The 57,671-nt window shown below is 44.4% G+C and carries 46 protein-coding genes (1 of these 46 running past the window's edge); 33 read left to right on the top strand and 13 right to left on the bottom strand.

Translation table 11 applies throughout. The features are described from left to right. The 8 genes from K5Q73_RS12150 to K5Q73_RS12115 form a co-directional block, all read left to right on the top strand. Positions 1-555: the 3' portion of a hypothetical protein gene (locus K5Q73_RS12150; RefSeq protein WP_220762889.1), read on the top strand. It extends 366 nt beyond the left edge of the window; 555 of the gene's 921 nt are visible here — the last part of the coding sequence; the start codon falls outside the window, past its left edge; the stop codon is at positions 553-555. A gap of 184 nt (positions 556-739) precedes the next feature. Then, positions 740-1,339 (top strand): recombination mediator RecR, encoded by a 600-nt coding sequence (recR, locus tag K5Q73_RS12145; protein ID WP_220762887.1) that lies wholly within the window; start codon positions 740-742, stop codon positions 1,337-1,339. 223 nt (positions 1,340-1,562) lie between these two features. Next, positions 1,563-3,479, top strand: coding sequence for a molecular chaperone HtpG (htpG, locus tag K5Q73_RS12140; RefSeq protein WP_220762885.1), 1,917 nt, complete (start codon positions 1,563-1,565; stop codon positions 3,477-3,479). Between the two features lie 86 nt (positions 3,480-3,565). Further along, positions 3,566-4,411: a tetratricopeptide repeat protein gene (locus tag K5Q73_RS12135; protein ID WP_220762883.1), complete on the top strand. Its 846-nt coding sequence runs from the start codon at positions 3,566-3,568 to the stop codon at positions 4,409-4,411. A gap of 180 nt (positions 4,412-4,591) precedes the next feature. After that, a complete protein-coding gene (gene adk, locus K5Q73_RS12130; protein WP_220762881.1) occupies positions 4,592-5,236 on the top strand; it encodes an adenylate kinase in 645 nt (214 codons plus the stop codon). Positions 5,237-5,398: 162 nt separating this feature from the next. Next, positions 5,399-6,394 (top strand): ferrochelatase, encoded by a 996-nt coding sequence (gene hemH / locus K5Q73_RS12125; RefSeq protein WP_220762879.1) that lies wholly within the window; start codon positions 5,399-5,401, stop codon positions 6,392-6,394. A 263-nt stretch (positions 6,395-6,657) separates the two neighbouring features. Continuing rightward, positions 6,658-7,962 carry an inosine/guanosine kinase gene (locus K5Q73_RS12120; RefSeq protein WP_220762877.1) on the top strand — a complete coding sequence of 435 codons (1,305 nt, stop codon included), beginning with the start codon at positions 6,658-6,660 and terminating at the stop codon, positions 7,960-7,962. Between the two features lie 113 nt (positions 7,963-8,075). Then, positions 8,076-8,633 carry a sugar O-acetyltransferase gene (locus tag K5Q73_RS12115; RefSeq protein ID WP_220762875.1) on the top strand — a complete coding sequence of 186 codons (558 nt, stop codon included), beginning with the start codon at positions 8,076-8,078 and terminating at the stop codon, positions 8,631-8,633. A 71-nt stretch (positions 8,634-8,704) separates the two neighbouring features. Here the strand turns inward: K5Q73_RS12115 and K5Q73_RS12110 are convergent, their stop codons facing one another. After that, the gene (locus tag K5Q73_RS12110) at positions 8,705-10,033 is read right to left on the bottom strand and encodes a dicarboxylate/amino acid:cation symporter (protein WP_220762873.1); all 1,329 of its coding nucleotides are present in this window, start codon (positions 10,031-10,033) and stop codon (positions 8,705-8,707) included. A 216-nt stretch (positions 10,034-10,249) separates the two neighbouring features. On the opposite strand from K5Q73_RS12110, the gene K5Q73_RS12105 reads away from it, so the two are divergent. Further along, positions 10,250-12,673, top strand: coding sequence for an Ig-like domain-containing protein (locus tag K5Q73_RS12105; RefSeq protein ID WP_220762871.1), 2,424 nt, complete (start codon positions 10,250-10,252; stop codon positions 12,671-12,673). A gap of 245 nt (positions 12,674-12,918) precedes the next feature. Here K5Q73_RS12105 and astB read toward each other — a convergent pair whose 3' ends face one another. Continuing rightward, entirely contained in the window at positions 12,919-14,256 is a 1,338-nt protein-coding gene (gene astB, locus K5Q73_RS12100) for an N-succinylarginine dihydrolase (RefSeq protein ID WP_220762870.1), read from the bottom strand. 336 nt (positions 14,257-14,592) lie between these two features. Between astB and topA the strand changes: the two genes are divergently transcribed. Next, entirely contained in the window at positions 14,593-17,289 is a 2,697-nt protein-coding gene (gene topA, locus K5Q73_RS12095; protein ID WP_220762868.1) for a type I DNA topoisomerase, read from the top strand. Between the two features lie 203 nt (positions 17,290-17,492). Here the strand turns inward: topA and K5Q73_RS12090 are convergent, their stop codons facing one another. Beyond that, on the bottom strand, positions 17,493-18,269 hold the full coding sequence (locus K5Q73_RS12090) for a hypothetical protein (RefSeq protein ID WP_220762866.1): 777 nt from the start codon (positions 18,267-18,269) through the stop codon (positions 17,493-17,495). Positions 18,270-18,495: 226 nt separating this feature from the next. Between K5Q73_RS12090 and cysB the strand changes: the two genes are divergently transcribed. Continuing rightward, complete coding sequence (gene cysB / locus K5Q73_RS12085) at positions 18,496-19,470, top strand: HTH-type transcriptional regulator CysB (RefSeq protein ID WP_220762864.1); 975 nt, start codon at positions 18,496-18,498, stop codon at positions 19,468-19,470. A gap of 85 nt (positions 19,471-19,555) precedes the next feature. Here the strand turns inward: cysB and K5Q73_RS12080 are convergent, their stop codons facing one another. Further along, positions 19,556-20,932 (bottom strand): L-serine ammonia-lyase, encoded by a 1,377-nt coding sequence (locus K5Q73_RS12080; RefSeq protein ID WP_220762862.1) that lies wholly within the window; start codon positions 20,930-20,932, stop codon positions 19,556-19,558. A gap of 389 nt (positions 20,933-21,321) precedes the next feature. On the opposite strand from K5Q73_RS12080, the gene nagZ reads away from it, so the two are divergent. The 3 genes from nagZ to K5Q73_RS12065 all read left to right on the top strand — a co-directional run bounded on the left by nagZ (position 21,322) and on the right by K5Q73_RS12065 (position 23,861). Then, complete coding sequence (nagZ, locus tag K5Q73_RS12075) at positions 21,322-22,329, top strand: beta-N-acetylhexosaminidase (RefSeq protein WP_220762860.1); 1,008 nt, start codon at positions 21,322-21,324, stop codon at positions 22,327-22,329. Between the two features lie 73 nt (positions 22,330-22,402). Further along, a complete protein-coding gene (gene ycfP / locus K5Q73_RS12070; RefSeq protein WP_220762858.1) occupies positions 22,403-22,942 on the top strand; it encodes an alpha/beta hydrolase YcfP in 540 nt (179 codons plus the stop codon). A 643-nt stretch (positions 22,943-23,585) separates the two neighbouring features. Then, the gene (locus K5Q73_RS12065) at positions 23,586-23,861 is read left to right on the top strand and encodes an acylphosphatase (RefSeq protein WP_220762852.1); all 276 of its coding nucleotides are present in this window, start codon (positions 23,586-23,588) and stop codon (positions 23,859-23,861) included. On the opposite strand, the gene K5Q73_RS12060 is transcribed toward K5Q73_RS12065, so the two are convergent. The 3 genes from K5Q73_RS12060 to K5Q73_RS12050 all read right to left on the bottom strand — a co-directional run bounded on the left by K5Q73_RS12060 (position 23,858) and on the right by K5Q73_RS12050 (position 29,016). Further along, a complete protein-coding gene (locus K5Q73_RS12060; RefSeq protein ID WP_220762850.1) occupies positions 23,858-24,865 on the bottom strand; it encodes a peptidoglycan binding protein CsiV in 1,008 nt (335 codons plus the stop codon). The two genes, K5Q73_RS12065 and K5Q73_RS12060, sit on opposite strands and share 4 nt — an antisense overlap. 2 nt (positions 24,866-24,867) lie before the next feature. Continuing rightward, on the bottom strand, positions 24,868-28,341 hold the full coding sequence (gene mfd / locus K5Q73_RS12055) for a transcription-repair coupling factor (RefSeq protein ID WP_220762848.1): 3,474 nt from the start codon (positions 28,339-28,341) through the stop codon (positions 24,868-24,870). A 90-nt stretch (positions 28,342-28,431) separates the two neighbouring features. Beyond that, entirely contained in the window at positions 28,432-29,016 is a 585-nt protein-coding gene (locus K5Q73_RS12050; RefSeq protein WP_220762846.1) for a hypothetical protein, read from the bottom strand. Between the two features lie 218 nt (positions 29,017-29,234). Between K5Q73_RS12050 and K5Q73_RS12045 the strand changes: the two genes are divergently transcribed. From K5Q73_RS12045 to lolE, 3 genes are all read left to right on the top strand, one after another. Further along, positions 29,235-30,458 (top strand): lipoprotein-releasing ABC transporter permease subunit, encoded by a 1,224-nt coding sequence (locus K5Q73_RS12045; RefSeq protein ID WP_220762844.1) that lies wholly within the window; start codon positions 29,235-29,237, stop codon positions 30,456-30,458. Between the two features lie 79 nt (positions 30,459-30,537). Beyond that, positions 30,538-31,236 carry a lipoprotein-releasing ABC transporter ATP-binding protein LolD gene (lolD, locus tag K5Q73_RS12040; protein WP_259650787.1) on the top strand — a complete coding sequence of 233 codons (699 nt, stop codon included), beginning with the start codon at positions 30,538-30,540 and terminating at the stop codon, positions 31,234-31,236. Next, positions 31,233-32,486, top strand: coding sequence for a lipoprotein-releasing ABC transporter permease subunit LolE (gene lolE / locus K5Q73_RS12035; RefSeq protein WP_220762840.1), 1,254 nt, complete (start codon positions 31,233-31,235; stop codon positions 32,484-32,486). Before lolD ends, lolE begins: the two co-directional genes overlap by 4 nt. 296 nt (positions 32,487-32,782) lie before the next feature. Here lolE and K5Q73_RS12030 read toward each other — a convergent pair whose 3' ends face one another. Further along, the gene (locus K5Q73_RS12030) at positions 32,783-33,163 is read right to left on the bottom strand and encodes an STAS/SEC14 domain-containing protein (protein ID WP_220762838.1); all 381 of its coding nucleotides are present in this window, start codon (positions 33,161-33,163) and stop codon (positions 32,783-32,785) included. 288 nt (positions 33,164-33,451) lie between these two features. Here K5Q73_RS12030 and K5Q73_RS12025 point away from each other — a divergent pair, with 288 nt between their 5' ends. From K5Q73_RS12025 to K5Q73_RS12000, 6 genes are all read left to right on the top strand, one after another. After that, entirely contained in the window at positions 33,452-34,366 is a 915-nt protein-coding gene (locus K5Q73_RS12025) for a M14 family metallocarboxypeptidase (protein WP_220762830.1), read from the top strand. A gap of 233 nt (positions 34,367-34,599) precedes the next feature. Continuing rightward, positions 34,600-35,667, top strand: a complete 1,068-nt coding sequence (locus K5Q73_RS12020; protein ID WP_220762828.1) for a S9 family peptidase — start codon at positions 34,600-34,602, stop codon at positions 35,665-35,667. Positions 35,668-35,731: 64 nt separating this feature from the next. Then, a complete protein-coding gene (locus tag K5Q73_RS12015) occupies positions 35,732-35,977 on the top strand; it encodes a hypothetical protein (RefSeq protein ID WP_220762826.1) in 246 nt (81 codons plus the stop codon). Between the two features lie 401 nt (positions 35,978-36,378). Beyond that, positions 36,379-37,428, top strand: a complete 1,050-nt coding sequence (locus K5Q73_RS12010; RefSeq protein ID WP_220762824.1) for an HlyD family secretion protein — start codon at positions 36,379-36,381, stop codon at positions 37,426-37,428. Between the two features lie 182 nt (positions 37,429-37,610). Next, positions 37,611-38,723, top strand: coding sequence for a DUF2955 domain-containing protein (locus K5Q73_RS12005; RefSeq protein ID WP_220762822.1), 1,113 nt, complete (start codon positions 37,611-37,613; stop codon positions 38,721-38,723). Continuing rightward, positions 38,689-39,150, top strand: coding sequence for a MarR family winged helix-turn-helix transcriptional regulator (locus K5Q73_RS12000; RefSeq protein WP_220762820.1), 462 nt, complete (start codon positions 38,689-38,691; stop codon positions 39,148-39,150). The genes K5Q73_RS12005 and K5Q73_RS12000 overlap by 35 nt, the downstream gene beginning before the upstream one ends. Before the next feature lie 94 nt (positions 39,151-39,244). Here K5Q73_RS12000 and K5Q73_RS11995 read toward each other — a convergent pair whose 3' ends face one another. Together K5Q73_RS11995 and K5Q73_RS11990 are read right to left on the bottom strand one after the other, a co-directional pair. Further along, a complete protein-coding gene (locus tag K5Q73_RS11995) occupies positions 39,245-39,805 on the bottom strand; it encodes a VOC family protein (RefSeq protein ID WP_259650786.1) in 561 nt (186 codons plus the stop codon). A gap of 74 nt (positions 39,806-39,879) precedes the next feature. Beyond that, positions 39,880-40,362 (bottom strand): murein L,D-transpeptidase family protein, encoded by a 483-nt coding sequence (locus K5Q73_RS11990; RefSeq protein WP_374706846.1) that lies wholly within the window; start codon positions 40,360-40,362, stop codon positions 39,880-39,882. 246 nt (positions 40,363-40,608) lie between these two features. On the opposite strand from K5Q73_RS11990, the gene K5Q73_RS11985 reads away from it, so the two are divergent. Together K5Q73_RS11985 and K5Q73_RS11980 are read left to right on the top strand one after the other, a co-directional pair. Further along, a complete protein-coding gene (locus tag K5Q73_RS11985) occupies positions 40,609-41,442 on the top strand; it encodes an ion transporter (RefSeq protein WP_220762814.1) in 834 nt (277 codons plus the stop codon). Positions 41,443-41,470: 28 nt separating this feature from the next. After that, positions 41,471-43,036, top strand: coding sequence for an MATE family efflux transporter (locus K5Q73_RS11980; protein WP_220762812.1), 1,566 nt, complete (start codon positions 41,471-41,473; stop codon positions 43,034-43,036). Positions 43,037-43,076: 40 nt separating this feature from the next. Here K5Q73_RS11980 and K5Q73_RS11975 read toward each other — a convergent pair whose 3' ends face one another. Then, complete coding sequence (locus K5Q73_RS11975; protein ID WP_220762810.1) at positions 43,077-43,307, bottom strand: DUF2986 domain-containing protein; 231 nt, start codon at positions 43,305-43,307, stop codon at positions 43,077-43,079. Positions 43,308-43,658: 351 nt separating this feature from the next. Between K5Q73_RS11975 and yqfB the strand changes: the two genes are divergently transcribed. The 4 genes from yqfB (at position 43,659) to K5Q73_RS11955 (ending at position 49,194) form a co-directional block, all read left to right on the top strand. After that, entirely contained in the window at positions 43,659-43,973 is a 315-nt protein-coding gene (gene yqfB / locus K5Q73_RS11970; RefSeq protein ID WP_220762808.1) for a N(4)-acetylcytidine aminohydrolase, read from the top strand. A 171-nt stretch (positions 43,974-44,144) separates the two neighbouring features. Then, positions 44,145-44,762, top strand: a complete 618-nt coding sequence (locus tag K5Q73_RS11965; RefSeq protein WP_259650785.1) for a TetR/AcrR family transcriptional regulator — start codon at positions 44,145-44,147, stop codon at positions 44,760-44,762. Then, positions 44,762-46,087, top strand: coding sequence for an efflux RND transporter periplasmic adaptor subunit (locus K5Q73_RS11960; RefSeq protein WP_220762804.1), 1,326 nt, complete (start codon positions 44,762-44,764; stop codon positions 46,085-46,087). The genes K5Q73_RS11965 and K5Q73_RS11960 overlap by 1 nt, the downstream gene beginning before the upstream one ends. Then, positions 46,084-49,194, top strand: a complete 3,111-nt coding sequence (locus tag K5Q73_RS11955; RefSeq protein WP_220762802.1) for an efflux RND transporter permease subunit — start codon at positions 46,084-46,086, stop codon at positions 49,192-49,194. Before K5Q73_RS11960 ends, K5Q73_RS11955 begins: the two co-directional genes overlap by 4 nt. Before the next feature lie 112 nt (positions 49,195-49,306). Here K5Q73_RS11955 and K5Q73_RS11950 read toward each other — a convergent pair whose 3' ends face one another. Then, on the bottom strand, positions 49,307-50,107 hold the full coding sequence (locus tag K5Q73_RS11950) for a 5'-methylthioadenosine/adenosylhomocysteine nucleosidase (protein WP_220762800.1): 801 nt from the start codon (positions 50,105-50,107) through the stop codon (positions 49,307-49,309). Positions 50,108-50,280: 173 nt separating this feature from the next. Then, positions 50,281-51,231, bottom strand: a complete 951-nt coding sequence (locus tag K5Q73_RS11945; RefSeq protein ID WP_220762799.1) for a LysR family transcriptional regulator — start codon at positions 51,229-51,231, stop codon at positions 50,281-50,283. Positions 51,232-51,407: 176 nt separating this feature from the next. On the opposite strand from K5Q73_RS11945, the gene K5Q73_RS11940 reads away from it, so the two are divergent. The 4 genes from K5Q73_RS11940 (at position 51,408) to K5Q73_RS11925 (ending at position 56,978) form a co-directional block, all read left to right on the top strand. Next, positions 51,408-52,220 carry an enoyl-CoA hydratase/isomerase family protein gene (locus K5Q73_RS11940; protein WP_220762797.1) on the top strand — a complete coding sequence of 271 codons (813 nt, stop codon included), beginning with the start codon at positions 51,408-51,410 and terminating at the stop codon, positions 52,218-52,220. A gap of 92 nt (positions 52,221-52,312) precedes the next feature. Further along, complete coding sequence (locus K5Q73_RS11935) at positions 52,313-53,194, top strand: radical SAM protein (RefSeq protein WP_220762796.1); 882 nt, start codon at positions 52,313-52,315, stop codon at positions 53,192-53,194. A 448-nt stretch (positions 53,195-53,642) separates the two neighbouring features. Then, positions 53,643-55,685 carry a pentapeptide repeat-containing protein gene (locus K5Q73_RS11930; RefSeq protein ID WP_220762794.1) on the top strand — a complete coding sequence of 681 codons (2,043 nt, stop codon included), beginning with the start codon at positions 53,643-53,645 and terminating at the stop codon, positions 55,683-55,685. Between the two features lie 783 nt (positions 55,686-56,468). Further along, positions 56,469-56,978, top strand: coding sequence for a hypothetical protein (locus K5Q73_RS11925; RefSeq protein ID WP_220762791.1), 510 nt, complete (start codon positions 56,469-56,471; stop codon positions 56,976-56,978). The last annotated feature ends 693 nt before the right edge of the window (positions 56,979-57,671 follow it).

Below are 57,671 nucleotides of genomic sequence, written 5' to 3'. Positions count from 1 at the left end.
GAAAATTATTTCCCTAAGCAAACCCAAGCGAGTCAAGCGATTAAATATCTTGGCTTTGCCTATATTATTGCTGCTTGTTTTGGTTTGTTGTCGTTGGTATTTTTTTCCGATTTTATCTGGCGAGATGAGTTCTTTCAAAGCGCCTATATCGCAGCTGGCATCACTTATGTGCTGACTTTACCCATACTGTTATATAGGGCTTTTTCGCAAGAAGGGAAACAGCGATCATCACAAATGGGGCAGACTACAACCAAACAAGTCATTGCCATATTAGTCGGTAATATTATATTGAGTGCTGCAGTTATAGTGGGCGGCGGTAATTTATGGCACGTTATCAGCGCCAAGCCGGTAGAACTCGACATTACTTTTTCCGATAAAAACCGAGATTATTGGGGTAAGAACTGCAAGGGCGGGGTTAATATTGAGCACTTTTTTGGCGCTGTTTGTTTGGAGGATAGAGCCTATTGGAAGGTTATTCGCCCCGGTATGCGCGCCGTTGCACAGGGAGAGTCATCTGCAGTCGCTTTTAATGTGAAGGCCATCGAGCTTAAATAAACGCGTTTCGGTGAATGTTAAACTTGTCTGGGTTATCTGATAGGGGTAAAAATTTCATATTCTATGCTAGTATCTGACGCTAATTTTATGATGGCTTGTGTTAGCGGGTGGTTTTCTCCCATGCTGTACAGGTTATTGGCTATTTTCTAAGGCATAAAGATGTCTTATATATGCGGAACGTTAAATGAAATTTAGTCCACTCGTTGATGAGCTCATCCAGTCACTTCGTTGTTTACCTGGGGTTGGCCCAAAATCTGCCCAAAGAATGGCGTTTCAACTGCTAGAGCGAGACCGAAAAGCGGGCGCTAAATTGGCTGACTCGTTAGCCAAAGCTATGTCTGATGTAGGCCATTGCCAATCATGTCGTACGTTTACCGAAGAAACCTATTGTCCGATTTGTGTCAGCACTAAGCGTGGCCATTCTGAAGTGATTTGTGTGGTAGAAACACCAGCTGATGTGCTTGCAATCGAAGCGGGTGGGCACTTTACGGGGCGCTACTTTGTATTACTTGGCCACCTATCACCGCTTGATGGAGTGGGGCCAGATGAGCTTGGACTTGATTTACTAGAACAGCATTTAGCGTCTGGTGATGTGAGTGAGCTTATTTTAGCGACTAATCCAACCGTTGAAGGTGATGCCACCGCGCACTACATTGCCGATATGGCAAAACGCCATCAATTGACTGTTAGTCGTATTGCTCATGGCGTGCCAGTGGGTGGTGAGCTTGAATATGTAGATAGTACGACCTTAGCTTTATCTTTTAATGGACGTTTACCTATCTAATATCATCCAGATTATTTCTGCATTGTTGAGGCTTAAGTCTAAACGATAGCGATAAGCACTTGTTTGAGAATGAAATGCTTTATAAATCCAGTTTGTGATTATTACAAACTGGATTTTTTTTGTGCAATTGAAATCAATGCGCACTCTTTCCCTTGAAAAGCGATTTTATAACCCCATCTTATTTGTAAGCTTTATTTAAACTGATTTTTAAAGGGAACATTTCATGTCACAACAAGAGACTCATGGCTTTCAAACTGAAGTCAAACAACTATTACATTTGATGATCCACTCTCTGTACTCAAACAAAGAGATCTTTTTGCGTGAGTTAGTATCTAACGCCGCCGATGCTGCAGATAAGCTACGCTATGAAGCCCTAACAAACGATGACCTTTATGAAGGTGATGGCGAGCTACGAGTTCGCATTAGCGCTGATAAAGAAAAAGGTACTGTTACTATCGAAGATAACGGTATCGGTATGACCCGCGACGGTGTGATTGAGCATCTAGGTACAATCGCAAAGTCGGGTACTGCAGAATTTTTTAAGAACATGTCTGGCGATGAGTCTAAAGACTCGCAATTAATTGGCCAGTTCGGTGTGGGTTTCTACTCTGCTTTTATCGTTGCAGATCGCGTAACTGTTCGTACTCGTGCTGCTGGCCATAGTGCCGATGAAGCGGTACTTTGGGAATCAGCCGGTGAAGGTGACTTCACTGTTGAGACGATTTCTAAGCAGACTCGTGGTACTGAAATCACGCTACACCTACGTGATGACGAAAAAGAGTTCGCCGACGACTACCGTTTACGCTCAATTATCACGAAATACTCTGATCATATCTCAGTCCCAGTAGAGATGTTCGAAGCTGGTACCCCAGCGGTTGAAGCCACTGAAGATACAGAAGCCGTTGCAGCCACTGAAGGTAGCTGGAAGCCAATGAACAAGGCTACAGCACTTTGGACTCGTAACAAGAGCGATGTGTCAGACGAGGAGTATCAAGAGTTCTACAAGCATATTTCTCATGACTTTACCGACCCACTAATGTGGAGCCATAACCGCGTAGAAGGTAAGCAAGAGTACACAAGCTTGCTATATATTCCAGCTAAAGCGCCTTGGGATATGTGGAACCGCGACCGTAAGCATGGACTCAAACTGTTTGTACAGCGCGTATTTGTAATGGATGACGCTGAGCAGTTTATGCCAAGCTACCTGCGTTTTGTGCAAGGTCTAATTGACTCGAACGATCTGCCACTAAACGTGTCACGTGAAATCTTGCAAGATAATAAGGTTACAACGGCGCTACGCACTGCAGTGACTAAGCGTGTGTTAGGCATGCTTGAAAAACTAGCTAAAAATGACGCTGAGAAATATCAGTCTTTCTGGACCGAGTTTGGTCAAGTGCTAAAAGAAGGCCCTGCTGAAGACTTCGCTAACAAAGAACGTGTGGCTGGTCTACTGCGTTTCGCATCGACTCACACAGGTGAAGCAACGGCCAATGTATCGCTAGCTGATTACATTGAGCGCATGCAAGAAGGTCAGTCTAAGATCTACTACATTGTTGCCGATAGCCATGAAGCTGCAGCTAACAGCCCGCATCTAGAATTGCTACGTAAAAAAGGCATCGAAGTACTGTTGATGTCTGAGCGTATTGATGAGTGGTTGATTAACCACTTAACTGAATTTGATGGCAAGAAACTGCACTCGGTAACTCGTGGCGACCTTGAGTTAGGTGAGCTTGAAGATGCAAGTGAAAAAGAAGCGCAAGAGAAATTAGAAACTGAGTCTGAAGGCCTAGTTAAACGCGTTAAAGATAGCCTAGGCGATAAAGTTTCCGAGGTTAAGGTGACGACACGTCTAACCGATACCCCTGCTTGTGTGGTTGCTGGTGAAGGTGAGATGTCGACTCAGATGATCAAGCTGATGCAAGCAGCTGGTCAAGATGTACCAGAGCCTAAGCCGACATTTGAGCTAAACCCTGAGCACCCGCTGGTTGCCCGTTTAAACGACGAGCAAGATGAGCAGTTATTTGCTCAGTGGTCTGAGCTATTACTACAGCAAGCATTGTTATCTGAAAAAGGTAGCCTTGCTGACCCATCAGCATTCATTAAGTTAATGAACCAAATGCTATTAGCTAGCGTTAAATAATCAACAGCTATGATTAAAGAGGCAGTTATACTAATTGGTATTACTGCCTCTTTTTATGGTCACTCGCTAAAAGCGAAGGAAAAGTTATGCAATCGATTCTAGAGCTGACGAAAGAAAATATACAGCAAGTGGTCGACGCTTCGATGGAGAAGGTCGTGGTGATGGCATTTTGGGCGAGTCAAAGCCCAGAAAGTTTAAGCCTAATGCAAACCCTTGAAGGTATCGCACAGCAACAAAATGGCCGTTTTGTATTAGCCAAGATTAACTGTGAGACGGAAATGGAAATTGCCAATTATTTCCAGATCCAAAGCTTGCCCACCACCTTAGTATTACACGAAGGCAAGCCGGTAGATGGCTTTGCAGGTGTGCAAGAAGCGCCGCAAATCGTGGAGATGCTTGATAAACATTTACCTGCCGAGTGGCAGTTAAAGCTGAACCAAGCGCGAGTATTTTTAGCAGAAAACAATGCGATTGCAGCTTTGCCACTGTTAAAAGATGCTTATAACGAAAACCAGCTCGCTGAAATAGCTTTAGCATTAGCCGATGTGTACTTGTCATTAGGCGTACTTGACGATGCTAAAGGCCTGCTCGACTCTGTGGGGCTTGCTGACCAAGACGGTTATTATCAAAGCCTTAAGGCAAAGCTTGCGTTAGCGTTAGATGCTGCCGATACACCAGAGATCAGAAATTTACAGCAAGCAGTAGACAACACGCCAGATGATTTAAGCTTAGTGTTAGATTTGGCCAAGGCGCTGCATCAAGCTGGGCGTAATGATGAAGCTTTGCCTTTGTTGTTTACACCACTACAGAAAGATCTTGCGGCACTAGATGGCAAGGTAAAAGCATTGTTTCTAGAGATTTTAACCGCACTGGGTCAAGGCAACAGTTTAGCCAATCAATATAGACGCAAACTCTACACTCTACTTTACTGATTCGTGTCAAAGTTTATTTACCGTGACTGATGCTAAAGTCGAATGAAAATAACTTCAAAATAGCGGCTATTTGTGCGAAGATCGCCGCCCTAAACAGAACAATACCCATCGACTAGACAGCTTTTTGCTTATTCTAGGCAGATGTTGGTATCACAGTGCGAAATTAAGAGGAAGATTCAGATGCGCATTATGCTATTAGGTGCCCCAGGTGCCGGTAAAGGTACCCAAGCCCAATTCATCATGGAAAAGTACGGTATTCCTCAAATTTCAACAGGCGACATGCTACGTGCAGCGGTTAAAGCGGGCACACCACTAGGCTTAGAAGCTAAGAAAGTCATGGATGCTGGTCAGTTGGTTTCTGATGAGTTAATTATTGGCCTAGTAAAAGAGCGTGTTGCACAAGATGATTGCGCTTCAGGTTTCCTATTAGACGGTTTCCCACGTACTATTCCACAAGCAGACGCTATGGCCTCAAGCGGTATCGCTCTTGATCACGTGATTGAAATTGATGTGCCAGACGAAGAGATCGTTAAGCGTATGAGCGGTCGTCGTGTTCACCCAGGTTCAGGCCGTGTTTACCACATCGTATTCAACCAGCCTAAGGTTGAAGGTAAAGATGACGTGACTGGTGAAGACCTAGCTATCCGTCCTGATGACGAAGAGTCAACTGTTCGTAAGCGTCTTGATATTTACCATGAGCAAACTAAGCCACTAGTAGAATACTACGGCGCGGTTGCAGCTAAAGGCGACGTAACTTACAACAAGTTTGACGGTACTAAGTCTGTAGCCACAGTTAGCGAAGAAATCGTTACTATTCTTGGCTAATATCTAGCGTCAATTCCTTAGTCAGCGAGTATAAAAAATACTCGGCTGAATATGTGTTTATGAGCTAGTTCTCATATTTTGAAAAGCCCATGTAAATGGGCTTTTTTTATGCGTTTTGCGGTGATAGCCTGACCCGAATATCTTGCTAAAAAGAGAATTCATGTGAGTGATTTAGCCCCGCCATTTGGTGTGTTATTAGTAAACTTAGGTACCCCTGATTCACCTACCGCTCCTGATGTTAGAAAATTCCTTAAGCAGTTCTTGAGCGATCCTCGCGTGGTCGATCTTTCCCCTTGGCTATGGAAGCCAATTTTAAACGGTATCATTCTTAATACTCGTCCGGCCAAAGTCGCCAAGCTGTATCAATCTATCTGGTGGGATGAAGGTTCACCTTTGATGGTGATAAGCCAAAAGCAGCGCGATAAGCTTAAAGCTTCTTTATTTGAGACTCTCGGGCAAGCCATTCCCGTTGAACTAGGTATGAGCTATGGCAACCCGTCATTGCAATCGGGGCTCGACAGCTTAAAGTCTCAAGGGGCTGAAAAGATCATCGTTCTGCCACTCTACGCACAATACTCATGCTCTACCGTTGCCCCAGTTTATGATGCAATTGCACTGCTTTTAAAGTCTGAACGCAATATTCCTGAGGTGCGCATCAACAAGCAGTATTTTGATCACCCTGCTTACATTAAAGCGTTAGCGGAGTCGGTTAAGGCTCATTGGCAAGCAAAAGGCCAGGCACAGGTTTTGTTAATGTCGTTTCATGGTGTACCGCTACGTTACATTACTGAGGGCGATCCCTATCAAGCACAGTGCCAAGCAACGGCAGAATTGCTAGCAGCAGAACTTAGGTTAACCAAGGAACAATGGCGTATTTGTTTCCAGTCGCAATTTGGTAAAGAAGAGTGGATTGGGCCTGCAACTGACGGGTTACTTGAGTCTCTGCCTGAACAGGGCATTAAGTCGGTTGACATTATGTGTCCTGCGTTCTCTTGTGATTGTTTAGAAACCCTTGAGGAGATCTCACAAGAAGGTAAAGAAGACTTCTTATCGGCTGGTGGTGAGCGCTATGAATTTATTGATTGCCTCAATGACTCTCCTGCTCACATTGAGTTATTAGCTAGCCTTGTTCAGGAGCAAACTAAGGGTTGGTATTAAATTTTCTAACTTCTATAGTGATTTCAGCTAGCGAAAGAGGTGGGGTGTGGTAAAATCCCCCACCTTTTTTTGCATCTAGCCCTTTAAATTCACTATTTTGTTTAAGTTGTGACTAAGCTAAAGAAATAGTGAGGGTAGAGTTTTTATTATGGCTAGTTGCTAGAAGTGTAGAGTTTGCTTGTTCGCATTGAATAAACAGCTTGAGATAACTTACCCGTTTTAATTGATATTTTGCATGGATGCCGAATGAAAGAGAGCTCAATATGAAGTTTCCAGGTCAGCGTAAGTCTAAACATTATTTTCCAGTTAAAAACCGTGATCCATTGCTTGCGCAGTTGATCCAACAGCCTCTACCGATTTCAACCTACATCTCTGGCATCGATCAGACACTTGTAGATATTGAGGCGAAAGTGGAAGATGAGTTATTGAGCCGCTACGAATTGCCTAAAGGCAACTCAACCTTGATCGATGATGACAAGGCCCATGCACTTTATACTGAGCTTAAAACTAATGAGTTGATCAGCGATGAATTTGCTGGTGGCACGATTGGTAACACAGTACACAATTACTCGATTTTAGCGGATGACCGTTCAGTATTATTTGGCGTAATGAGCCAAAATATTGAAGTGGGTAGCTATGCATACCGTTACCTATGTAACACTTCATCTAAAGTGGATTTGAATTACCTGCAACCGGTAGCGGGTCCAATTGGCCGTTGTTTTACCTTGATCTCCGAGTGCGGCGAGCGTACTTTTGCGATCAGTAAAGGCTCAATGGATCAATTAACGCCGACATATATCGATAAAGAAGTGGTACAGGGCGGTTCAGCGCTGATTTTAACAGCTTACTTGATGCGTGCTAGCGGTGGCGATCAGATCACTGATGCGGCAATGACGGCGATTAATTACGCGAAAGAAGCTGAAGTGCCAGTTGTATTAACCCTTGGTACGCGCTTCTTAATCGAAGAAGATCCAAAATGGTGGCAGGAGTTCATCAAAGAACACGTGACTATTTTGGCGATGAACGAAGATGAAGGCGAGGCATTGACTGGCTTTAGCGATCCACTGCAAGCGAGTGAAGCTGCGCTTGAGTGGTGTGATATGGTGTTGACCACAGCTGGTCCTTTAGGTCTTTATACCGCAGGCTATACAGAAGACTCTGAAAAGCGTGAAACAAGCCACACCCTATTACCGGGTTCAATTCCAGAGTTTAACCGTTACGAGTTCTCTCGCCCTAAATTAAAAGCAGATTGTGACTCGCCACTAAAGGTGTACGCACATATCTCTCCTTACATGGGCGGTCCAGAAATTATTCGTAACACAAACGGTGCAGGCGATGGTGCTTTAGCGGCTTTGCTGCATGATTTAGCGTCAAATACTTTCCATAAGACCAATGTGCCAGGCTCAAGCAAGCATAAGCGTGATGGTTTGTGCTACTCGTCGTTCTCACAAATTTGTAAGTACGCTAACCGCGTGGCTTATGAAGTACTGGCACAGCATAGCCCAAGGCTTTCTCGTGGCTTACCTGAGCGTGAAGACAGCTTAGAAGAGTCATACTGGGAACGATAAGCTGAGACGCCCTAACTGGCAATTAGCTAAATAATTTTGAAAGGCATAACTTGGAATTCTGAGTTATGCCTTTTTTGAATCTAGTCTGGAATAATAGTAAGAAGAATGAAGTTATGACTGAATACGAAAAAATGCTCAATGGTGAAGTGTTTGAAGGCGCAGATCCTGAAATTTCAGCGGTACGAGACAATGCCTATTTATTACAAAAACAAATTAGCAATAGTTTAGGCTATAGCGAAACCCAGTGCTTGATAAAGCAATTACTCAATAATATTGGTGAAGGTTCTATAGTAAGAGAGCCGTTTAGCTGTGAGTTCGGTAAACAGATCACGATAGGTAAGGGGAGTTTTATCAATATTGGCGCGGTGATGCTAGATGGAGCAAAAATAACGATAGGTAATCACGTAATGGTTGGCCCAAGCTGCCAATTTTATACCGCTTCTCATGCTCTAGATCATATGAGTCGCCGCCGCTGGGAGACATTTTGCTTACCGATCACCATTGAAGATGATGTGTGGATAGGTGGTAACGTGGTGATTAATCAAGGTGTCACTATTGGTGCGCGCTCCATTGTTGCCGCAGGCGCTGTAGTGAATAAAGATGTGCCAGCAGACTGTATGGTCGGTGGTGTTCCCGCAAGAGTGTTAAAGAAGCTCAATACTACAGAGTAATTAGCCTAGCTAGAAACAAGGGCATTAAAAAGGCATCCATTAGGATGCCTTTTTAGATTTAGCGTATATTTTTATTTGTTCAACTTCATTTCTTCAGCATGAACTTGAGCGTTAAAGCCAGGAGCGACTTTACCCGCTTGGGTATTGTTGAAGATTTCTTCGTTAAATTCATTTTCAGACTTGGCAATCACCACTGTCGCGACTGTATCGCCAGTGACGTTAACCGCCGTACGTACCATATCAAGTAATCTATCTACACCGATAATTAGCGCGATACCTTCAACAGGTAGACCAACTTGGTTAAGTACCATGGCAAGCATGATTAGACCCACACCAGGCACACCAGCTGTACCGATAGAGGCAAGCGTTGCCGTAACAACAACCATTGCGTAATCGGTGATCGTTAACTCAATACCAAATACTTGTGCAATAAATACGGTTGCCACACCCTGCATGATCGCGGTTCCATCCATGTTGATGGTTGCGCCAAGCGGTAGGGTAAAAGAGGCAATCTTATTATCCACGCCCATACGATGCTCTGCAGTCTCAATCGTCACAGGTAATGTTGCATTGGAGCTTGCAGTGCTGAAGGCAAATAGCTGTACATCGCGGATTTTACGGATAAAGGTGAACGGGTTTAGCCCTGAGAACACTTTAAGTAGCGTCGGGTACACAACGAACGCATGGACAAGTAATACACCTAGTACTACGAAGAAGTACTTCACAACACTGCCAAAGGTTTCCATGCCCAATGTTAGTGCAAGCTTTGCCATCAGAGCAAACACACCGTAAGGAGCAAGCTGCATGATAAGTGTAACAACACGCATGATGACTTCGTTAAGGTCGTTAAACAGCGCGGCAACACGTGCACCACGTTCGCCGATATGGGAAATAGCAAAACCAAAGATCACTGCAAAGATGATGATCTGAAGCATGTTGCCTTCACTCATTGCATGCAGTGGGTTAGTTGGCACAAGGTTGATGATAACGTCTGAAAGACTCGGTGCTTGCTTTACATCGAACTGCATTCCCTCGGTCACCATGCTGGCGTTGCCTGGGTGAACTGCAATGGCGACTAGAATCGCCATTGAGAGTGCAATCGCGGTGGTGAAGAGATAAAACGCGATGGTCTTGCCACCTAAGCGACCGACTTTAGAAGGCTCGCTAAGTGAGCAGGTACCACAGACTAATGAGACAAATACGAGAGGAACGACAAGCATTTTTAAGCTGGAGATGAAGATGGTACCGATAACGTTAAGTACGCCTTCGGTGATGTACTCTTTGATGAAATCACTCTCTGGAAACAGATTGCGTAATAATAGCCCGAGGATAATACCGGCAAACATACCGATTACAATCTTACTCGTGAGGCCGAGTTTTTTGGTTTTCGTAGCAGACATAGTGCTTCCTGTATAATTTTTATTCTTTCAATTTGCGTTCTAAAGCCTAGCAAGAAAGTGACACCGATGAAATGGGGTAAAAGTTAAGTTTTGCAGTGTTCTGACAAATAAATAGATGTTTATTGTGTAAAAGTTATGGGAAGATTGTTTAACTTGAGTCGCAAGGTAATCAAAGCGTTGCCAAAAATAATAATCTGAGTAACAGGGAGTCTGACAATGAAGTCAGCTTATAGCATTTTTATTGCTTTTATATGGTCATTTCTTCTCATTGGTTGTAGTGGGGGAGGAAGTATTTCTGAGGATGAAGACGGTGGTACTACTCCTGACCCAACGACAATTTCAATAGAGTTAAGCACTACTAATTCACTTATTTCGGTTGCAGAAAATGCACAGATAACGGCTAAGGTGACTGATTCAAATGGGGCTGCGGTCAGTACGTTAGTCTCGTTTTCATTAAATAATGCAACCTATGGTTCTTTCGATCCTGCTACTGGTGAAGTCTCTACTAATAATGAGGGTAATGCCGTTGTTACTTTAAGCACTGCCTCTATTAGTACTGGTGCTACAGTTACAGCCAAAACCTCAACAGGAGAAACAGCAAGTATTAATGTGACTATGGTCGGCGATGGTGGTGACGCGGGTAACGGCGCATCTGTAGCGATTAGCTTAGTAGATGAAAATAATCAGCCTACATCAGGGATTAGCAGTTTATCCCCTGGTTTCTTGGTAGCTACCGTTACTGGACTTTCTAAAGAAACCATTGTGACTTTCACTACAAGTCGTGGTGAGATCCCAATCAATACTGCAGTTACTGAAGATGGACAAGCAAGGGTACAAATCTTGGCGGGTGCTGAGCCTGGAGCCGCGAATGCAATTGTGACGTTATTATCAGGTGAAACGGCTAATTTACCGTTTACCATTGGAGCAACCAACGTCCTCATGGGGAGCGGCGCACCGTTCGAGTCAGGTGTTGCGTCAATTACCCCAGTGAGTGTATCTGCTGGCGGTACAGCAAGTATTTCAGTGACTTTGCAAGATGACCAAGGCAAGTTATTCACAGAACCAGCAGAAGTTATTTTTTCTTCGATCTGCTCTGCTAAAGCGTCTCCGGAAGCTGAAATTAGCTCACCAGTTATTGCTGTTAATGGCGTAGCGACTAGTACATATCTTGCAAAAGGTTGCGTTGGCGAGGACTCCGTTAATGTTAGCGCCAATGTAGGCGGTAAAGCATTGACAGCGTCAGCTAAGTTGACAGTTCTACCAGCAAGTGTTGGCAGTATCTATTTTGTTGAAGCACTACCTGAAAATATCCGGTTAAAAGGCACTGGTGGTTCAGAAGCATCAACAGTTAAATTTAAAGTACTGGATAGTAACGGCATTGCAGTTACCAATCAGCAAGTAAACTTCTCACTAAACACTGAAGCTGGCGGGATTAAGTTTAGCCCTGAAAACGCTAAAACTGATGCAAACGGTATAGCTCAAACAGTGGTTAATTCAGGAACTGTGGCAACTTCGGTAAGAGTAACTGCCGTTGTTGATGGGAAAACACCTGAAATATCAAGCCAGTCTAATTTACTCGTAATTTCAACAGGTTTGCCAGATCAAGACAGTTTCTCGTTATCGGTTGATAACGCGAGTCCTGAAGGCTGGGATTATGATGGAACTGAGGTCAACGTTACAGCAAGGCTTGCCGATGCCTTTAATAACCCTGTTCCTGATGGAACGGCTGTATCGTTCACGACTGAAGGTGGCTCAATCGACCCATCTTGCGTAACGTTAAAGGGGACTTGCTCTGTAAAGTGGACTAGTCAAAACCCAAGACCAACAGGTGCAATACTCAATAGTGCTCCTTCGCTAACTCCAAAACTTGGCCAGCCCTATGGCGGCCGCGTTACTATCCTTGCAACCGCTATCGGTGAAGAATCTTTCCCTGATACCAATGGCAATGGTCGTTTTGATGCAACTGAGGTTTCAGACTTTAAAACCAAGCCAAACGTCTCAGGTAATAGCTATGATCTGGCTGAAGCATTTGTTGATCATAACGAAGACACTGTCTATAACCCTGAAACGACAGGAGAAGACGGCGGGGATTTAGAAACATTCGCTGACTTTAACAATAATAGTGTATTCGATGGCGCTGATGGTCTATATAACGGCAGTTTATGTGCACTTGATGCGAACGGTACGGCGCATTCTGGCTGTTCAACGACAAATAAATCATTAAACGTCAGAGCAAGTGTTGTTATTGTGATGGCAGGTAGTGATGCCTATTCATCGGCTCCAGTGATCTCTGATAGTTGTACTGATGAAGCTGGCGTGGTTGATGCTTGTGACGGCTTGAACGAGAATAACACTCTCGATATTTTTGGTAAGTCGACAGGCGGTGTATCGATTATCGTCAGTGACTTACACAATCAGCCGTTACCCTCAGGCACTATTTTGACCTTCAAGCCATCAGTTGGTAGTTTGGCAAGCAATGGTACATTCACTGTCGCCTCTACTAACAAGAATGGTGCCTTGTCTTACAGTGTGGTGATTAAAGGCGCTGATGATCCAGAGTCTGGTACGCTGGTTATTGAAGCCGTTACGCCAAAAGGCGATCTAACACTAATTGCCACTATCCCGCTAACTATCCACTAGTCGTAATACGAATTTATTGTTAGTGACTATTTTATGAAAGCCTTGCTGAAGCAAGGCTTTTTTTATAAAAAATTTGGCTTTCTGAATGTACTATAAAAGAAAAAGGATAGTTCTGATGGGGTTAATATCGTGGTAATTGTATAAATAGGGCTGTCGCTCTTGTCTTACCCAGGTCGATATTAAGTGCACCCATCAAAAAAACCACCTATAAAGGTGGTTTTTTGTATTAACAGCTGAAGCTACAGTTATCTCTGGAACTGATAAACACTGCCTAGTTGCATAATCTGTGTTAGTTCATCGAGTGCTGTACGCGATTCGATTATTAACTGCGGGTCGGCTAAGTCTTCAACTAGCAAGCGATCACGGTAATGTTTATCTACCCACAGATTTAAACGACTAAACAGCGCATCGTTCATTAAAGTATGCTGATTAACCGCCGCCACTTCATCTTGGTTCATTGCTACGCGTAAACGTAAACATGCTGGCCCACCACCATTTTGCATGCTCTGCTTAACGTCAAAGTAAAGGACTTGCTTAATCGGAGTGTCTAGTGTCACCAACTCATTTAAATAAGCAAATACGGCAGGGTTTTCCTGGCAGTTCGTTGGCGCAATAATTGCCATTTCACCTGAAGGTAGGGTAACAACTTGCGTATTAAAGAGGTAACTCTTAACAGCATCTTGAATCGCCACCTTAGAGGTAGGCACTTCGACGAAGTGTAGCGCTGAGTCTCCAAACTTGTTCTTAATTTCAGTCCGTTTTGCCTGGGTGTTTAAAAAGGCTTGCTCATGGTAGAACAGCACATTTTGGTTACCTACGGCAATTACATCGTTATGGAACACGCCTTGGTCAATCACATCGGGGTTTTGTTGAATGTAGACGGTGCCGTTATCATCTAATTGGTGCAGACGGGCAACCGCTTGGGATGCTTCAAGCGTCTGACGTGCTGGAAACTTTTGCGGCTTTGGCGCAGATGGATTAGTGGCCTCCTGACCATAGACAAACAGTTCAACACCAGCCAGTCCATATTCACTACATAAGCGCGTGTGGTTAGCTGCACCTTCATCACCAAAGCTGCTATGTTCTGGAAGATGTTGGTGATGTTTGAAAAAGCGGCTATCGTTAAACGTAGCTTGAAGTATGTTACCCGTGGTCGTAGGTTCTATGCTGCGGTGCAATTTGTCGACCAAATTAGCAGGGGTAAAGTGTAATTTACCATCATGGGTGTCTGCACTAGGAGATACGGTGGCAGCGTTAGCTGTCCACATGCTTGATGCACTACAGCACGCACGTAGAAGCGCTGGTGCTTCTTTCGCAGCTTTATTGAGAACTTCAGCGTCAGTGCCAGAAAAACCAATTTTACGAAGTGTGTGTAGGTCTGGGCGCTCTTGAGGGGCAAGCATGCCTTGAACTAAACCGAGATCGGCGAGCGCTTTTGCTTTTTTTAGTCCTTGTTTAGCAGCATCTTTTGGGCTTGAGGTTGCAGCAGCGTTATTTAATGAGGCGACGTTACCAAATGATAAACCAGCGTAATTGTGCGTTGGCCCAACGAGTCCGTCGAAATTCGCTTCAAAATGCTTCATTCTTGTTTTCCTTAAGGGTAGCTCAGGTTGTAATATCTTTTCTGAGTTGTAATTATTACGGTCAGTATACTTAAGCGACAGTGCCACACAAGCGAGTTTAAATTGACAAAAACACTGAATTTGAATTGAAATGCACAACGATGACTTGCTTGATGACTAATAATGAAATATTAGTTTTTAAATACGCACTATTTTTTTTCACATTTATTTCAAAAATGGTTAAAAATTGATACTCCGGTACAAATAAAAGAGGGATTAGCTTGAAACTCTGTACACAACCCTCTATATATGGAGCCAAATTTCCGATTTTTGAGACTCGTTGGCGCAAATTAATCTATGGGTAAATCGCTAGTAATCGTCGAATCACCGGCCAAAGCCAAGACTATTAATAAATATCTAGGCAAAGATTTCATCGTTAAGTCGAGTGTAGGTCACATCCGTGATCTGCCTACATCATCAAGTTCAGACGCTAAAGTTGTTAGTAAGACAGTTGCTGAAGTTAAAAAGATGTCTCCAGAGGAGAAGGCTGAGTATAAGAGTTTAAAAGCGAAGCAAGCGTTAGTTGCGCGCATGGGGGTCGATCCAGAAAAAGGCTGGAAAGCAAACTATCAAACCTTACCAGGCAAAGAAAAAGTCGTTAAGGAACTCCAAACTCTGGCAGCATCTGCTGACCATATCTATCTCGCAACCGATTTGGATAGAGAGGGAGAGGCGATTGCTTGGCATCTACAGCAAGTGATTGGCGGCGATGAATCTCGCTACCAGCGCGTGGTGTTTAACGAAATTACCAAGACCGCTATTCAAGACGCATTTAGCCAACCATCGGTGCTTGACACTAATATGGTTAATGCACAACAGGCGCGTCGTTTCTTGGACCGTGTTGTTGGCTTTATGGCTTCACCGCTATTGTGGAAAAAGGTTGCTCGTGGCCTGTCTGCTGGGCGTGTACAGTCTGTCGCCGTTCGTCTTGTGGTTGAACGCGAAAGCGAGATTAAAGCCTTTGTGCCAGAAGAGTTCTGGGATGTTCATGCTGAGCTCAACACCTTAACCGACGACTTGCTAAAAATGCAGGTAGTTAAATTCCAAGGTAAGGCGTTTAATCCTGTCAATGAATCACAAGCACAAACTGCGGTTAGTCAGTTATCACAGTCTAGCTTTGTGGTTGCTGCGCGTGAAGACAGAGCGACATCAAGCAAACCATCTGCACCTTATATTACATCGACGCTGCAACAAGCCGCGAGTACTCGCTTAGGCTTTGGTGTGAAGAAAACCATGATGATGGCGCAGCGCTTGTATGAAGCGGGCCACATCACGTATATGCGTACCGACTCGACCAACTTAAGCCAAGAAGCGCTCGACAACGTGCGTGATATGATTGGCAAAGAGTATGGTGATAAGTACTTGCCTGAATCACCTATCCGTTATGGTAGTAAAGAAGGCGCACAAGAGGCTCACGAAGCGATCCGTCCTTCAAATGTAAAAGTGAGTGCTGCGTCGCTGTCAGATATGGAACGTGACGCACAGCGTCTTTACGAGCTTATTTGGCGTCAGTTTGTATCGTGTCAGATGACACCTGCAAAATATGATGCGACTCGCCTAACTGTGAGTGCTGGCGAATATGAATTAAAAGCGACAGGTCGTACTCTTCGTTTCGATGGTTGGACTCGCGTTCAAACTGCCATTAAGAAGAAAAACGAAGAAGACAACACTTTGCCATACGTGGCACAAGGTGATGCCGTCACGCTAAAAGAATTACTGCCTAAGCAGCACTTTACTAAGCCGCCAGCGCGTTACAGCGAAGCTTCTTTAGTTAAAGAGCTTGAAAAGCGTGGTATTGGCCGTCCGTCTACTTACGCAACGATTATTTCAACGATTCAAGATCGTGGTTATGTCAAAGTTGACAACCGTCGTTTCTTTGCTGAAAAGATGGGGGAAATCGTTAGTGATAGTTTAGTGGGTAGCTTTGAAGATCTAATGAGTTACGACTTCACTGCAAGCATGGAGCAAACATTAGATGATGTTGCTCAAGGTAAGCTTGAGTGGAAAAAAGTTCTCGATGGTTTCTATAAAGACTTCACTAAGCAATTAGAAGTCGCTGAGTTATCACCAGAAGAGGGCGGTATGCGCCCGAACGAAATGGTGATCACCGATGACATCAAGTGTCCAACTTGTGGACGCCCTATGGGCATTCGTACCGGTACGACGGGTGTATTCCTCGGCTGTTCTGGTTATGCACTTCCGCCAAAAGAGCGCTGCAAAACAACATTGAACTTAACGCCTGGTGAAGAGGCTGTGAGTAGCGGTGAAGACGCTGAGACAGAAGCATTACGTGCTAAGCATCGTTGTGGCATCTGTGGTACAGCCATGGATAGCTACTTAATCGATGAAGCTCGTAAGTTACACGTATGTGGTAATAACCCAACGTGTAATGGCTATGAGGTTGAAGCGGGTCAGTTTAAGATCAAAGGCTACGAAGGACCTATTATTGAGTGCGATCGTTGTGGAAACGATATGGAACTTAAGAATGGCCGTTTTGGTAAGTATTTTGGTTGTACAAACTCTGAGTGTAAGAACACGCGTAAGCTGCTTAAGAGCGGTGAAGCTGCGCCGCCAAAAGAAGACCCAATTCACTTACCTGAACTTAAGTGTACTAAGTCTGATGCGTATTTCGTGTTAAGAGATGGCGCAGCGGGGATCTTCCTTGCGGCGAGCACCTTCCCTAAATCACGTGAGACTCGTGGTCCGTTAGTCGAAGAGCTTGTGAAGTACCGCGAGCTATTATGGCCTAAGTACCAGTATCTGGCAGATGCGCCAGTGGCTGACGATGATGGTAATCTTGCATCTGTTCGCTTTAGCCGTAAGACTAAAGAGCAGTACGTTGCAACAGATGTTGATGGTAAGGCGACAGGCTGGACATCAAAGTTTGTTGATGGCAAGTGGGTGACTGAAGCAAAAGCTAAGGCCAAGCCAAAGCCGAAGGCCAAAGCAAAACCTAAAGCCAAACCAAAAGCTAAGGCGACCAAAGCCGAGTAATCGGTTTACAGCGCTACTGTCTAGTTACAAAAAAGCCCCGAATTATCGGGGCTTTTTTGTATTCAGTTTTGAATTCAGTGTCAGTCCAGTTCGAGATATGTCTCCACTTTGGAGACTTATATGAAACTTGCAAATTCAATCAGCAGTATACGTACACATCCTGCTTATACGTTAGGCTTTAAATTACAAGTCTTAGCTTTGAGTTACCACTTTTTCTTTGGCTGGAACAAGACATCGATATCATCGTCATCTTCTTTGGTTCTGATAGATACTGGCTGAGCCGATTTCTGGGCGCCAGTGATCTCTTCAAGCATCGCCTTGGCCTCTTCTACTTTACGGCCGATAAAGGGATCATTTGGGGTCTGAGCCTTAATCGTATGCAGAGTCGCTAAGGCCTTAGTGACCATCTGTTTGGCTGAGCCATACTGCTTCATAAAGCAGGCCGCTCTACCTCTGCCGAGCATAGAGTCGACGTTAATACGCAGCTGTAAGCTATCGATACGCTGTTCTTCTTGACTAAAAACGCTTGGCTCAACTTTGCCCTTATTGTGTTCGGCACGAAGAATCGCTTTCATCTTTTTAAGGGTTTGTACTAGAGTCAAGATTTGACGGTCACTGTCAGGCAAGCGAAATTGTTCGATGGCTGGTGCGGGTTTTGGTGCAGCTTGCAGCGCTTGGATCTGGCCACGTAAATCAATTAAACGACGTTCAAAATCGCTGCTCTGGTTACGAGCAAGCGGAAGTGCAGAGGTCAATGCATCTTCAACTCTTCGATAAAGAACAAGAATGATACTCGAAGAGCAGGGGATTAGCCCTGTATTGGACAATACTTCCTCAGTTTCATCTATTACTGCGCGATGGCGAGCCAGCTCTATACGTCTTTCAGACTCGACACGTGCTTTATGTTGCTGAATGATGCTAATACCGATCACCAGGAGTAATAAGGTGCCGAGTAAGATCAAGACTGACGCAAATATCATAGCAAAACCAATAAGTGTAGAATTCGACTAATGCTACTATAAATCAATATTCTAGGGTAGTAATCTTCATCATGGATTCTCTATAATCTCTTCGCAGAGGTTAACTATTGTGCTATATTCCATTTGATTTAATTATAGCGTTGTACTATAACCAATAATTATACTTGAATGGATCATAACTCATATATTAGACAGGTTTTTAGCCTGCCCATCGGAAGGATATAAGATGAAGTTGCAGCAACTTAGATATATTGCTGAGGTTGTAAATCACAATCTCAATGTTTCTGCTACTGCAGAAAATCTGTATACATCTCAGCCGGGTATAAGCAAGCAAGTACGAATGCTTGAAGACGAACTTGGGATCCAGATTTTTGGCCGCAGTGGTAAGCATTTAACCCATGTTACGCCAGCTGGTCAGCAAGTAATTAATATTGCTAACGACATTCTCGGTAAAGTTGAAAGTATCAAGAAAGTGGCTGAAGAGTATACTAAGCCAGATCAAGGCGAGCTCAATATTGCGACTACAGATACTCAAGCAAGGTACGCTTTACCGCATATCATTCAAGGGTTCATCGACCGCTATCCAAAAGTTAACTTGCATATGCATCAAGGTACGCCGTCGCAGATCAGTGAGTTGGCTGCAAGAGGCGACGCCGATTTTGCAATTGCGACTGAAGCCATGCACCTCTACAGTGACTTGATCATGTTGCCTTGTTATCACTGGAATCGTTCGATAGTCGTTACGCGCGATCATCCTTTAGCGTCTAGAAGCAATATTAGTATCGAAGATCTCGCTCGTTTTCCGTTAGTCACTTATGTTTTTGGTTTTGACCGTGCATCTGAAATTGAAAAATCTTTTAATCGCGCAGGCCTTGAGCCAAGAGTGGTTTTCAGTGCGACCAGTGCTGACGTGTTAAAGACTTATGTAAGACTAGGGCTAGGTGTGGGGGTAATTGCCTCTATGGCGATTGATGAGCATATGGATAAAGATCTCGTCGCAATTGATGCAAGTCATCTATTTGCCCATAGCACCACCAAAATTGGCTTCAGGAAGGGTAATTTCCTTCGTACATATATGTATGATTTTATCGAGCATTTTGCACCGCATTTGACTCGACCTGTGGTTGAGCAAGCCGTTGCATTAAGAGACGCACAGCAGATTGAAGCTATGTTTGCAGATATAGAGCTACCAGTACGCTAGTCATGTGCCTGAAATAAAAAAACCTCGCCATCGCGAGGTTTTTTATTATGTACTAAATCATCTTATCGGCAGATGACTCTGTGATTTAACACTCTACAATATTTACCGCAAGGCCACCCTTGGCGGTCTCTTTATACTTGCTGCGCATATCTTTACCTGTATCCATCATGGTCTTAATCACTTTATCGAGTGAGACTTTATGGTTACCATCGCCACGCATAGCCATGCGTGAAGCGTTAATTGCTTTTACCGCACCCATAGCGTTACGTTCGATACAAGGAACTTGTACAAGGCCGCCTACGGGGTCACAGGTTAAGCCCAGGTTATGTTCCATGCCGATTTCTGCTGCATTCTCAACATGCTCAACCGTGCCGCCCATGATTTCAGTGAGTGCTGCTGCTGCCATAGAGCAAGCCACGCCAACTTCGCCCTGACAGCCGACTTCAGCGCCTGAGATAGAAGCATTTTTCTTATAAAGAATACCAATTGCCGCTGCGGTAAGTAGGTAACGAGAACATACGTCTCTATCAACTTCTTGAACGAACATATCGTAATAGCATAAAACTGCAGGGATGATCCCCGCGGCTCCGTTCGTCGGTGCGGTAACAACGCGGTCGCCAGCAGCATTTTGCTCGTTCACAGAAAGGGCAAATAGATCGACCCAATCCATAGCCGTTAGCGGGTCGACGCAGTTCTTGCCTTCAGCTTTTAAACGGCGATGTAGCGAAGGGGCACGGCGTCGAAGCTTAAGACCACCGGGAAGGATCCCTTCTTTTTGATAACCGCGTTCAACACAGGTCTTCATGGTTTGCCAAATTTGCCATAATTGATCATTGATCTCGTCGGCGTTGGCAATGCTGAGTTCATTCATCATCATCAGTGATGAAATACTGAAACCATTTTCAGTACAGAGCTCAAGCAGTTGTTGTGCTGAGTCAAAGTCAAAAGGAGCTGATTTTATTGGGGCGGCTGGTGATGCATCTTGCGCTTTAATTTCATCTTCATCGAGAATGAAGCCACCACCTACAGAGTAATAGGTGCGTTCATAAATGCATTCACCGTCCTTATAGGCATATAAGGTCATGGCATTAGCATGAGCAGGCAGGCTTTTGCGTCTATGGTAGGTGATGCCGTCTGCGCGGGTAAACAAGACTTTTCGTCCATTCGGCAGTGTTAGCTGCCCGGTATTTTTTACCTGCTCTAAAATGGCATCAATGCAGTCAGTGTCTACTGTATCTGGCGCTTCTCCCATAAGGCCTAAAATGACAGCCTTACCTGTACCGTGCCCTACACCTGTTTGCCCTAAAGAGCCAAACAGCTCTGAACGTAATTCATCAACGCTGTCGAGAATATTTAACTGCTGAAGTTGTTCAATAAAAACGTTGCCCGCTTTCATTGGACCTACTGTATGAGAACTTGACGGCCCGATGCCGATTTTGAACATGTCGAATACACTAATCATGCTAAACCTTTATTGCTCTAGTCGTTATAGTTATGATCAACTTTACTAAGATGAGGTAATGGAGGAATGCCCATTATCTTGGTATATTTCACTGATTGAGCGTGAAAACACTATGCTTGATGTTAATCTTAGTAGCTTGAATTAATTGCTGTTAAAAAGTATCCCATACTTTAGCTTTTTCTCTACCATTAGTTTTTTGTATGCAATTTCTACACATTAGATATTCTAATTGCATTTTGGTTGGGTTAATGCTGTTTTTTTGTTTTTAAATTGGTGTTAGCTGTTGTTTTGTATGCGTTTATTTAGCAGGTTTTCGTTCAGGCGATAGAATGTGTTTTTTAAGTTTTGCTAGGTTAGATTGTCAAGAGATTAAGAATTTAGAGGGTAATATGAGTTATTTGATGTTAGATATCGAGTCAACGGAGCTGAGTGCTACGGAATCATCGCAGTTAACTCACCCCATGATTGGCGGCTTAATTTTGTTTAGTCGTAATTATGTCAGCAGGACTCAGTTGATCACCCTCATTAAGTCAATACGTGCTATTCGCCCAGATATTTTGATCGCAGTCGATCATGAAGGTGGCAGAGTGCAACGCTTTCGAGAAGGTTTTACTGTGCTACCAGCTATGGGAGATATTCTTCCCGCTGCCAAAGGCGATATGGCGCAGGCAAAGAGCTGGGCTACCGAGCTTGGTTATTTGATGGCGATAGAATTGCTTGCAGTCGATATCGATTTAAGCTTTGCGCCAGTATTGGATTTAAATGGTGTTAGCCAAGTGATAGGCACCAGAAGTTTCAGTCCAGACAAGGGGGAGGTTGCCGAGCTTGCTAGTGCCTTCATTGATGGCATGGAGCAAGCGGGTATGTGCGCCGTGGGTAAGCATTTCCCTGGGCATGGTAGTGTTGAAGCCGACTCTCATATTGCGAAACCTGTTGATGAGCGCAGCCAAGATGAGATTTTTGCCAACGATATGCAGCCGTTCAAGACGCTCATTGCTAAAAATCGACTTCAGGGCATCATGCCTGCTCATGTGATTTATCCTAAGGTGGATAGTCAGCCAGCGGGTTTTTCTCCATTTTGGCTACAAGATGTATTGCGTAAGCAGCTAGCCTTCAACGGGGTGATTTTCTCCGATGATTTAGGTATGAAGGGCGCGGCGGTTGCGGGTGGTTACACCGCTAGGGCCCAAGCAGCTCTCGATGCCGGATGTAATATGATTCTAGTTTGTAACGATAGTCTTGGAGCGACAGAGGTGTTAGAGGGGGTTAATTGGCCCGATGCAGCTCAGGGTTTGAGTGCTAACCTGTTAAAACCGGATCAGAGTCGAGTGGCTAAAGCCTTAGAAGACAGTAGTCGCTGGGAGCGGGCTAAGGCCATTGCCCAAAATTTGATTTAGCACAACACGCAAGTCCATTTAGCTTGCTAGGTTAGTAGTTAATAATATACATGAATTTTTTCGGAGGACGAGAATGATCCTTTATCTTCATGGGTTTGATGCAACAAGCCCAGGTAATCATGACAAAATGCGTCAGTTGCAGTTTATTGACGACGACGTGCGCTTGGTCAGTTATAGCACCTTGCATCCTAAAAACGATATGCAGTACTTGCTGAACGAAGTCAGCAAGCAGATCGCCTCTTCAGAGGATAAGTCGCCTTTGATTATTGGGGTCGGTTTAGGAGGGTATTGGGCTGAGCGGATCGGATTTTTAAATGGCATTAAATCGGTGCTGATTAATCCAAATTTGTTGCCTCAAAATAATATGGTCGGTCAGATTGACCGCCCAGAAGAGTACGCCGATATTGCTAACAAGTGTGTTAAAGATTTTCGCGCCTTAAATAAAGGTAAAGCGCTGTGCATCTTGGCACGTAAGGATGATGTCAATGACAACGTCAATGTTGAGTCCACCCTTAAAGATTACTATTCAATAGAGTGGGATGAAGAGCAGCTGCATAAGTTTGTCTCGCTAGCGGGTCAATTGCAGTGTATTAAGGCATTTAAAGCGGGCTAATTTTGCTACGCTTTTCTAAAACCACCAATAGCAATCATGCTCTTGGTGGTTTTTTATATCGTTTGACATACCAATTAGTATAAACATTTAGTCGCTCAGCGAGAGTTTAGCGGTTCTGAGGCAAGGTCATTAAATGCTCCTCGGTAACTGCTCCTGCGTTACTCTACCTCCTATATCCATATAGTCGTGCATTAATGACATTCACCACATATATGTGGTTTGCAACGAGTGAAGAGCATAGTCGTTCTACGGTTAAGCCCGTTAACACAGCATCAGAATTGCTAAAACTCGCCATTCTGGAGCGTTTTTGGCTGCCTACTTCTGCGTTGAATAACTTTATAAGCGAATAACCATTATTGCTGCTATTCGCCTTGAATTAGTTTGCCAAAAATCGCTCTGAGTAGATCAAATTCTTATACTGATTGGTATAATGACTCAGCCCCTTTTTAATCACGGTTAATACTGATTGGTATAAGTTGTTATGGTTAAAGAGCACAACTTGAGCTTATCTTTGCTCATCGCTGGGCTTTAGACTATGTTATTTCTTATACAGATTGATATTCGGTTGTTTTGGATCTGAAATTGCTACTATTTACCAAGATTCGACTGCAGGCGTGTTGAGTGGTCGTACAAGGAATGTGTTATGAAGCGTGTCATCATTAAGATTTACGGTAAGGTGCAAGGAGTTTCTTATCGTGATAATGCACTTGTTCAAGCTAATGCACTTGGAGTGACTGGGTACGTGAGTAATCTAAGCGATGGTTCGGTGCAGATCTTAGCGCAAGGAGGCCATCCTGCAGTGGATAAGCTTATCAGTTGGTGCTATATCGGCTCAGCTACGTCACGGGTAGAAGAGGTGATTGTTGAAGAGGACGAGGCAGATGAGATCTACCTCGATTTTTCTATTATCCAGCTTTAATACGTAGCCTGTGGCAAGGTCGCAAGGTTATCCGTCACCTGGCTGGTCATAGCGCTCGGTTGCTGCATTTTTCTAATCTGAATGATCATGCCCATTTTAGGGTGGTCAAAGTAGTGTACTTCATCACTACGTACTCGGCGATTTTGCTGCATACCAATTGCGTAGAGGTAAGGTTTTGTTACTTCTTGAGCTGACACATCTGCTACACTTTCTTCAGTATTAGGGCTCATTAACCGTTCATTTTGTGTCAACGTTATCGTTTTATACCCTTCTTCGCGTAAGGTGAAGTTAGTTTCAATAAACAGATAATGCTGCAGATAAATATTTATCGTGCCATCAAGTTTCCAAACGGGTTCTTGGGTATCACTTGAGAATTGACTCTCCATAAAATCGAAGTTGCCAAACTCTGAAGCGCTAGTGTTAACCTCAATCGGCTGTCCGTTAAACTCGTACTGCTCTGAGTAATCATGCCCTGAGTAGAGTTTTACCGGAATCGCTCGGCTACGAGGGAGCATTGATTGCTGCCATGTCATATGCAAAAGGCTGGTGGTGCCTTTTTCACGAGAAATAGTAGCGATAATATCTTTGAATTGACTTTGGGTTTCAGCGAGCAGTACCGCGCCATCACCTAAATGCGCAACCGCAGGTCGTGGTGCGGCAATTTGCATCGGCACATCGGCTAAAGCTTTATGGTTGGCTTTACTAAGTTGCTCATTACAGTTGACGCTGTCAGTAGCCCAATCGCTTGAACTACAACCGTTAAGCCCCATACTCACGGCAGTTAAATCAGTGCTGACCATTGGCGTAATAAAGTCGACAGTCTTGCGTGTACGAGTCTCTGCGACTTTAGCAGGCCACTGCTCAACGCTCGGTGCATCGCGCTCAAAGAGATAGACTTCGACCTCAAACCAACGTTCCTCTGCGGCGCTTACAGCAGCAGATAAGCTGGATAAAAGGCTAACAGCTAAAGCTGCGCTTAGCTTGTTTTTAGATAGTCTTAACACGGTTATTCTCCAAGACGATGTTGAAACAACTGCTCAATTAACAGTTTAAGTAGTGCGAGCCTGTCTTTCGCTGTTTCAGAAGGCATTGCAAATTTTAGCTTATTGGGCCCGTCCATTCGATATACTTGGGGCTGGCTCTGTAGTAATCCGATGATGAAGGTTGGATCAACCTTATTGTTTTCACCGAACTCTATACTACCACCTTTAGCGTGCATTTCGATTTTTCTTAAGCCTAACTGTGTGGCCAAATGCTTATAAAGTGTCATCTCCATAAGATTTTTAGTCGCATCGGGCAACATACCGAAGCGGTCAATCAACTCAACTTTCATTTCGTCGAGTGCTTTTGCGGTTTCGCAGTTAGCAATGCGTTTATACAGAGATAGGCGAATATTCACATCGCCAACATAATCTTCAGGCAATAGCGCAGGGATCCGCAGCTCGATTTCACACTGATGGCGCAACATCTGGTTTAGCGACGGCTCTTTACCTTGCTTAAGTGATTTCACCGCATCTTCTAACATTTCCATGTAGAGGGTAAAACCAATCTTGGAGATATGACCGCTTTGCTCATCGCCTAGCAACTCTCCAGCGCCGCGAATTTCCAAATCTTGGGTGGCAAGCATAAATCCTGCTCCAAGATCTTCTAACGCACCGATGGCCTCTAAACGTTTACGGGCATCTTTGGTCATACGCTTTGGATGGGGCGTCATCAAATAGGCGTAGGCTTGATGATGAGAACGCCCCACACGGCCTCGTAGCTGATGCAACTGTGCCAGACCAAAGTTATCGGCACGCTCAATCACAATCGTATTGGCTGATGGTACGTCGATACCGGTTTCGATGATGGTAGTACACACCAACACGTTAAAGCGCTGATGATAAAAATCTGACATCACTCGTTCAAGTTCACGCTCTCGCATCTGGCCATGGGCAGTCACGACCCGCGCTTCAGGTAGCAGTTCACTTATCTCTGCCGCACGCTTTTCGATGGTCTCAACGCTATTGTGCAAGAAGTAGACCTGGCCACCCCTTAATATTTCACGCAACAAGGCTTCACGTATTGTGGGTTCATCGTACTCTCTGACGAAGGTCTTTACGGCGAGTCGTTTAGCCGGAGGAGTGGCAATAATCGACAAATCACGCATGCCAGACATGGCCATATTTAAGGTACGTGGAATTGGCGTAGCGGTTAAGGTTAAGATATCGACATTAGCACGTAGCGCTTTAATTTTCTCTTTTTGTCTGACGCCAAAACGGTGCTCTTCATCAATCACCAGTAAGCCTAAGTTTTCAAACTTAGCCTCAGATTGCAGTAGCTTATGAGTACCAATAACGATATCCACTTTACCGTCTAGCAAATCTTTCATGACCTGAGTCTGCTCTTTGGCGGTTTTAAAGCGCGACATGACTTCAATCTTAAATGGCCAGTCAGCAAATCTGTCCTTAAAGTTTTCATAATGTTGCTGAGCGAGCAGGGTCGTCGGCACCAAAATTGCGACTTGTTTACCATCATTTACGGCGACAAAAGCCGCGCGCATGGCAACTTCGGTTTTACCAAAGCCCACATCACCACAAACCAGTCTGTCCATGGCGGTTGGATTACGCATATCTTCCAAAACGGCTTCGATAGCCGTTTCTTGGTCAACGGTTTCTTCATAAGGGAAGCTATTGGCAAACTGAGCATACTCTTCTTGGTCGATTCGACAAGCTTCACCTGGGCGCGCTTGTCTGCGAGCATAAACATCAAGAAGCTCGGCGGCGACATCGCGAATTTTTTCAACCGCTTTTTTCTTTGCTTTAGCCCAGCTTTCATTACCGAGTTTATTTAGCGTTGCCTCTTCATCAGGGCCAACGCTATAACGGCTAATTAAATTAAGTGCAGCCACTGGCACATAAAGCTTATCGCCACCCGAGTATTCAAGCACCAAATACTCGGCCACTAAGCCACCAGTGTCTAAAGTTTCTAAACCTTGATAGCGCGCCACGCCATGATCTAAGTGAACAATAGGCTGGCCTACTTTGAGTTCGGCTAAGTTTTTAACTAGCGCATCGGAGCTAATTTGGCGCTGCTTATCACGGCGGCGACGCTGTGAGATCCTTTGACCAAACAGCTCAGTTTCACAGATTAAACTGAACTTGCCGCCTGTTTTTTTCTCAACGATACAGCCTTGAGCAAGGGGGGACACTATGAGTCCCACTTTTGCCTTACTGACAACAAACTCATCGAAGTGATTAAACAGTTTGGGCTTAATGCTGATCTTACCAAGCAACTCTAGAAGCGCCTCGCGGCGACCTTCAGATTCGGCGCTAAATAACATTCGGTCGCCAAGGGCTGCGTATTTTTCTAGCTCGGCTAAAGGTTGTTTGAGCTTATGGTTGGCGCAAATATCCGGTAGCTTGCTGGTTTTAGCATGGGCAGCCGTGCCAGTGTAGCTCTCATCTTTAAGCCCAAATCGAGGTAAGCCTTTAAAAGAGGCGAAGATCTGCTCGGTAAGTAGGTATAACTCTTGTGGTGTAAGTAGGGGTCTTAATGGGTCGACTCGTCTGTCTTCATAGCGTAATTCTACTTCATGAAGGTGCGAGTGAGTCGCCGCTTCAATATCACCTAGGGTGATCAGTTGGGTATTACTCGGCAGATAATCAAACAGGGTCGCGGTTTCATCAAAAAACAGCGGCAGGTAGTTTTCAATACCGGCAGGCATGGTCTTCTTACTGACCATCTGATAGATAGAGCCTGGTTCTTTGACTAAGACCTCAAAACGGCGACGGTATCTTTGTCTAAAGCCTTCAATTGCGGCGTCATCGGTAGGAAACTCTTTTGCCGGTAACAAACGAATGGCATTGATCTCTTTACTCGATCTTTGAGTCTCAGGATCAAAATGACGAATGGTTTCCACTTCATCGTCGAATAACTCGATTCTAAAAGGCTGGCTCGAGCCCATAGGGAAAATATCGATAATCGAGCCACGCACAGCAAACTCGCCATGTTCATAAACCTGCTCAACCCCATGATAGCCTGTGTTAATAAGCTGCTCACGCACATCCATTAGGCGGTATTTGTCGCCTTTTTCCAGCATCAATACGTTACCGGTTAGGAACGATTGTGGCGGCAGGCGCACCATTAATGTGGTGATAGGGACAATAACAACGGCGTGTTGTGCTTGTGGGATACGCGACAAGGCTTCAAGTCGCTGTGAAACCAAGTCTTGGTGCGGCGAAAAGCTGTCGTAGGGAAGTGTTTCTCTATCGGGAAAAAGCCAGATCGGTATTGATTGCTCACTCAGCAGATAGCCAAGCTCAGTTTCTAGGCTGATTGCATTAGGTGTATCAGCGGTCACCACTAAGGTAACCCCTAAATGTTGCTTAGCAATATTCGCGATGGTAAGCGCTTGAGCTGCGCCGCCAAGTGTACACAGCGTTTGGGCCAGTTTGGCACTCTTGACCGCTGGTGGAGTCAATACAGAAAAAGCATTCATTAAGGCGAGGAAACAAGTCCAGATAGCAGTAAACTTGCTAAGTATTGTAGAGGCTTGTCTCAGCTCATGCCAGTGAAAATTCTTTTTGGGTTAGCGTGATAATTGTCGTAGCTTGAGTTGTTTTTGCTGCAAACTAAGGCTGGCTTTAACCAACTGCTCGACATCGCTATCTTGGATCACACTAAAGCTTAGCTCCGCCGCATATTGCGTCGTGTTAGATTCATCAGCGTTTTCGACGAGTGAGCAGGCTTTAACTTTGGCTAAACAGAGCAGGGCGACGAGCTCTTCTTTGATATGTAACGTCACCTGATACTCTTGGCCGAGTGCTAGAGGTGATGGGCTCATCAAAGTAATGCCGCTGCCACCAAACTGCGTGCCGATGTAATGGCTGCCTTGGTATTCCTCTTTGGCTATGATGTGCTGCAACACCATATCGATTTTTCGAGATTGTAGTTTCAAAAATTCAACTACAGTTTTTGCATCATCATCGAGGTGGCGAAGTTGTATCAGGCAGTCTGATTCGAGAGCTTTTACATCGCTAATTAGCTGTAAACTTGTTGGTAACATAAAGCTAAGTTGCTCAGCAGATGGCAGCGGTTTGGCTTTGTCCCAAGGACTCAAATAGACATCAAATGGGTGATTAATACTAAAATAGGCGGTAGAGTCTGTTAACAAGGGGGTTGCCTCTTGTTTTTAGGGGGCTAATACCCCTATTATCGTGCGCATCTTTATGATTTAGCAAGGTTAGACATAAAAATGTCTTACAGTTTTAGCGAGTATTGGGACTTTTTTGTAAAGCCTTGAGTAATACTTGTCTCGTTTCAGTCGCCGTTAACAAGATAACGATAATGGTAATTGAGCTCTGCATTAGTTGATTTTATTTAGGTTTTTTAATGAATTTTTCATTATCGTTTTATATTGGTTATCGCTACTGGCGTTCCCGTAAAGCCAACGCATTCGCATCATTTATTACTATTTTTTCTGTTTCTGGCATTTTACTCGGAGTGGCAGCATTGATTGTGGTCAGTTCGGTGATGAATGGCTTAGAAAATCAGCTTAAACAACGCATTCTAGGTGCGGTGCCGCAATTAACCGTGCACTCGCAAACGCCCATCGAAAATTGGCCAAAGCAAGTGGCTAAATTGAGCCAACTGGCGGGAGTTATAGGCGTAACTCCCAGCATATCAACTCAAGCCATGGTGCAGTCGCCGAGTAATATTGGCGCAGCGCAGGTGTATGGCATCTATCCTGAGCAAGAAAAAACACTACTCAATACCACTCAGCGAGTCTTTTCTGGGAATTTTGACGCCTTAGAGTCAGGAAAGTACCGAGTTATTTTAGGTGCCGAGTTAGCTCGAAAACTCGATGTTGCACCAGGGGATAAAATTCGAATCCTTAGCGGTGATGGCGTGGTATATACCCCATTGGGCCCGGTGCCGAGTCAACGTAAGTTCACCGTCGCAGGTGTCTTTGAAATGGGCTCACAAGTCGATGCGACCCTGGCCTATGTTCATCACGATGACGCTCAGCGACTGATGCGTCAAAAGGCTGGAGAGGTCAAAGAGCTACGACTGTATCTAGACGACCCATTTAATGCCGCCAAAATTGCACCTGAGGTGACAGCGCAATTTAGCACCCCTGTGAGTACTACTGATTGGCGTGATACCTATGGCCATCTGTTTGGTGCGGTGAAGATGGAAAAGAACATGATGTCTTTGATGCTCAGCCTTATTATTGCTGTAGCGGCGTTTAACATCGTTTCAGCCTTAGTGATGATGGTGGTGGATAAGACTACTGATGTGGCGGTACTTAAGACGCAAGGCCTGACAACGGCGAATGTGATGGGGATTTTTATGATCCAAGGCTCGCTCAATGCCGTTATCGGCCTTATTTCTGGCGTGGCCGTCGGCAGCTTGCTCACCCTTAACCTAAACACTATTACTCAGGCTCTGGGGATCTCCATCTTGGGAGCGGGGCAAAACCTGCCTGTACAACTTGAGTTGAGTCAACTGAGTTGGATCGTTGTTGGCACCTTAGTGATGACATTAGTCGCCACCGTTTATCCTGCAATTAGAGCGGCTAATGTACAGCCTGCTACCGCGCTTAGATATGAGTAGCTTAGATACAAATAAGCGTCGATACGAATAAGCGGTGATACGAGTAGGGCAAGAATAAGATATGAATAGCGAGTTAAAAATGAATCAAGAATTATTGCTGCAAGTCAGTCACGTAAGCAAACGTTATCAAGAAGGCTCGGTCGATACCGAGGTGTTACATGGCGTTGAGCTGCAAGTATTTAAAGGCGAGCAGCTGGCAATTGTTGGTAGCTCAGGTTCGGGTAAGAGTACTTTACTGCATATTATGGGCACTTTAGATAGCCCGAGCAGCGGCAGTGTAACCATGTTAGGTGAAGACTTATATAAACTCTCGAGCCAGCGCCAAGCACAGATCCGCAACGAGCATCTTGGCTTTATCTATCAGTTTCACCATCTGTTACCGGAATTTACAGCGCTTGAAAATGTTTCCATGCCAGCGCTTATCCAGGGGCAGAGTCGAAAGCAGGTTGAGGCCAAGGCAAAGTCACTTCTTGAGCGCGTGGGGCTAGGGCATAGATTGAGCCATACTCCGGCTGAAATGTCGGGTGGTGAACGCCAAAGAGTGGCGATAGCAAGAGCCTTAATTAACGACCCTAAGTTAGTGTTAGCCGATGAGCCAACAGGTAACTTAGATGCAAATAGTGGCGAAGCCGTTTATGAGTTGATAACAGAGCTTGCGGCGCAGCTTGGCACCGCATTTGTGGTCGTCACCCATGATCAAAGTTTAGCCGCTAGAATGGACAGACAGTTGCACATGAAAGATGGCCGTCTAGTGCAAGCTGAGGAACTTAACGCATGAGAGCTTTGTTGGCGATGTGGATAGGTTGGCGCTTTTACTTCGCCCGCCAGTCTAATCGATTTATTAGCTTTATCTCTTTCGCGTCAACGGCAGGTATTGCCCTTGGGGTTGCTGTGCTGATCGTGGTGTTGTCGGCAATGAACGGCTTTGAGAAAGAGTTAGAACAGCGCCTATTAGGCGTGGTGTCCCATGGTGAGCTTATTGGTGTTAACGAGCCTATTCATCAATGGCAATCGATAGTTGATGATGCCAATAAGGTGCCGGGCATTGTTGCAGCTGCACCGTTTGTGCGCATGCAGGGACTCGTGCAGAAGGTTGGCGGCTTTCAAGGCTTGACCGTACTTGGCGTTGATGTGGATACTGAGGCAAAGGTGTCCAATATTAAGCAGTTTATGTCGCCTGAAAGTTGGCAAAGTCTTGCTCAGCACAAAAGTAACAACATCGTCTTAGGTAAGGGCTTAGCTAAGAGTCTCGATTTAAAAGTTGGCCAGTCTCTAAGTTTATATATGCCCAACATTAATAATCAGTCACAAAATCGGATTGGCGCAGCAAAGAGCCACCGTTTTGTGGTCTCGGGGATTTTTGAACTCGGTGGAGAGCTGGATATGAGCACGGCTTATATTCCAATGCAGTATGCAGCCAAGACCTTAAAGCTAGGCGACAGTGTTTCAGGTGTGCGCATTAAAGTGGATGATGTGTTTGCCGCACCAAGATTGATCCGCGATTTAGGTTATAGCCAGCAGCAGTATGTGTATATTTCTGACTGGACCCGCACTCAAGGCCACCTGTATCAAGATATTCAATTGGTACGTATGGTGATGTACTTAGTGTTGGCACTAGTGATTGCGGTAGCGTGCTTTAATATCGTATCGACCTTAGTCATGGCGGTACGCGATAAGCAGTCTGAAATTGCGATTTTACTTACTATGGGCATGAAAAAAGCATCAATTATGCTGATCTTTATTGTACAGGGGGCGTTTAATGGTGTTTTAGGTTGTGCTATCGGCGGGGTGTTAGGCACGCTTATCGCCTTAAACTTAAGTGCGATAGCCCGTGGCATTGAGTCGTTGTTTGGCATTCAGCTGTTATCTGCCGATGTCTATTTTATTGACTTTTTGCCTTCACAGCTAAAAGGCGGCGATGTGGTGACGGTTATAGCACTGGCCTTTGTGATGAGCGTAATAGCGACTTTGTATCCGGCATGGAAAGCCAGCCAGACTCCGCCAGCGAGAGCATTAGCGGGTCGGTAGAAGCGATTGATAAATACAGCAGATACAGTAATGCTGATCTCTTAAGGAAGTTATTCAGAGAAAATTCGATAGCTTCGAAAGATAGCAATAGACTACAAAAGACACTAAGAGGACGAAGAGCACGAAGAAAAGCCACCCAGAGCTTTATCTTTTCTTCGTGTCCTCAGTGCAGCAAAGAAGTGAGCGCTTCGTGGTTTATTGCTTTTAAAGCAAAGAACCCAATTCCTGCTCGGTTATAGGGTCTGGGTTAAGAACTATCGATTAAATGCTGACGATTAAGCGCTATTGGTTAAGCGCTATTGGTGAAGCCAAGCGAGGGCATCGGGCTCATTGTCAAAGTAGCGAGTCTCTCCGGCAATAAACCAGTTACCTATTTTTGAAGCAATCTCTTGCCAGCCCTTATTACCATAAAGCGCAATCTTAACGAATTGATTGCCATGTTTTAATCCAAGTTTTAAATCATCCCAAGCGGCGCTGAGTTCCCAGCCTTCAAGTTCAGTTGCATCAAATAATGCTTTAATTTTTGGCTGCTTAACCTCAGATAGCGCCGAGTCAATCACTGGTGTAATCGCAAGGTAATCACTATGGGTTAACTTACCTTTGGCTTTGAGGGTAAGAAAAAACTCATCATTCATTCTTTCGATCCCGATGGAAAATCCATGTCTTAGGGCTGTCATTGCACCTCTCCTTGATTAGACAATTGAGTTGTTACCTTGATTAACGCTAAGGTTTTCTCCTTAATGCGTTAGTTTGCATAAGGAAGATTCAAGCCGTTAGCGGCTAATCACATTGATATAGAATGGTATCGCGTTTATGCTTTCGAGCAATTTAGTAACCCGTGTCAGAGCAAACCTGCTTTATGAGTTTGAGCTTAGTATATAAACGTAGAATACGAGCTTAAGATTTTTAGTTTGAATGTAGGTATAGAAGAGCTTGGGCATAAAACCAAGTCAAAAGGAATAATAATGGATCAGCAAGCATATGCAATCGGTGTGAAGGGACATAAGTGGGGCGAGGCAGAAAAGGCTCAGTGGTTTAACGCTCAAGAGATAAAACGCTCTTATCAAGAAGAGGTGATGACCAAAATTCTTGCGCTTAAAGACCGTTTTGAGGTTGCACAGTATGGTGCTCTTTCCTACGATGTTGAGCGCTACCCGCTGTTTGCTGTGAAGTCGTTAAACTGGGATATGAGTAAGCCAACCATTTTAGTAACAGGTGGAGTCCATGGTTACGAAACCAGCGGTGTGCAAGGCGCAATTCGTTTTATTGAAACCAAGGCTACTGAGTACGCTAAACATTTTAATATCTTAGTGGCGCCTTGTATTAGTCCTTGGGGTTATGAAACCATTAACCGCTGGAATCCCAAAGCGGTCGATCCTAACCGTTCTTTTTATCAGGATAGCCCGGCCGAAGAGTCTGCAGCCTTGATGGCGCTTTTAGCGGGACTTGGCGCTGAGATTTTTGCTCATATCGATCTACACGAAACCACAGATACCGACAACAGCGAATTTAGACCCGCATTGGCGGCGCGTGATGCTGTGGATCACACCAACTGGAACATTCCAGATGGCTTTTACTTAGTTGGCGATACCATCAACCCACAAGATGCATTCCAAACGGCAATGATTAAATCGGTAGAGCAGGTGACTCATATCGCACCAGCCGATGACGATGGTAAGCTAATTGGCGTAGAATTATCTCAATTTGGCGTGATTAACTATGCGACTAAGGCGTTAGGTTTATGTGCAGGCGTGACAGATGCAAAATATGTCACCACTACAGAAGTCTACCCAGACAGCCCATTATCAGATGCTGAAAACTGCATTGTGGCGCAGGTCGCTGCGATAACCGGTGGACTGGATTACTTGCTAACCCTGTAGCTTTTGCTTCTTAGCTGTGACCCTAGGCTTTGGTTTATGACTCTAGTTTAAGGCTCTAGTTTAGCATTTTGCAGTAAAAATGCGGCTTTAGCACAATAGCCTCGTCATATAGATGAGGCTTTTTTATGCCTGTATTTTCATCTGCTTGAAGAAATGTATTTGAAGTAAAAGGTCACTTTCAGTTAACCTGATTGCGATAATAATGACAAAAAACAGCAAAAGGAAATTTGCGAATGAGTATAGTTTTAGCTACCTCAGCTTTTGCTTTATCTCTCTCAGTACTTGTGCCCTTGAACGGCGATTCATCGGTGCTTATTGAAAACCCCAAGGTTACCCAGCAGCAGGGTTGCTTCAGCGGGACATTCTCCAGTTACGATGTGTGGAAAAAAGAGGTAAAGCAAAGGTACCAACCTCACTACCATACCCAAGAACAGATAAGTCATGCGATGAGCTCGTTCGAAGCTCGATATCCACGGCATAAATTTAATTATGCTCAGCGCGAGTTAGCTTGCAGCACGTTTACCTATATGGTCGATGGCATTCCAGTTGATGGCTTTGTGATTAAACCCAAGTTCTCAATAAAACCTTTACCAGTGGTGGTTTTTAACCGCGGTGGCAACGGCGACTTTGGCCGGGTAGGCTTCAGCGCTATGATGCACACTCTTTTTCCCATCGCGCAAGAAGGCTTTGTGATTATTGGCAGCCAATATAGGGGCTCCTATAGCGCTCAGCTCCTTTCTCAATCGGGCTCAAAAGCCGTTGACCGAGTAAGTGTCGAGGACGAATTTGGCGGTAAAGATATACAAGATGTGACTCACTTGATTGATTATATTCCGAGTATTGCTGGTGCAGACTCAGAGCGTATTGGCCTATTTGGCTGGAGTCGAGGGGGAATGCAAAACTATCTAGTATTAAAGCAGCTTGAAAATATTAAAGCGGTAGTGACGATAGCCGGGAGCACAGATCTGTTAGCTGGTCTTAGTCAGCGCCCTGATATGGAGCGTGTATATAAAAAACGTATTCCAGACTATCGTCAAAATAAAGCCGCTGAACTTGACAAGCGATCGGTGATTAAGTGGGTCGATAAGTTACCGACTAATGTCCCCATTCTGTTGTTACATGGCAGTGATGATAGGCGAGTCGATGTCAGTCACTCAATTACATTTGCCGAGAAGCTGAAGCTGAAGCAACATAACTTGAGTCATAAGCTGGTTGTTTATGATAAGGATGATCACGGCTTAACCCGCAATAAAGAGCAAGCGTACCAAGAGGTAGTCTCTTGGTTTCAGCAATACCTATAATTTAAAATGAGCATTAACATAATACGAGCATTAACCATCAACACAAAGTAGCAAGGAATGCGCAATGAGAGTATTTAACGAGTTCTGGTTTTGGTTTGGCTTAATCATTTGTCCAATCATTTTTATTGCGAGTGTCTTCAATACAGGTCGATTACTCGGTCATCTTATCTATCGCTCTGAGCCGTTATTACAAGCATTGAGTACTGCGCCTGAGCGTCCTGAGTTAGTGGTCAGCTTCGCTCTGGCTATTTGCAGTGTTTCTGAGTTTTACCGAGCATTTAGCCGCGCAAAAGTAAGGTTTGCAGGCTAAGTTAAACTGACTTCAGACTCGCTAGCAGTAATTGAGACATCTGTATCGCGGTGGAAGTGTTTAATATGTGGTCATATCAATAGTTTGAGTAAGGCGCGGCGTCAAGCCAGAGTTATAACATAGCTTAAAAAAAGAAAACGCAGCCATTACCTGAAATCAGGGGGCCTGCGTTTTTTAATGCCTAGAAAATAAACTTTAGCAAGACCATTGTTGCCTATGCAACAAAATTAGTCTAGAATTCACAGTTGTTGTATATGCAACAATAATTTTTAAGTAGCAAGTTAACTGGCTGTTCAACTCATGAGTCTGTTGAAGCAAGGCTTAACAGCTAACACCTAAGCCCGTTGTGGCTAACGAATAAAGATGCTGGAATTAGAGCAAGTGATGTTTGTGGAGAGAAGATGAAAGACAAAATATACCAATATATTAGCTATGCAGTACTGAGCTTAGCCGTACTTTTTTCGCTATTTTTGGTCACAACAGACAATATCGCCCCTTTCACCACGCAGGCTGCTGTACATAAGAACGTGGCGACAATAGCCTCTGAAGTCGAGGGCGTTGTGACTCAGGTTTATGTTAAAAATGGTCAGCAGGTGAATAAAGGACAGTCATTATTTGCCATCGAACAGAGTCGTTACCTTATTGCGGTAAAACAAGCCCAAGCTGAACTTGACCAAGCGCTGGAATCTAATTCGGCAAAAGGACAGCAGCTTGTTTCGGCTGAGCAGCTTACCTCCCAGCGCACATTAGAGAAATTAAATGCTAGCCGTAAGATGGAGCGATATGAGTCATTATTAAAGCAGGGCACAGTGACTCAGCAAGAGTTAGAAGATGCACAGCTGGCTTATAAAGTATCTGTCAGCACAGAATCAGCAGCCAAAGCTGAAGTGAAGCGTATTCAGGTAGAGCTGGCAACAGAGCAAGACAATGCGGCGATAGAGCTTGCCAAGGCTAAGCTAGCTCAAGCTCAGCTAAGCCTTGAGCATACCGTCATTAAAGCCAAACTGGCGGGTTCTGTGAGTAATTTGCAGCTACAAACGGGTAGTTACTTAGCAGCAGGGGCGAGTGCTATGTTTGTTGTCAACGAACAAGACTCATGGCTTAGTGCGGACTTCAATGAAAAAGGCATTGCGCACCTTAAAGCTGGCGCCCGAGTTGCTGTGGTTTTCGATGCCTTGCCGGGAAAAGTGTTTCAGGGAAAAATCATTAATCAAGACAGTGCCATTTACGATTCATCGAGTCAGCTCAGCCAGCTAGCCGATGTGACTAACAGTGACAGCTGGATCAGAGAACAGCAGAAAATTCGCACTCGCATCAGCGTCAATGAGCAAAACCCGCAACTGATTTCGGGTTCTAGAGCCAGTGTGATGGTAGAAAATGGTAATTGGCTGGTGGATACTTGCGCCAAGCTCTGGATGCACTTAGTTAGCTATTTTCACTATATATACTAACGCTGCGTGTTGATGAGTGTATATCACAACGATTTATTCCACATGCAGTATTCCTGGGGCAGAAATTCCAGTGCCCGTTTTCCAATGCCAGTTATCCAAGATAGTCTTTCAGTGGCTAATTATTGTGTGCAAGTATTATCAGTGGGTGCTAGAGCAATCAAAGACAGTCTTTGGGTGTGAGTATGCTTAATAGTAAAGAAACCCGTTCAAAAAACAGTTTAGTAAGCTGTGTTGCAAACACTACTGCAAACTGTTTTCGAAAGATCTCAGCAAAGAACACCTATCTAAGACATGAACAGAGAAATGAAGCGATTAGAATCACTTTAGTCATTTTGCTTTGTATGCTGATTGGCAAAGTCTTTAGTTTTGATTCGAGTGTTTACCTTGCACTCTACCCAACCATAGTCATGACAAAAGTGAAAGACTATGCATGGGTCAGTCTTTTTAAAACCTTCGCTCCCACTTTTGTTTCTGCTTGTGTGGCTTTAACCGTGGTGGAGCTATTCCAGTCACATCCGTTTGTCGTGTGGACAATAAGCTTACTGTTTATTGATTGGATGCGTAAAAAAGCCGATACACCCGCTAAACGTGGCGGCTTGATCATGCCTATTTTTAACTGGATCTTGATTGTGATTTTTTCACAGTTCAGTACTCAAAGCATGCCAGACAGAGTCAGTGAAATCTTATTGTCTATGGTGATTACTGCTTGTGTGGCTAAGCTGGCGGTTAAGCTACTCCCTGTGACGAACATGCTAAACCCTGTGGCATTTAAGCCACAAAAAGTCACCTACCAGCAAAGACTCGTGACGTTAGGTTTGATTGGCAGCGGTATAGCCTTATTGATGAATATCAATCTGTTGACGGCCACTTTTTGTATGGTGCCAGTTATTGCTGCGGCAACTCAAAATGATCGCCTGGCTTTTAAAATGGTGATCTCTCGTCGATTTATCACCCAAATTGGCGGCTGTGCGATTGCCGTATTAGTGAGTATTTTACTTGCTAATCATCAGGCGATTATCAGTTATTATGCACTGGTTGTTGGCGCCGCAATACTGGCCATTGCAGTATTGATGGTGACAGGAGAAAATAGTCAAAGAGAGTTCCATGGTGATGCGCTTTTAGCCACAGTGCTGCCCATTCAACTTTATATCGGTACTGTCAACATGGGCTTAGAGAGTATCTTTCTAAGAGCGTGGGAACTGGCGGTTACTTTAGGTATATTATTCTTATTATTTCAATTATCTAACAGAAGAGAGCCCCATGTCACAGACGAGCAAAATGGTGCCAGAGCTTGAAGCAAGTACATCATTTATGATGGGATTAGCCTACAAACAATTTAGAACCTTGGCTAACCAAGCCTTGTCGGTAGAGCTTGGAATAAGTTTAGAAATGTTAGGTGCACTTAGGGTATTAGCCCATAGCGGTGAGATCCCGCAGCAAGGCTTAGCAGAAAGTCTGCAGCGTGAACGCTCGGCGACTAAGCGCTTAGTGGATAATTGTATTAAGCGCGAATTGATCAGCAGTTATAAAAGTGAAACCAATAAAAAAGCAAAATACTTAATGATCACCGACAAAGGCTTAATGATAAAAGAGCAGGCTGGCACCATACTGTCTGGAATTATTGAACAGTTTTATCAGCCTCTAAGCGCCCAAGAGCGAGATACCTTATTAGTGCTTTGTCGTAAACTGATTAAGGACGATATTTATTTGGGCAATGATTAATGTTATCGGCTAAAACTTTGTAGGACCTAGGACCTAGGACCTAGGACCTAAAAGCTGTTAGCACTCGAGCCTATAACCTAGAGCCTACGACGTCTTATTCCGCTTCCGAAGCGATAACCGCTTTAATCCCTTGAGAGTGGATTTTGACGCAAATGCCATCTCTCTTAAAGGCGATAGTTGGATTGGCTAAACGCTCTTTATCACCTTTAGGTGAACTCATTTTCACCTTAACCTCAGTTTCTCCCGCTAAAACCGCGGCGAGTTGCGGTGCGTGAGCCAATAACGCTTGGCTTAGTGTATCGCAGTCTATTGCGCCACAATCGAGTACTAACTCAATATGCTCCCAGCCTTCAACCGGATAGACTTTGTCACTTGGGTAGGGCAGCTCGACACACTCAATCGAACTAGTGCCCATAATTAAAGGTGTATTTAGCTCAATGATCAGAATTGGGCGGCCGTTAATCATATTATCTGAAATGATGTTACCGACCTTGGCAAACTCATGGCGCAGTTCATCTGCGGCCTCAGGGCTATTAACGCGAAGTGCGCTGTGGTCACATTCAAGTTTGAGTGAGTCTAGGCCTAACTCTTGAGTAAATGCTTGTATGCGCTGGCTAAATGTCGGCCAGCTGCCAATTAATTCTTGGTATGTCATAGGGTGTGCCTTAACGCAAATGGGCATGGAATAAAAAGTGGAAAATAGCTGTTAATGGGAACAGTGACTAGCTCTTAAGGCCAGATCTCAATCGGGGTGCCGGGCTCAATCGCTCGCCAAAGCTCGTCCATTTCGGCGTTGGTGATCGCGATACAACCATCGGTCCAATTATACATCTGGGCTTCTTCTGGAGTTAGGCTGGAATTTGGGTTTTCACCGTGGATCATAATTTGTCCGCCGGGGCTAATGCCGAGGGCATCCGCACGTAATTTGTCTTCATCATTTGGGTAGGATATATGGATCGCGCGATAGTAAGCACTATCAGACTTTTTGTAATCCAGAATATAACGGCCTTCAGGGGTACGTTGATCGCCCTCTGTCAGCTTATGACCCACAGGGTTATCGCCCATGGCGATACGGTATTTCTTTAGCACTTTACCTTGGCGAAGAATTGCCATGCTTGCTTCAGACTTAGTCACAATCACTAAGTCGGCTTTACCACTGGCCATTGCACTTGCGAAAGTAGCGTTTGAAAAGAAGGTGCTTGAAATTAGCATCAGCAAGCTGAGCGATAAAACAATAAAACGCATGAAAAACCCTGAGCGAAATGGCTAAAAATCGATGAGTGACTGGCTCTATATTACCTTAAAAAAGCACGGCTGTTGATGATAAAGGCTAAGATTATTTTTGAGCTCACCCTATATGCGTGTCACACTATTCATATCACCAATCTTAAATGCCTTGATTAGTCAGATTAAACAGACGGAATCATCGCTAAATTTTTGCAAGGATTTGTTGTAAAAATGGCAACAGAGAAAGATCCAGAAAGTTTGTTAAAGCTTAAATTACGCCGGGTAATTTTCGGTACCGATACTCGAGCCGGACGTTACTTTGATATCAGTTTGATGGTCTGTATCGTGATGAGTGTTCTGCTCGTCTTTCTTGATACCGTGGCTAAGGTGCATGAGCGATATGGCGATATTATTGTCATTATGGAGTGGGGCTTTACCTTTATTTTTACCATAGAGTACCTATTAAGACTCTACTGCTCGGCTAAGCCACTCAGTTACGCTAAAAGCTTCTATGGCGTGGTGGATCTGTTATCGGTATTACCGACCTATTTAGCCCTGTTCTTCCCTGGGGCTAACTTCACCATGGTCATTAGGATCTTGCGTTTGTTCAGGATCTTCCGCGTATTAAAGCTACTGCGTTATTTAAGCGAAGGTAACTTACTATTGCGTGCCATGATGCAATCGGGACGTAAGGTTTTTATCTTCTTTTTCTCGGTGAGTCTAATTGTGGTGGTATTGAGTGCGGTAATGTATGTGGTAGAAGGGCCTAACAACGGCTTTACCTCTATTCCTAAATCGATTTATTGGACCATTGTGACTATCACCACCGTAGGCTATGGTGATATTACTCCTGGCACACCACTCGGCCAGGCCATTGCGGCTTTTACTATGCTGCTAGGTTACTCAATTATAGCCATTCCAACGGGTATTTTAACTGCGGAAATTTCACAAGAGATTGGCCGGACACGAGATTTAAGGCGCTGTAGTAACTGCCTTAAAGTGGGCCATGAAAATAATGCGCTCTACTGCGATCAATGTGGCAGTGAGTTAGAGAGCGAACTGTAAATACTAAAATTAAAGGATTAGAGGTGTTATGGCTGTAGCCAAGTTTGTACAGGGATCGATTTTACGCCATATTTTGGTGATGAGTTCCACCGCGGCTATCGGCATTTCGGCGCTGTTTGTGGTCGATTTATTGGATATATTTTTCCTCAGTCTACTGGGGGAACAGGAACTTGCAGCGGCAGTTGGCTACGCTGGCACCATCTCATTCTTTACGACTTCCATCGGTATCGGCCTCTCAATTGCCCTAGGGGCTTTGGTCTCGCGCTCCATTGGCGCCAAACAAGCAGAAAAAGCTAAGCGCTTACTATTAAACAGCCTCGTTGTAACTTTTTTGATGAGTCTATTGGTGGCGTTTAGCGTGTATATGTTTATTCCAGAACTATTGAGTCTGGTAGGCGCAACAGGCAAAACCGCTGAACTTGCCGAGAGTTATCTTAATATTCTGGTGCCATCACTACCGCTTATCTGCCTAGCAATGGCGCTAGGTAGCGCGTTAAGGGCGGTGGGCGATGCCAAGTTGTCTATGGTGTCGACCTTAGTTGGCGGTGGTGTGAATGCGGTTTTTGATCCGATATTTATCTTCATGTTTGCTATGGGAATTGAAGGTGCGGCTGTTGCCTCGGTAATGGCTCGATTTGCCGTGTTTGTGGTTGCGGCCCGAGGCGTTGTGTTCAAGCACAAGCTATTAGGGCGCTTTAATATCGAACACTTTGTTGAAGATTTATCTCCAATCTTTGCCATCGCAGGTCCTGCAATGCTCACTAACGTAGCGACCCCTATCGGTAATGCGGTAGTGACGCGCGCCATCGCTGATTTTGGTGATAGCTATGTGGCCGGGTGGGCGGTTTTAGGCCGACTGATCCCGGTATCATTTGGCATGATATTCGCGCTTTCTGGCGCCATAGGGCCGATTGTTGGGCAAAACTACGGTGCGCTGGAATTTGAACGGGTTAAAGAGTCATTGACCAGAGCGATACAGTTCTGCGCTGTCTATGTACTAGCTGTATCGCTGCTCTTGTTCTTAACTCGTCATCAAATTGTCAGCGTGTTCGATATGAAAGGTGATGCGGCGGATCTGATTTTGTTCTTCTGCTCGTTTATAGCGGTATTCTTTATTTTCTCAGGTATTTTATTTGTCGCCAATGCCTCATTTAATAACTTAGGTAAGGCCAAATACTCGACTCTGTTTAATGTTGGTAAGGCGACCTTAGGCACCATTCCATTTGTTTATTTCGGTGCGCAGTGGGGCGGGGTTTACGGAGTGTTGATTGGTCAGGCACTAGGTTCGATTATTTTCGGAATAGTGGGGGTGCTGGTGGCGTACAGATTGGTTGAGCGGGTTAAGGCTGCATCTATTGCAACTGCTGCTGACGTCACTGAATTCGCTAAGGCTACAGATAAGACTAAAGATAAGGCCAAGGGCAAAACCAAGGATAAGAGCGAGTTTGATGAGGAGCTAAGTTTGAGTGGTCAAAGCCCACTTTCTTCCTCTTGTGCCAACATGGCAATAGTCAATGAGGAGCAAGACTGCGAGGGGAGTAATGAAATAGCTGAGCTTATTGGCGTTAAAGAGGAAAGTGCTCCAAGCAAATAAGCTCAATCAAACGAGAAAGACTGCGCGGGCATGCCGATATTTAGTTAACTGACGCCGCTTTTTCTTCGTTTGTTTCTACTGGTGCGTCATTTGTCGCATCAGTTGTCTCTTGTGCAGCAGCTTGCTCTGCCGCTTCGGCTTCAAGTTTTGCTTGCTGCTCCGCACGCTCTGCTTTAGACACGTATTTTTTGATCGTAGGCGCAGTGTGCTTATTAAGGCGAGCCTTAGCACGTTTTGCAGTCTTTTTGATCATCTTCTGTTTTCTGTTCATGAGTTCTCTACGATATGCCTATTAATAACGTCTATATGATGTCTATTGTGGCACATTCTGCGCCAAGCTAGAAATCGGAGGCGAATTTTACCCTAAACAAGGCGTAACCGCTACCGCAGTATTGTGATTAACAATCTCGCCTCCAAGAACCTAAGGTTGTTTAGCTTGTGGGGTCGGCGCGAAATTGCACCGTAAGACCATAGGCATGGCGCCTTCCATGCTACTTAATTTTCCAAAATTACTCAGAGTCGAGCACTTTGTTATACTGAATTTTTTGTGATTTGATATAAAATGGCTTCAAAGCATCAATAGTGGTGCACGATAAAGTCTTAAGATGAGTAATAAAGCCGCATGAATCCACCAAGCAATATCACTTTTTTCAGTCGTTTTGAGACTGATATTCTAGCCGGTAACAAAACCATCACCTTACGTGATGAGTCCGAGTCTTATTATCAAGCTGGGCAGCGTGTGAGTGTGTCTAATTTAGAAGATGGTCGCTGCTATGGCGAGCTTGATATTCTCTCAGTTAGCCGCGTGGCTTATGATGACTTAAATGATACGCACGCAGAGCAAGAAAATATGAGTTTAGCTGAGCTTAAAACCTTAATTAGACAGATTTATCCGGGTATTGAAGCCCTATATCTCATTCATTTTAAATTGGTTTAATTCACTTTAAATTGGTTTAGTTCAACTTATCTCTAGCTATTTTGTCACTAAATTATTGTAGTGTGCAGTTATTCAAAACTCTGGTTTCTGAATAACGATAATTCATGCAAAATCCCAAAGCAGACAGTAGACTTGCGTTATTCAACAGAATAACACAAGTCTATGTCGCTGATGGCAAAAGATACTTCCAAAAAAGCAGAACAAGATAATGTTCGTGCGAGTTTAATTCGAGCGGCATATCGTTGTTTTACCGCCGCAGATTACGACAAAGTTAGTATCCGACAAATTAGCGAATTAGCCGGTGTGAATATGGCGATGATCCGTTACTACTTCGGTAATAAACTGGGTTTGTTTGAGGCGATGGTGACTGAACATATCCATCCTATCCATCAGCGCGCAAAAGCATTACAACAATCTCACGGTAAGCCGACGGTGGCAGATATTGTCGCTGAGTTTTATCAAACAATGATCCCCAATCCAGAGTTTCCGCGCTTTTTATTTCAGCTGATGAGTTCAGACCACTCATCAGAGGCAAAGGCGGTGATCTACAAATTGTTTGAACCAATCGCCGAACTCACGCCTATGCCGAAACAACTATTAGAAGAGTCGGGCGAACTTGATCCGCAAATGGTAAAGATGTCGCTACTGAGCTTAATGATTTTCCCCTTTGTCATGCCAACTCCAATGGCAAAACTACATGGTTATCAACTTAATGAAGAATTTTATCAACAATTGGCCAAACACAATATTGCTCTGCTCGAACATGGTTTGTCTGGAGGAAAGCATTAATGTCTAGCTATAAAGGAAAGCGCTGGTATTTCTTCCCTGCATTGGCAGTTGGCTTTGTTGTGCTTATTTTAGTGGTTAAATTACGCAGCCATCCGCCACTTGAGCTACAGGCCGAGCCGAGTAAGTTGGTTGAGGTGATTGAGTTAAAACAAGTCCCAGTTGTTGCACAGGTCGACGCTTTTGGCCGAGTGAGTCCTAAGATCCAGTGGCAGTTATTACCCGAGGTTGGTGGGCGTGTGGTGTATAAACACCCCGATCTTGCCGTAGGTAAAATCCTGCCAAAAGACACGCTATTACTTTCTATCGACCCGCTCGATTACCAAATTCGTTTGGCTCAAGCCCAAGCTGATCGTAAGGCATTAGAAGGTCAGCTCGCGGGTAAAGCCTTGCAACTAAAAAACCTACAGCTATCACTTGAGATTGAAAATAATCGCTACGACTTAGTGAAATCAGATTTAAAGCGTAAAGAAACCCTGCGTAAACAAAACCTGATTTCACAATCAGAATTAGATGGTGAAAGACAAAACTTGTTAGCGCAGCAGCAAAAACTGCAAGAATTAGATAACAGTTTAAACCTAATGCCGAATGAAACTGACATTCTTAAGGCGCAGTTACAGCAAGCGCTTGCCCGTGAACAAGAAGCAAGCAGTCAACTGGCTAAAACTGAAATTCGCCAACCATTTGAAGGGCGGGTAGCCGAAGTTAACGTTGAAAGTAACCAAGTGGTGTCGCCGCAGCAAGTTCTTGCCCGTATTAACGGCATTGAGGTAATGGAAGTTGAAGCTCAGGTATCACTCGGCGATGTGATGACCTTAATGAAAACCGTTAATCAACCTCAGGCTGAAATGGGACAACTGCCTCGAGCTGAGGCATTAGGGCTAACGGCGGAAATTACCCTTAAAGGCGCGACATATTCATTTAGCTGGCCGGCAGCGATTAACCGAATCGGTGAAACCGTTGACCCGACACTTGCTACAGTGAGCGTGGTGTTACAAGTTGAGCAAGAGTATCGCCAACTTAAAATTGGCCAGTCGCCTCCGTTGGTAAATGGCATGTTTGTTAGCGCTAGAATTAAGGGCGGCGAGCGTAACTACTGGATGGTGCCAGAGCGCGCACTACACGGCGACAAACTGTATATCATGAACCAAGATAACCGTTTGCAACTGGTTGATGTTCAAGTGTTGTTCCGTCAAGAAGGTCAAGCGGCTGTGCAAGGTGAGCTAGTGGAAGGCATGCAACTAGTGCTTACTGACCTTATTCCAGCTGTTAATGGTATGGCGCTGCGAACTCAAACCTCTAAATCACAAGAGGGGACGCAGCCGTGATAGGTTTTTTTGTTCGCCACCCAACAGCAACAACCTTGTTGATGTTAGCGTTCATCGTGTTGGGTATTAAGGCGTTACCAGAGCTTAAACGAGAGACATTCCCGGAGTTTTCAAAAAATTACATTAGTGCCCAAGTTGTGCTTCCTGGGGCATCTCCACAAGATGTAGAAGAAAACCTCTGTCTTAGAATGGAAGATGCAGTCGATAGTCTCGGCAGCATTACCGAAACCAAATGTGATGCGCTTGAAGGCGTAGCACGCATGACGTTAAAGCTTGAAGATAACGCAGACCTTGGTCGAAGCTTAGTTGACGTACAAACCAAAATCTCGGCGATTAAAGATTTTCCTGCAGAGATTGAACCGCCAATTGTTGAGGAGCTTGATTTTAATGAGCGCATTATCGACATTGCGGTAACAGCCTCGACCAGCAAGCCCGAGCTAAAAGCTTACGCCGAGGATTTAAAGCGTCGATTAAAGCTTGATACCAGCATTAGCCAAGTGGAGATCGCCGGGTTTTCTCAGCATCAATTGCTGGTTGAAGTCTCACTCGGTGCAATAAAGCGTTTAGGTATGAGTGTTGCTGATGTTGCCAATCAAATTGAGCAACAAAACGTGCAGCTGCCGAGCGGTACCGTTGAAACTGCCAGTAAGAACATTCTAATTCGATTCGACCAACGCGAAGTTGAGCCTGAGCGCCTTGGTAATATCGTGATCCGCTCTAATGCCCAAGGCGGATTAGTGCGTCTGCGAGACATTGCAACAATTACTGATAGATTTGAGTTAGACGAGGAAAGCATTCGCTTTGATGGCGAACAAGCGGCCATTTTGACCGTGTTTAAGAATAAATCACAAGACTCTCTGCGTTTAAAGGAGGAAGTGATTGGCTTTTTAGATGCAGAAAAATTGCGTACACCAAATGGCATCACCATTAGTACTTCAAATGATTTGAGTTCACTGTTGTGGGACCGCCTCAACATGCTAATCGAAAATGGCTTGCAAGGTGTCGTGCTAGTGTTCTTGTGTATGTGGCTATTTTTTAGTTTGCGCTACTCTTTTTGGGTGGCAATGGGTTTACCTGTTGCGTTTATGGGTAGCTTATTCTTTATGGCGCAAGTAGGCCTCACCTTAAACATTATGACGCTGGTGGCATTCTTAATGGCTATCGGCATTATGATGGATGACGCGATTGTAATTGCAGAATCCATTGCTGCGCATATCGAGCGCGGTTTAAGTAAAACTGAAGCGGTTGTACAAGGCGTAAAGCGTGTATTGCCGGGCGTGGTGTCATCGTTTTTAACCACAGTGTTTATCTTCTCTAGTATCGCCTTTATGGAAGGGGACATGGGTAAGGTGCTGCGGGTTATTCCGCAAACATTACTGCTTATTTTGACCGTGAGTTTAGTTGAAGCCTTTTTAATTTTACCTAATCACTTAGCCCATGCTGCTAAGGGCAAAAAGCGTAAAACCAGTCGCTTTAAACAAAAGTTTAATCAAAAGTTTGAGTACTTTAGAACGGTGCAGTTAGTGGCCGCAGTTGAATGGGTGATTAACTGGCGTTATGTGTTTATGGGCGGCGTGATAAGTCTGCTACTTGTCTCTATTTCGTTAGCCGCAGGTGGCGTGGTTAAGTTTGTGGGTTTTCCAGAGCTTGATGGTGACGTTGCCGAGGCGCGGATTATTTTGCCGCCAGGCGCAACGCTTGAACAGACTGAATTTGTAGTTAATAGAGTGGTGAGTGTTGCTCGAGAACTCGATGATAAGTACAGCCAGAAGGAGGACGGTCAGCGCCTTATTCAGCATATTACCGAGCGTTTTAACTTTAACGCCGATGCGGGAGAAAGTGGTGCTCACGTGGCAACGGTTAAAGTTGACTTGCTGAGCGCTGAGATCCGCCAGACCTTAATTAACACCTTTATCCGCGAGTGGCAGCAAGGCGTGGGTGAAATGGTTGACCCGATAGGCATTGTCTACAAGCAAGGCGCAATGGGACCTGCTGGTCGCGCCATTGAAATTCGCATACGCGGTGATAATCTTGATGAGCTAAAGTCAGCATCAATAGAAGTGCAGCAATATTTGAAGGGCTTTAATGGTGTGTCTGGTGTACTGGACAGCATGCGTCCGGGTAAAGCCGAAATTCTGATGACGTTAAAGCCTGGCGCAGAAGCATTTGGCGTTAATGGTATGATGCTAGCAAGTCAGCTTCGCGGCGCGTACTTCCACCAAACCGCCGACAATATTCAAGTGGGGCCTGAAAGCATTCAAATTGATGTGCAGTTAGATAAAGTTGATGCGGCCAAGCTTGAAAACCTAGCTAACTTTCCAATCACCATTGGTAGTGCAGGCGAGCAAGTACCGTTATCGGCGGTGGCAGATTTTAAGTGGCAACGTAATTACGTCAAAATCTCCCGACTAGACGGGATGCGCTTTGTGACTATTACCGGCGAAGTGGATACTCACTTAGCCAATGCCACTGAGATTAATAAGGCGTTTAGAGATGAGCTTTTACCTGAGCTGAAGCAGCGTTATCCGGATATTCGCGTCAGCTACGAGGGCGAAGTAAAAGAAAGTAAGACGACGCAAAACTCGATGGCTAGCGGCTTTATTGTCGGCTTGTTGGCAGTGTTTGCCATCTTAAGTTTGCAGTTTAAAAGTTATATTGAGCCATTAGTGGTTATGGCGGTTATTCCGCTAGGTCTTATTGGCGTGTTGTGGGGCCACTTATTGTTAGGCTACTCCATGAGTATGCCATCAATACTCGGCTTTGTAGCCCTTGCAGGGGTCGTGGTTAACGACTCTATTTTGCTGGTGCAATATATTCGTTATCACGTAGAAGAGGGCCAATCGGTGCATGAGGCCGTAGTGAGTGCTAGCAAAGAGCGCTTTAGAGCGGTATTTATTACCTCACTAACCACTGCTGCTGGCATGTTACCGCTGCTACTTGAGACCAGTATTCAAGCGCAGGTTCTGCAACCTCTAGTGGTCTCTATGGTGTTCGGTATTTTCGCTTCAACCGCGCTGGTACTCTTTATGGTGCCAGCCAGCTACGCGATTTTAGAAGACTTTGGCAAGGTGAGTTTTAGTAAAAAAGACCAGACGATCGAGGCTTAATCCTACTGGTGAATAGAGAAATCGAGTAGATAAAGCAAACAGATAAAAAAGGCGCTAAACCTAAAGGTTAGCGCCTTTTTCGTTATCGATTATTATCAATAAACTCGTTTAATTACATCTTACTTAGCATATTGAGTGTAATCGCTACGGAGTTATCCGCGGTGGTTTGTTTAGCATCTTCGTAGGTTAAATGCGCAGAGCCGTCCGCTTTATCAGAGATGGTACGAATGACGACCAGTGGAATATCAAACATGTCGGTCACCTGCGCCACTGCGGCGCCCTCCATTTCAACGGCGATAGCGTTGAATTCTTGACGTAACATACTGACCACGGCTTTATCGGCAATGAACTGATCGCCTGTTGCGATAATCCCTGAATGAACACGCGCTTTACCAATTGACTCTTTGGCAGCATTTAGTGCCAAGGCTTGCAGCTTTTTATCTGCATAGAACAAGCGATCGTCATAACCGTCAAGTTGGCCTTTTGGCGCACCAAAGGCGGTTAAGTCAACATCGTGCTGCACCAATGCAGTCGATATAACCACATCGGCAACATTGAGTTCAGGGCTCGCAGCGCCAGCAATACCAGTAAAAATAATACTGTTAACGTCAAATTGGTTAATCAACACGTAAGTGGTGATAGCTGCATTGACTTTACCCACACCAGAGCGAGCCACAACCACAGGTTTGCCTTCGATAAATCCGGTGTAATAAGTATTTTTGGCAACATTATAAGTTTGGCGATGGCTAATTTCAGGCAGTAGCTTTTCAATTTCAGCATCCATTGCGCCTAAAATGGCGATAGGTTTGACATTCTTTGTTGTATTATTTGCTGCATGCATTGCTGTTTCAGCAACGGCATGAAATGAAAGAAGTGAATAGATCAAAGCGATAACAACGACAGTGGTGCGCATCTTAGTGGCATTCCAATAGTTTAGATGCGCGCATCATAATGAGATAAGCAAATGGAGTAAATGGGCTTTATCGCTTTATCGCTGTAACGTGAGCTGACTAAGTTATATTTTTGCCGTGTCGGATTAAGCCTGCATCTTTAAGAATTGGATTACAGTGGATATAGGCATTGAGCCTAAGGTTTGCTGCAATACAAATTTTCAAAGTCAGGAATATTTTGCTCCCAGACAGGCGTATCTTCACCAATGATTGATTTTAGAACTTCAATAAATAACTTGGTTTTAATCGGCGCATCGCGGTGAGGATAGACAGCATAAAAGGTGCCAAAATCATCGAGGTTCAAATGAGTCATGATCGGGATTAGTTTTCCTTCAATTACTTCATTTTGAATCATCTGCGCGGTCACAACGGCAAGAGTGTTACCTGCAACGACACTCTTTACGACCATCTCCACGTCATTGACTTTATAAGCGGCATTTAGCTGAAAATGCTGGCTAACATGATTATCATCGAGGTAGCTAAACTTATCCATGAACAAACCGGGAGTTGAGTAAATGGTGGCTGGAAGCGACTCCAGTTTTGTCACCGTCTCAATGTCACCATGTTGTTGAATAAAGTCAGGGGAAGCGACGATTAATAAACGACTGCGGGCAATTTTACGAGAAATCAAACTCGAACTTTTGGGTTTACCAATACGAAAACCTATGTCGAACCCTTCTTGAACCATATCGACAAGCTTATCTTCTAATCTGAGCTCGCATTGAATATCAGGGTATTTCTTTTGAAACACAGAAATAGCGTCTTGTACATATTGGCGACCAAACATCATTGAACTTGTCAGCCTCAAGTACCCTCTAGGCTCAGAGTGATAGTTTTGCGCTAATCGGCGCGTATCGCTAAGTAAATCTCGTAGCTGTTTAGCCTGCGCTATCATCTCATTGCCTGCAGCTGTTAGCGATAATGAGCGAGTGGTACGGTTTAACAAGCGAACTCCAAGCTCCTTCTCTAACCGGCTTATTTGTTTTGAGATGACCGAGCGATCCAAATTATTGCGCTCGGCGACATTAGTAAAAGAACCGAGCTCAATCACTTCAAGCAATAACAATAAACGACTAGAAAAATCCATGATGACCTCGGAGTAATTGGTTTGACATTGGTGCAAAGTAAGCACCAATGTTGTGCTTATAATAGTATTTTTACCATCCAATGCAAGGTTTATAGTAGCTGCACTTACAGAGAGAAGGCTTTTTCAGAGTGACTATACTGAGACAGCTAACAACTCAATCAATGAGGCAGTTTACAATGAAAAAATTATCAATTACTCAGCACAATGGTATCGCAACAGTTGCTATCAACAATCCACCAGTCAACGTACTTACCATAGACTTAATTAATGAAATTAATGAGTTTGTACTTTCTCTTAAAGACTCCCGTGATACTAAGGTGGTGGTGTTTAAGTCCTTGCATGAATCTTTCTTTTTAGCGCACCTGGATTTGAATGTGATTAACGGCACACAAGGTGGCCAGGCGGCATCGATTGAGTTCAGCCACATGATTACAAACATCAAAGCGATGAAACAAGTCTCTGTCGCGGTAGTAGATGGCGTTGCCCGTGGTGGCGGTGATGAGTTTGTAATGGCATGCGACCTTGCCTATGGGACTGAAAATGCCGCGTTTGCTCAACCAGAAATTCACGTGAATATTCCAACTGGCGGCCAAGGCGCAGTGCAATATGCAAGAAGAATGGGCAAAAATAAAGCATTGCAAGCCCTGTTATTAGGTAACGATTTCACCGCCCAAGAGGCTGAAAATCTCAATATCATCACTAAATTTGTTCCTAAGGCAGAGCTAGATAGCTTTTTGGACATGACATTAACTGTGATTAGCGGGCTAGAGGTGCGTGATATCGTGATGTACAAAGAGATCATTGCCACTTCAATTAAAGATGAAGAGGCTGGCGCAGAGTTAGAGCTTCGTTATTTCTTAGAGCGTGCCAAAGAGCAAAAAACTGCAGCGATTATCGAAGCGTTTTTAAAGCATGGTGGACAAACCGAACGTGAGGCAAAAGATATGCCTGGCATTTTTGCCGACACTGCGGCTGAACTGTCTAAATAATTGTAGCTTCACTTATCATAAAGTGAATGCGTGGTTTTAACACTAATAAGCCGTCGTAAAGGCGGCTTTTTAGTGCAACTGAAAGGTGATTTATGAGATACGAAGGTGCTATTTACCGTCCGCCACCAGAGGCTGACGCTTATATTTTGCAATGTACAATTGGTTGCTCTTATAACAAGTGTACTTATTGCTCTATGTACAAAAATGTTCGTTACCGAGTTCGCCAACTCGATGAACTAAAAAAAGATATTGCTATGGCAAAGGCGGCAATGGGCGACAAGGTCGAAAAAGTCTTTTTAAGCGATGGTGATGCGATTTCATTACCAAGCGAAATGCTATTAGAGATTTTAGCTGAGCTCTATGCCGCATTCCCTAAATTGACTCATGTGAGTACTTACGCTGGGCCGCAAAGTACGTTGGATAAAACAGTCGATGAGTTTAAACAACTCAAAAAAGCTGGCTTAACCATGACATACCTAGGTGTGGAATCAGGCTCTAATGACGTGTTAAAAGCGGTACGCAAAGGCGTAACTGCTAATGAAATGCTAACCGCGGGGCAAAGTATCGTCGAATCTGGCATTAAACTTGTTGCTATGGTGATGATTGGCCTAGGGGGAAGTGGTGAGTATTCTCATTCCCATGCGCGGCAAACTGCCGAGTTGATTAATCAGATGAACCCATATCTGCTGGGACTGTTGACCACGGTAGCGATAGACGGGACGACATTATTTAGGCAAGTTCAACAAGGTGACTTTAAGCTGCTAAGCCCTTATGAAGTACTAGAGGAGATAAAGATCTTATTAGAAAACTTGCAGCGAGAAGGTTTACTCATTGACAGCACTCATGGGTCTAACCTATTGCCAATGAAAGGCACGTTACAGCAAGTAAAGGCAGATGTGTTAGGTCACATAGATAATCTATTGCTTGAAAAGAACAGTAATCTTATTGGCAAAGCCTACCTAGGACGATTTTAATAGCTTTAATATCGTGAGCATAAACTCAATGATATTGCCCAAATTATAGTTACACTTTCAGCAACTCAGAGTTGGTTAGCCTTCGAATGAAGGCTGATTACATTTTTTTGGATCCGTGTTACCAAGTAGCAGCTCTGGATTATCTCTTCACCGCTATCAATCGCCCCTGCGGGGTATGTGCAGATGCTGCCTGCTTTTATGGCTTTCATGGCTTTAATGCAGTCTTGATGCAGCTTAGGAGCTAGGTTATAGATGCTGGTGGATACATCAAGCAGGACATGAAATGCTATCGGTTACTTATTCTCATGTAGGGTTGACTAAAACGGCACTCTGATTCAGGCTCATAAAGGATAATGACGCCCTGTAAATCCGGAGGATTAGGGGGAGCCATTATTAAAACGTCTTGTTAAAACTTCAGAAAAATCTGTTCCATTATAAGGAAAATAACGTGCAGACTATCAATGATTGCCGCGGCAACTTTAACGTGTTGTTAGCGTTAACATTCCCCCTCATTTTCATGACAGCTTGTAATAGCAACAATGAGACTCAAACCCAATTAAACCTTTCAACCGAAAAGGATTTTGCTAAAAATAGTCGCTTACGTGCCAACCCCGAACAGGGTACCGTTGCTTTATTTCTTGAGCCACCTTCAGCCACTGTAGAAGATGATTCCAACGGCGAATCCGGCTCTGATCTCATCCCCTACAAATATTTGCGTACCCTTAAGCATACATTTTGCTATGAAGATGGTAACAGTAAGTCAAATCACTCTATGGTGCTTAACAATAGCAGTGGCGAGGAAGTGCTTAGCCTTACAGCCAATGATGATTGCGTATCGGCAATCATATCTGCTGGGGAATATCATTTAGTCATGACCCACGGCCAGCATGTTGATAGCACAGATCCTACCTTCTTAGTGACAATGCCCGATAGTGGTTCGCAGCCAGAAGCAAATAGTGCAAATTACTCAATAGTTTCCAAACTACTGATGAGCATTGGCAATGTCTTGATAAGTCCTGCTTATGCAGACACTGCAGATGATAATGTGACTACGCTTATTTCTACCAACGCATGTAAGAATTGTGATTTGTCAGGCGCAGATTTGGATAATGCAACATTCACATTTGCAGATCTTTCCGGCGCTGATTTGAGCGATGCCATCTTAACCAATGTAGACCTTTTCGAATCAACGCTCACCGGAACCAACTTTAGTGGCGCCGATATGAGCAATGGGGACTTTCGTGGTTCGGAAATGACCTATGCAGATCTCAGCAATGCCAACTTGAGTGGGGCTTATTTTTCAAGCGCGCAATTATCGCCAGCGGACCTTGATAAAGCGACTGTCACGGATACAGATTTTGATAACGCCAACCTTGTTGGCGCGACATGGATAGACGGAGGCATTTGCGATATCACTTCTGTTGGCTTTTGTAATTCAACAGTGGTTGCCGAGTCTGATCCGTGCGACTCTGTAAAGCAGGATGTTACCGATGATGGTAACACCGTCTATAAATGTTTATTGCCGGCGGTTGATAAAGAAGTTTGTACCACAGAGTACGGTGGTGTTAATGGTGCTACGCCAATAACAAGCTGTGAAGCAATAGATACTTCAGAGCTGGTAACCTCTGTTAATCTTGTTGATATATTCAGCCAAGTTAGCTCATCTTTCGATACCACTCTGGACAACGATACGCCTATGGCCATTCTAGCCTGGGGAGGGGAAGGTGGCATTGGCTCTAGTGGCGGACTCTGGACCTCTGGTGGTGATGGCGGTAAGAGCGGTTTTGCATCGACAGTCACAACCTTATCTAATTTTCTAGACGATTATGGCCAAACTTCATTCAATTTCTTTATCGGTGAAAATGGTACTCTGAGTAATGTCTATGGTGATGGCGGCTCTTCGACACTCGTCATGATTGCTGAAAGTAGCCCGTCTTCACTTGAAGACGATGTGATACTTATTGCTGGCGGTGGCGGCGGTGGAGACTCATCTGGATGGCTTAACGATGGCACAGATGGCGGCGAAGGCGGCGTTGCAGCCTCATCAATCATGGGGCAGGGAACCATTGGTGTAGGCCAAGCCATTATCAGTGTAGCCGACGGTGGCAGCACCGATGAATGGGGAAATGGTGGAAATGGTGCAGGTGACGGCAAAGATGGTATTGGTGGTCAAGGCGGTCAAGGTTTTCTAGGCGCTAATAGTGAGTGGGTAAATGGCGACCCTAGCGTTGGTTCGGACGGCAGGGGCGGTAATGCAGATGATAGCTTTACCGCTGCTGGAGGCGGTGGCGGCGGTGGTGGTTATGGCGGCGGCGGTGCTGGCGATGATGGAGCTGGAGCCGGTGGTGGAAGTTGGTCGGTCATCCCTACTATTACTTGTAATAGCACGCCTACTCAAGATACTGCACCTTCAAATCCAGGAACATCTGGTGATGACTTTGGCAGTAAAAATGGCGCTGTTGAAGTCTGGATATTTCCTAAGGGCTGTTAGCCTAGTAAGCCCCTAGAGCAGTAGACATAGCAGATAGAGCAAGCTAATAACGGGGGATTCTTCCCGTTCTTAGCCCGCTCAGCGTGTTAGCACATGGCTTCGCCATATTCGCCGTGGTAAATGGTTTTTACCTCAAACTTGGCAGCCTTCGAATGAAGGCTGATTACATTTACTTTTGTATCGTTGTTACACGGTAGCGTACTTGAACTGGTAGCTTCGTCGTTATCAATCGCCTGCCGCGGGCGGATGTGCAGACACTGCTGAAGCACGCCTCAAGTACGTCCATGTAGGCTCAACGAAAACATCCCTTTTTTCGACGGCTTCAACCGTATCTACACGGGATAATTGGTGTACTCATTCGGCTGAGAGGTTTGGTTTCTAACTTGGAAATGCCCCAAAATCACTCCGAGCTAATACTCTACACATTTTTCGGAGCCTACACTTTCCCTATCAAATCTAATCTGACGAAAGGCGATGAGAGCATGGTTATTTGAGGTGTGCGCTGGTTGAAAATCGAATTCTTAGAATCTGCCTGTGTTTTAGCAAATCTTACCAACTGTATAAAGATATAGTTTCGTAAAAATCCACCTTTTTTGAGACGGATGCCGCTTTTACCATAGAGAGCGGAAACAAAGAAAATCAGAGAGCGATTTATGGTTGACTTTCAGTGTGTTATTCGTATTCTTCGAAAGAGAAAATGCGTAAAAAACTGATTTTTGTGATTTTGAAAGGCGGATTGATTCCGCATAATAAGCTGTTATGTGAATCAAGAGGTACATACATTTGAGCTATGTAGCAGAATATAGTGAATCAAAATTAGAAGCCCTAACAATGCTTGTTAAATTTTCGATAGATCAAGGTGTTGTGGAGGTTGATAGTCAGTTGACTAATCAAGTTATTAATGTTGCGATTAGAAAGCTTCACGACTCAGCTAGTTCATTTCGTGGAGAGAAAAAGTATTTAGGTCACCCCGGCTGGTCTAATGAAGCGCTGGCAATTCTAGATGCTCATGATGGAGCTATCACTCGTTGTACTAGTAAGCTTAGACATGAGCATATTGTTCCAATTTCAGTTGTCGTAGAAAAATTGCTGTCTTATCCTAAAAATACACCGTTAGAAACCTTTAAGAAAATAATTCTTAAATACGCAGCAGTTGTAATTATCTCTAGTGATGAAGATGCACTCTTTCGAGAATACAAATTACAGAAAACTATGCCGGCCAACTGGGATGGGAAAGATGTCTTTGCAAGGTATAAAATTGTTGGCCTTTACGACAAAATAAAATTCACATAACAAAGCATTTAACGTTTTCTCTTCGCTCAAAGTATAGGCAAGCGCCGCTCACACCTTAATGCGGCGTTACTTTTCCATACCAAAGTTAATTCAGAAATTGCTAAATCAGTAATATCACTAACTGATTTTTGTTCATTTTCGAGTCACCGAGTCTGCGCTGACTCACTTATGCCCCAAAATTGGTTAGCCTTGGAATTAAGGCTGGTTACATTATCTTTGTATCCTTGCTATGGGGTAGCCCGTTTTAGCTTGTAGCTTCGTCGTTATCAATCGCCTCAAGCGGGGCATGTGCAGATACTGCTGCGAGGCGCAGCACTTCTCTATAACGGAAAGTATCCCTGTAAGCTCTGCGATGACGAATAGTATCCCTGCTAAATGGCCAGTTCGGCATCCAGCCTCTCGTTCGAAAGCTTGATAACTTCGTTATCTCTCACCATGTCATGGACGATCACGGCCGTATCTACACGTGGTAATTGGAGTACTCATTTTGGTTGGTGTTGCATGATGTCTAACGCGGAAATTCCCCATTATCATTCAGAGTAAAAGCTCATTCATATCGTATTAACGAGATTTTGGATTAGTTTTATTCACTGTTTATATGAACAGCCATAATGAAACATGGTGATTTTATCACTTGAGTTCTGTTTTTATTTCATACTTTATAAGTTGGTCAAAAAGCATTTTAAAGATAGA

This window comes from Shewanella sp. MBTL60-112-B2 (genome assembly GCF_019655055.1).
Taxonomy (GTDB): Bacteria; Pseudomonadota; Gammaproteobacteria; order Enterobacterales; family Shewanellaceae; genus Shewanella.
Note: the sequence above shows the minus strand (reverse complement) of the source record. Positions and strands in the feature narration are given on the sequence as shown.

Coding starts and splice junctions, on each gene's coding strand:
- K5Q73_RS11990 (WP_374706846.1), bottom strand. CDS start 40,362: ATGCTAATTTCAAGCACCTTCTTTTCAAACGCTACTTTCGCAAGTGCA.
- K5Q73_RS12080 (WP_220762862.1), bottom strand. CDS start 20,932: ATGATTAGTGTATTCGACATGTTCAAAATCGGCATCGGGCCGTCAAGT.
- recR (WP_220762887.1), top strand. CDS start 740: ATGAAATTTAGTCCACTCGTTGATGAGCTCATCCAGTCACTTCGTTGT.
- K5Q73_RS11985 (WP_220762814.1), top strand. CDS start 40,609: ATGGCAACAGAGAAAGATCCAGAAAGTTTGTTAAAGCTTAAATTACGC.
- K5Q73_RS12010 (WP_220762824.1), top strand. CDS start 36,379: ATGAAAGACAAAATATACCAATATATTAGCTATGCAGTACTGAGCTTA.
- K5Q73_RS11965 (WP_259650785.1), top strand. CDS start 44,145: ATGGCAAAAGATACTTCCAAAAAAGCAGAACAAGATAATGTTCGTGCG.
- K5Q73_RS12025 (WP_220762830.1), top strand. CDS start 33,452: ATGGATCAGCAAGCATATGCAATCGGTGTGAAGGGACATAAGTGGGGC.
- K5Q73_RS11975 (WP_220762810.1), bottom strand. CDS start 43,307: ATGAACAGAAAACAGAAGATGATCAAAAAGACTGCAAAACGTGCTAAG.
- K5Q73_RS12030 (WP_220762838.1), bottom strand. CDS start 33,163: ATGACAGCCCTAAGACATGGATTTTCCATCGGGATCGAAAGAATGAAT.
- mfd (WP_220762848.1), bottom strand. CDS start 28,341: ATGAATGCTTTTTCTGTATTGACTCCACCAGCGGTCAAGAGTGCCAAA.
- K5Q73_RS12015 (WP_220762826.1), top strand. CDS start 35,732: ATGAGAGTATTTAACGAGTTCTGGTTTTGGTTTGGCTTAATCATTTGT.
- K5Q73_RS12090 (WP_220762866.1), bottom strand. CDS start 18,269: ATGATATTTGCGTCAGTCTTGATCTTACTCGGCACCTTATTACTCCTG.
- K5Q73_RS11945 (WP_220762799.1), bottom strand. CDS start 51,231: ATGGATTTTTCTAGTCGTTTATTGTTATTGCTTGAAGTGATTGAGCTC.
- K5Q73_RS12135 (WP_220762883.1), top strand. CDS start 3,566: ATGCAATCGATTCTAGAGCTGACGAAAGAAAATATACAGCAAGTGGTC.
- K5Q73_RS11960 (WP_220762804.1), top strand. CDS start 44,762: ATGTCTAGCTATAAAGGAAAGCGCTGGTATTTCTTCCCTGCATTGGCA.
- K5Q73_RS11940 (WP_220762797.1), top strand. CDS start 51,408: ATGAAAAAATTATCAATTACTCAGCACAATGGTATCGCAACAGTTGCT.
- K5Q73_RS12000 (WP_220762820.1), top strand. CDS start 38,689: ATGTCACAGACGAGCAAAATGGTGCCAGAGCTTGAAGCAAGTACATCA.
- topA (WP_220762868.1), top strand. CDS start 14,593: ATGGGTAAATCGCTAGTAATCGTCGAATCACCGGCCAAAGCCAAGACT.
- lolD (WP_259650787.1), top strand. CDS start 30,538: ATGAATCAAGAATTATTGCTGCAAGTCAGTCACGTAAGCAAACGTTAT.
- K5Q73_RS12005 (WP_220762822.1), top strand. CDS start 37,611: ATGCTTAATAGTAAAGAAACCCGTTCAAAAAACAGTTTAGTAAGCTGT.
- ycfP (WP_220762858.1), top strand. CDS start 22,403: ATGATCCTTTATCTTCATGGGTTTGATGCAACAAGCCCAGGTAATCAT.
- cysB (WP_220762864.1), top strand. CDS start 18,496: ATGAAGTTGCAGCAACTTAGATATATTGCTGAGGTTGTAAATCACAAT.
- K5Q73_RS11980 (WP_220762812.1), top strand. CDS start 41,471: ATGGCTGTAGCCAAGTTTGTACAGGGATCGATTTTACGCCATATTTTG.
- K5Q73_RS12110 (WP_220762873.1), bottom strand. CDS start 10,033: ATGTCTGCTACGAAAACCAAAAAACTCGGCCTCACGAGTAAGATTGTA.
- K5Q73_RS12045 (WP_220762844.1), top strand. CDS start 29,235: ATGAATTTTTCATTATCGTTTTATATTGGTTATCGCTACTGGCGTTCC.
- nagZ (WP_220762860.1), top strand. CDS start 21,322: ATGAGTTATTTGATGTTAGATATCGAGTCAACGGAGCTGAGTGCTACG.
- lolE (WP_220762840.1), top strand. CDS start 31,233: ATGAGAGCTTTGTTGGCGATGTGGATAGGTTGGCGCTTTTACTTCGCC.
- htpG (WP_220762885.1), top strand. CDS start 1,563: ATGTCACAACAAGAGACTCATGGCTTTCAAACTGAAGTCAAACAACTA.
- astB (WP_220762870.1), bottom strand. CDS start 14,256: ATGAAGCATTTTGAAGCGAATTTCGACGGACTCGTTGGGCCAACGCAC.
- adk (WP_220762881.1), top strand. CDS start 4,592: ATGCGCATTATGCTATTAGGTGCCCCAGGTGCCGGTAAAGGTACCCAA.
- yqfB (WP_220762808.1), top strand. CDS start 43,659: ATGAATCCACCAAGCAATATCACTTTTTTCAGTCGTTTTGAGACTGAT.
- K5Q73_RS11935 (WP_220762796.1), top strand. CDS start 52,313: ATGAGATACGAAGGTGCTATTTACCGTCCGCCACCAGAGGCTGACGCT.
- K5Q73_RS12120 (WP_220762877.1), top strand. CDS start 6,658: ATGAAGTTTCCAGGTCAGCGTAAGTCTAAACATTATTTTCCAGTTAAA.
- K5Q73_RS12065 (WP_220762852.1), top strand. CDS start 23,586: ATGAAGCGTGTCATCATTAAGATTTACGGTAAGGTGCAAGGAGTTTCT.
- K5Q73_RS11950 (WP_220762800.1), bottom strand. CDS start 50,107: ATGCGCACCACTGTCGTTGTTATCGCTTTGATCTATTCACTTCTTTCA.
- K5Q73_RS11995 (WP_259650786.1), bottom strand. CDS start 39,805: ATGACATACCAAGAATTAATTGGCAGCTGGCCGACATTTAGCCAGCGC.
- K5Q73_RS12105 (WP_220762871.1), top strand. CDS start 10,250: ATGAAGTCAGCTTATAGCATTTTTATTGCTTTTATATGGTCATTTCTT.
- K5Q73_RS12115 (WP_220762875.1), top strand. CDS start 8,076: ATGACTGAATACGAAAAAATGCTCAATGGTGAAGTGTTTGAAGGCGCA.
- K5Q73_RS12020 (WP_220762828.1), top strand. CDS start 34,600: ATGAGTATAGTTTTAGCTACCTCAGCTTTTGCTTTATCTCTCTCAGTA.